Annotated in this window: 37 protein-coding genes (1 of these 37 only partly in view); 3 read left to right on the top strand and 34 right to left on the bottom strand. The window is 43.9% G+C overall.

The window, feature by feature from the left end:
* Positions 1 to 212 precede the first annotated feature (212 nt).
* The 9 genes from BJR36_RS04150 to BJR36_RS04110 form a co-directional block, all read right to left on the bottom strand.
* The gene (locus BJR36_RS04150; protein WP_091230520.1) at positions 213 to 800 is read right to left on the bottom strand and encodes an LptM family lipoprotein; all 588 of its coding nucleotides are present in this window, start codon (positions 798 to 800) and stop codon (positions 213 to 215) included.
* A 251-nt stretch (positions 801 to 1,051) separates the two neighbouring features.
* A complete protein-coding gene (locus tag BJR36_RS04145; protein WP_091230517.1) occupies positions 1,052 to 3,469 on the bottom strand; it encodes a GH39 family glycosyl hydrolase in 2,418 nt (805 codons plus the stop codon).
* Positions 3,470 to 3,688: 219 nt separating this feature from the next.
* Positions 3,689 to 4,648, bottom strand: coding sequence for an ABC transporter ATP-binding protein (locus tag BJR36_RS04140; protein ID WP_091230514.1), 960 nt, complete (start codon positions 4,646 to 4,648; stop codon positions 3,689 to 3,691).
* The gene (locus BJR36_RS04135) at positions 4,649 to 5,632 is read right to left on the bottom strand and encodes an ABC transporter ATP-binding protein (RefSeq protein ID WP_091230512.1); all 984 of its coding nucleotides are present in this window, start codon (positions 5,630 to 5,632) and stop codon (positions 4,649 to 4,651) included.
* Between the two features lie 11 nt (positions 5,633 to 5,643).
* A complete protein-coding gene (locus tag BJR36_RS04130) occupies positions 5,644 to 6,552 on the bottom strand; it encodes an ABC transporter permease (RefSeq protein ID WP_091230509.1) in 909 nt (302 codons plus the stop codon).
* Between the two features lie 15 nt (positions 6,553 to 6,567).
* A complete protein-coding gene (locus tag BJR36_RS04125; RefSeq protein ID WP_091230506.1) occupies positions 6,568 to 7,539 on the bottom strand; it encodes an ABC transporter permease in 972 nt (323 codons plus the stop codon).
* A gap of 111 nt (positions 7,540 to 7,650) precedes the next feature.
* Positions 7,651 to 9,309, bottom strand: coding sequence for an ABC transporter substrate-binding protein (locus BJR36_RS04120; RefSeq protein ID WP_091230502.1), 1,659 nt, complete (start codon positions 9,307 to 9,309; stop codon positions 7,651 to 7,653).
* Between the two features lie 382 nt (positions 9,310 to 9,691).
* Positions 9,692 to 13,447, bottom strand: a complete 3,756-nt coding sequence (locus BJR36_RS04115) for a phosphoribosylformylglycinamidine synthase (RefSeq protein WP_091230500.1) — start codon at positions 13,445 to 13,447, stop codon at positions 9,692 to 9,694.
* 138 nt (positions 13,448 to 13,585) lie between these two features.
* Positions 13,586 to 14,314: a TIGR01906 family membrane protein gene (locus tag BJR36_RS04110; RefSeq protein WP_169823584.1), complete on the bottom strand. Its 729-nt coding sequence runs from the start codon at positions 14,312 to 14,314 to the stop codon at positions 13,586 to 13,588.
* A gap of 356 nt (positions 14,315 to 14,670) precedes the next feature.
* Here BJR36_RS04110 and BJR36_RS04105 point away from each other — a divergent pair, with 356 nt between their 5' ends.
* Positions 14,671 to 15,582: a LysR family transcriptional regulator gene (locus BJR36_RS04105; protein ID WP_091230495.1), complete on the top strand. Its 912-nt coding sequence runs from the start codon at positions 14,671 to 14,673 to the stop codon at positions 15,580 to 15,582.
* Positions 15,583 to 15,730: 148 nt separating this feature from the next.
* Here BJR36_RS04105 and BJR36_RS04100 read toward each other — a convergent pair whose 3' ends face one another.
* The 8 genes from BJR36_RS04100 to BJR36_RS04065 all read right to left on the bottom strand — a co-directional run bounded on the left by BJR36_RS04100 (position 15,731) and on the right by BJR36_RS04065 (position 24,276).
* Complete coding sequence (locus BJR36_RS04100) at positions 15,731 to 18,091, bottom strand: ATP-dependent DNA helicase (protein WP_091230492.1); 2,361 nt, start codon at positions 18,089 to 18,091, stop codon at positions 15,731 to 15,733.
* A gap of 221 nt (positions 18,092 to 18,312) precedes the next feature.
* A complete protein-coding gene (locus BJR36_RS04095) occupies positions 18,313 to 18,540 on the bottom strand; it encodes an HPr family phosphocarrier protein (protein WP_091230489.1) in 228 nt (75 codons plus the stop codon).
* A 297-nt stretch (positions 18,541 to 18,837) separates the two neighbouring features.
* Entirely contained in the window at positions 18,838 to 19,605 is a 768-nt protein-coding gene (locus BJR36_RS04090; RefSeq protein ID WP_091230488.1) for a TIGR03915 family putative DNA repair protein, read from the bottom strand.
* Positions 19,602 to 20,936 (bottom strand): putative DNA modification/repair radical SAM protein, encoded by a 1,335-nt coding sequence (locus BJR36_RS04085; RefSeq protein WP_091230484.1) that lies wholly within the window; start codon positions 20,934 to 20,936, stop codon positions 19,602 to 19,604. The genes BJR36_RS04090 and BJR36_RS04085 overlap by 4 nt, the downstream gene beginning before the upstream one ends.
* A 458-nt stretch (positions 20,937 to 21,394) precedes the next feature.
* Positions 21,395 to 22,231 (bottom strand): Mrp/NBP35 family ATP-binding protein, encoded by an 837-nt coding sequence (locus tag BJR36_RS04080; protein ID WP_091230481.1) that lies wholly within the window; start codon positions 22,229 to 22,231, stop codon positions 21,395 to 21,397.
* 123 nt (positions 22,232 to 22,354) lie between these two features.
* A complete protein-coding gene (locus BJR36_RS04075; protein ID WP_091230479.1) occupies positions 22,355 to 22,585 on the bottom strand; it encodes a CPCC family cysteine-rich protein in 231 nt (76 codons plus the stop codon).
* A 59-nt stretch (positions 22,586 to 22,644) separates the two neighbouring features.
* Complete coding sequence (locus BJR36_RS20625; RefSeq protein ID WP_242875448.1) at positions 22,645 to 23,118, bottom strand: hypothetical protein; 474 nt, start codon at positions 23,116 to 23,118, stop codon at positions 22,645 to 22,647.
* Between the two features lie 51 nt (positions 23,119 to 23,169).
* Positions 23,170 to 24,276 (bottom strand): Gfo/Idh/MocA family protein, encoded by a 1,107-nt coding sequence (locus BJR36_RS04065; RefSeq protein ID WP_091230476.1) that lies wholly within the window; start codon positions 24,274 to 24,276, stop codon positions 23,170 to 23,172.
* A 289-nt stretch (positions 24,277 to 24,565) separates the two neighbouring features.
* Between BJR36_RS04065 and BJR36_RS04060 the strand changes: the two genes are divergently transcribed.
* Complete coding sequence (locus tag BJR36_RS04060) at positions 24,566 to 25,738, top strand: NAD(P)-dependent malic enzyme (RefSeq protein WP_091230473.1); 1,173 nt, start codon at positions 24,566 to 24,568, stop codon at positions 25,736 to 25,738.
* A gap of 317 nt (positions 25,739 to 26,055) precedes the next feature.
* Here the strand turns inward: BJR36_RS04060 and BJR36_RS20200 are convergent, their stop codons facing one another.
* From BJR36_RS20200 to BJR36_RS04000, 13 genes are all read right to left on the bottom strand, one after another.
* Positions 26,056 to 26,202, bottom strand: coding sequence for a hypothetical protein (locus BJR36_RS20200; protein ID WP_169823583.1), 147 nt, complete (start codon positions 26,200 to 26,202; stop codon positions 26,056 to 26,058).
* Positions 26,199 to 26,504 (bottom strand): DUF2089 family protein, encoded by a 306-nt coding sequence (locus BJR36_RS04055; RefSeq protein ID WP_091230470.1) that lies wholly within the window; start codon positions 26,502 to 26,504, stop codon positions 26,199 to 26,201. The genes BJR36_RS20200 and BJR36_RS04055 overlap by 4 nt, the downstream gene beginning before the upstream one ends.
* A 707-nt stretch (positions 26,505 to 27,211) precedes the next feature.
* A complete protein-coding gene (locus tag BJR36_RS04050) occupies positions 27,212 to 28,693 on the bottom strand; it encodes an L-fucose/L-arabinose isomerase family protein (protein ID WP_091230467.1) in 1,482 nt (493 codons plus the stop codon).
* Positions 28,694 to 28,756: 63 nt separating this feature from the next.
* A complete protein-coding gene (locus tag BJR36_RS04045) occupies positions 28,757 to 29,383 on the bottom strand; it encodes a DUF4867 family protein (RefSeq protein ID WP_091230464.1) in 627 nt (208 codons plus the stop codon).
* Between the two features lie 18 nt (positions 29,384 to 29,401).
* Entirely contained in the window at positions 29,402 to 30,925 is a 1,524-nt protein-coding gene (xylB, locus tag BJR36_RS04040) for a xylulokinase (RefSeq protein ID WP_091230461.1), read from the bottom strand.
* A 713-nt stretch (positions 30,926 to 31,638) separates the two neighbouring features.
* Positions 31,639 to 32,775, bottom strand: coding sequence for an ROK family transcriptional regulator (locus tag BJR36_RS04035; RefSeq protein ID WP_091230459.1), 1,137 nt, complete (start codon positions 32,773 to 32,775; stop codon positions 31,639 to 31,641).
* A 409-nt stretch (positions 32,776 to 33,184) separates the two neighbouring features.
* Positions 33,185 to 34,342, bottom strand: coding sequence for a multiple monosaccharide ABC transporter permease (mmsB, locus tag BJR36_RS04030; RefSeq protein WP_091230456.1), 1,158 nt, complete (start codon positions 34,340 to 34,342; stop codon positions 33,185 to 33,187).
* 1 nt (position 34,343) lies between these two features.
* Positions 34,344 to 35,882 carry a multiple monosaccharide ABC transporter ATP-binding protein gene (mmsA, locus tag BJR36_RS04025; protein ID WP_091230453.1) on the bottom strand — a complete coding sequence of 513 codons (1,539 nt, stop codon included), beginning with the start codon at positions 35,880 to 35,882 and terminating at the stop codon, positions 34,344 to 34,346.
* Between the two features lie 117 nt (positions 35,883 to 35,999).
* The gene (gene chvE, locus BJR36_RS04020) at positions 36,000 to 37,109 is read right to left on the bottom strand and encodes a multiple monosaccharide ABC transporter substrate-binding protein (RefSeq protein ID WP_091230451.1); all 1,110 of its coding nucleotides are present in this window, start codon (positions 37,107 to 37,109) and stop codon (positions 36,000 to 36,002) included.
* 173 nt (positions 37,110 to 37,282) lie between these two features.
* The gene (locus BJR36_RS04015; protein WP_091230449.1) at positions 37,283 to 38,338 is read right to left on the bottom strand and encodes a substrate-binding domain-containing protein; all 1,056 of its coding nucleotides are present in this window, start codon (positions 38,336 to 38,338) and stop codon (positions 37,283 to 37,285) included.
* Complete coding sequence (locus BJR36_RS04010) at positions 38,335 to 39,930, bottom strand: response regulator (protein ID WP_091230447.1); 1,596 nt, start codon at positions 39,928 to 39,930, stop codon at positions 38,335 to 38,337. The genes BJR36_RS04015 and BJR36_RS04010 overlap by 4 nt, the downstream gene beginning before the upstream one ends.
* Before the next feature lie 10 nt (positions 39,931 to 39,940).
* Positions 39,941 to 41,467: a sensor histidine kinase gene (locus BJR36_RS04005; RefSeq protein ID WP_242875447.1), complete on the bottom strand. Its 1,527-nt coding sequence runs from the start codon at positions 41,465 to 41,467 to the stop codon at positions 39,941 to 39,943.
* On the bottom strand, positions 41,464 to 42,480 hold the full coding sequence (locus tag BJR36_RS04000; protein WP_091230445.1) for a substrate-binding domain-containing protein: 1,017 nt from the start codon (positions 42,478 to 42,480) through the stop codon (positions 41,464 to 41,466). Before BJR36_RS04000 ends, BJR36_RS04005 begins: the two co-directional genes overlap by 4 nt.
* Positions 42,481 to 42,873: 393 nt before the next feature.
* Here BJR36_RS04000 and BJR36_RS03995 point away from each other — a divergent pair, with 393 nt between their 5' ends.
* Entirely contained in the window at positions 42,874 to 43,074 is a 201-nt protein-coding gene (locus BJR36_RS03995) for a cold-shock protein (protein ID WP_091230441.1), read from the top strand.
* 138 nt (positions 43,075 to 43,212) lie between these two features.
* Here BJR36_RS03995 and BJR36_RS03990 read toward each other — a convergent pair whose 3' ends face one another.
* The 4 genes in view from BJR36_RS03990 to iorA are tightly spaced (at most 52 nt apart) and all read right to left on the bottom strand, a layout consistent with a single transcriptional unit that may run on beyond the window.
* On the bottom strand, positions 43,213 to 43,644 hold the full coding sequence (locus BJR36_RS03990; RefSeq protein WP_091230438.1) for a hypothetical protein: 432 nt from the start codon (positions 43,642 to 43,644) through the stop codon (positions 43,213 to 43,215).
* 21 nt (positions 43,645 to 43,665) lie between these two features.
* The gene (locus BJR36_RS03985) at positions 43,666 to 44,964 is read right to left on the bottom strand and encodes a phenylacetate--CoA ligase family protein (RefSeq protein WP_091230436.1); all 1,299 of its coding nucleotides are present in this window, start codon (positions 44,962 to 44,964) and stop codon (positions 43,666 to 43,668) included.
* Between the two features lie 52 nt (positions 44,965 to 45,016).
* Positions 45,017 to 45,586, bottom strand: coding sequence for an indolepyruvate oxidoreductase subunit beta (locus BJR36_RS03980; RefSeq protein ID WP_091230433.1), 570 nt, complete (start codon positions 45,584 to 45,586; stop codon positions 45,017 to 45,019).
* Positions 45,586 to 46,308, bottom strand: the 3' portion of a protein-coding gene (gene iorA, locus BJR36_RS03975; RefSeq protein ID WP_091230572.1) for an indolepyruvate ferredoxin oxidoreductase subunit alpha. 1,020 nt of this gene lie beyond the right edge of the window; 723 of the gene's 1,743 nt are visible here — the last part of the coding sequence; the start codon falls outside the window, past its right edge — the gene reads right to left on this strand; its stop codon occupies positions 45,586 to 45,588. The genes BJR36_RS03980 and iorA overlap by 1 nt, the downstream gene beginning before the upstream one ends.

The raw sequence follows: 46,308 nt of genomic DNA, 5'->3' as shown, positions 1-46,308 counted from the left end.
GTAGTAAAAAAGCAAATATTTTTTTCTATCATCAAAACAACAGTCTATCAGTAGAATTTACTTTTTCAAAGTGGAATTTACTTTTTCATTTCACCATAATTTTTATGCCATAAAACCGGCTGAACCTGACTGGACGAAAGCGGCCAGATATGCAAATATCCGGCCGCTCTCAGGCTTATCTGCCAGTCAGTTGAAACTTGTACGCCTCGTACCTATTCCTCAGTCTGTACCGGTTCGATTTCTTCACCAGTCTCTATATTGATATATTTTCCAGAAGAAAATTCAGTCCTGTACATGGCATTTCCATCTGTGATTACGTAAAACACGCCTGCAGGTTCCCTGACTTCAGCTGTTTCTGGTACTTCTGCCGTTTCAGTTTCTTCTGTTTCAGTTTCAGTTTCTTCTGCTTCAGTCTCTGCAACTGCTTTCTCGTATACGGTCACCACATAAACAGGGATTCCGTCCAGATCACCTACAACATCATCTGCAACAATATCATATTCGAATAAATCCGATTCAAGTCCCAGCGTTTTTGCATCGCTCTGGCTTAAAAGGCTTACTGCCTCATCCACTGTTATGGTTTCAACCGCGCTGCTTGCTGAAATATAAATCTCGTTCTTTGCTATATCCGCCAGCGCCTGATCATCAGCTTCCGTATATCCGCCTGATCCGTCGCCTGCTTCCTGAGCTGTTTTATCTGTCTTATCTGTCTTATCGTCATTCTTTGATGCATTCTGCCCGCAGGCTGCCAATGCGCCAACAATCGAAATAACAAGAATTGTTTTCATTAGTTTCTTCATAATTTTAATCTCCCCTTGAATATCCAGCTGCCCTGTTGTCTATATCTATCTGAAAGGCAATTTGTTGTATACAGTACATTCTTATGCATTATAACATTTAATCATTTTTGTTTCACTAATCAAATTAGACAATTCGATTGTAAATTACATGTTAAATTTTCGTCATTTTAACATATCTTTGTACCAGCCTGGATTCCCTGCAAGGCTTTGCAACGATTACTTTTTGCTTGTCATTTGAGCAGTATCCTGATCTAAAATTCAATTAATATGATTTTAACAAACCTGATTTCATTCGCCAGCAAATTCATTTTGAGTTTCAGGCAATTCTGTTTTGCTTCACATTTTTGAATTATTAGTTTTGGCTCACACACTCTTTGAAAATATTTGATATCATTTCTAGAAAGTTCTTTCTCATACCCCATCTCTCCCCAGATATTTAGTGCACTTCCATTCTTCTCATTGATACTATAGTACTTGACCTGATAAATACCGTCTTTCACATCTTTCAAATCAATTTCCAGATCCAGACTATTCGTATCTTCAAAGTACCTCCACATCCGTTCTTTCTCAATTTCATTTTCTTTTGTATAGTAATAGTTGTATCCCAACGATTTCTGATTATGGCAGACAATTCCATAGGAATCATGTTTGTCTGTCGTAATTAAATAGTTTTCACTTTTTCCTATATAGTAAGGAAATAAACGATCCATAAATTTAAAAGCAAAACCAGCTGGTTTTAATACACTATCTCTGGAAATCAAGCCAGTTCCACCGTACAGCAATACATTCGAATCATAGTATTCTGTTGTTCTGTCACTACCTGTGTAATACCCGATATCATCCACCATTCCATAAGTATCCAGAATATTTTTAATAATATAAGCACCTTTAAAGCAGCTGTCATTAATATAATTTCGAGAAGAGGCTGTCAGATTCCATTCTGAAACATACAATTTTATATGTTCTCCTCCTGCCTCATTTATTAAAGTTCTTTCATGAAGAATCCGATGCTTCACGCACTCATTATCAGTACTTTTTTTTGAGTACTTATCCTGTTTTTCTTCTCCCCTGTCATAAGCAAATTGTCCAACCGATATAAAATCCGGCTGATATTTCTGTTTCATCCATTCCCGAAAAAAATGCTTTCTGCTTTCTTCATTGAAGTCCAGACGCAATCCGCATCCGCCAATTTCTAATCCGCCGCAGTATTTTTTCGTTGTTTCGTACATGATATGGAAACGTCTGAAATAATACTCATATGCCCCCTGTTCATCCCATTCATTTTCAGGGAACCAAAGTTCCATTCTCCATTGATTGACTTCTTCTCTTCCATATCGGAAAACCAGATGCTGCATCATTGCCTGAATGACATTGCCCCACTTATCTGTGTCCATGAATTCCAACTCTATCTCTCCACCACGATTTTCAACCTTTTGAACATTATACATGATTTTTCCTGGTTTCATAGCCATTTCAAAGTGAGGCTTTAAACCTTGTTTGACGAGAAAATCTAATATCACATCTAAACTGGAGAAATTATAGTTTCCATCACATATATTTAAATCAATTAACATCTCTTTTGAAAAAATACTCCAGAAGCGTACATACTCAAACCCATAGATCTCCTTAAGCAGAACCACATGTTCCCTTACATCAGAACGCAGCAGCTCAGATGCCGCACCAAAGTTTACCATTTTACCCCAGTAATTATTCATTTTTACTGTATTTCTAACCGTAAACTGCTGTCTGCTGGCTTCATTTATTGTGGGCTCTTCATCTTTCATTTCATTTACATGGAAATATTGTTCGAGACGCTCTTCTATTACTGAGTCCGTTTTTATTTTTTCTACATTTTCTTTTTTCTCATGTGCTTTCTTGCGGAATTCCGTTGGTGTTATCCCATAAGATTTTTTAAAAGCTTTGTTAAATACCGCCATGCTTGCAAATCCATTTTCAAATGCAATTCTTGTAATTGGTGCTTTTGAGTATATCAGCTCATCCACAGCATGATGAAGACGAATATTTGTTAAATACTCCACAAAATTCATTCCATAGTTCCTCTTGAAAAAACGCGATAAATAACCATTAGATAAATATAGCTTTTCAGCTAATTCTTTCATGGAAATCGACTGTTTATAATTTGCCCGAATATAGTTGTTGATCAGCTGAATACGATCATCGAATCCTTCCTGTTCGTCCCGATTCTCCTTATCAGTCGTTTGTACAAGAAAATACATTGTAAGAATATCAACAACCCTGTAACAAAGGGCAATATGTCCGAAATTTGCTGTCCCTTTACCGGCTTCCAAATCATGCTTTAAGAGAACCTTCAACACTTCTCTCAATTTTGCATAACGATCACTTTCTTCCCTGGTTGAGTCGCACCAGAAAATCACATCCATGCTATTAAAAACATCACTTACCATCTGATATAAGATAGATACCTGCATGAATAAAGTAGTTTCCGAACTTCTAATCTGGTGTCTTTTATTTGCATTGATCACTAATACATCATCTGCCTCCATATGTCTGACCTGATCCCCGATTGTCACATCCAAAGTTCCTTCCAATACATATACCAATTCAACATCCTGATGAAAATGTTCCACTTCTTCTATATAATTAAATACCTTTACCAATACCCGGTCTCTTCTGTTATTACTCTCCATATAAACTATTCACCTCATAATTCAAACCGATGCTCATGTATAGTTACCACATTTTATATATTAGCACTATTCGATATTCTGCTCATGTTAGATTATGTTACTTTTATGTATGAAACTAATCTACATTTACAATTTTTTTTGAGCATAGCAAAAACAGGTCAAAAACACATGTGTGATTTTTGACCTGTTTCATTATAAGGCAATGTTTTGTTACTGTTTCTACATGAATTTCTCTGCATAATGACATGCAACAGAATGATTTGTCTTTAATTCGCGAAGTTCCGGTTCTTCATTATGGCATTTTTCTGTCGCATAAGGACAGCGTGCTACAAAACGACAACATTTCTTTGGATTAATTGGAGAAGTAAGTTCCCCTCTTAAGATCATTCTTTCCTTCTTCACATGTACATTTGGAATCGGTATTGCAGAAAGCAAAGCCTGTGAATAAGGATGTATGGTATGCTTAAATATTTCATTTGCAGGACACTTTTCAATTACCTGTCCAAGATACATGACTGCAATATCATCAGAAATATGCTTCACAACAGACATGTCATGGGTAATAAACATATAGGTCAGACCTCTTTCTGCCTGCAGATTCTGAAGTAAGTTCAAAATCTGTGCCTGAATAGATACATCTAAGGCAGATACAGGTTCATCGCAGACGATAAAGTCCGGGTTTAAAGATAATGCTCTTGCAATTCCAATACGCTGGCGTCTTCCACCATCTAATTCATGAGGATAAGAATTCTCCAAACGTTTTGCCAATCCTACAAGTTCCATCATTTCCTGTGCTTTTTCCTTGATCTCTATTTTTGAAAGGTTTTTCATATTCACTTTAATTGGCTCTTCAATCAGCTGCAGCACATTCATTCTGGGATCAAGTGATGAATAAGGATCCTGGAAAATCATCTGGATATTGGAACGATAGTCTTTTTTGAACTCTTTCATTGGCATATTTGCAATATCCACGCCATTATACAGGACCTGTCCTGATGTTGCATTGTGAAGACGCATTAACGTTTTTCCCAGAGTGGATTTTCCACAGCCAGATTCACCAACTATACCAATTGTTTTTCCTTTTTCAATATTTAAAGATACATTGTCTACCGCATGAAGTTCTCCTCTTGGAGTGGAAAAATATTTTTTCAGGTTTTTTACTTCTATCAGGTTTTCCATTTATTTTTCCTCCACTTCCGGTTTATATTTCAGGCATTTTACAAGGTGCCCATTCCCTAAATCGACAATTCCCGGGGCTTCATGTTTATTGCACATGTCACCCTTTTTATCACAACGGTCTGAAAAGCTGCAGCCGGATGGCAGATTGGAGGGATCTGTTACCATACCAGGTACTACATGAAGTCGGTCCACATCCTTGTCTAAAGATGGAATGGATTTATAAAGTGCTACGGTATATGGGTGTTGTGGATTGTCAAATATATCTTCTACGGTTCCATACTCTACCAATTCTCCCGCATACATAACTGCGCAGTGATCACACATTTCGGCAACGACTCCCAAATCATGTGTAATCAGAATCATGGATGTATTGTGTTCTTTCTGAAGTTTGCGCATCATATCCAGAATCTGTGCCTGAATGGTAACATCTAATGCTGTGGTAGGTTCATCTGCAATCAGTAATTCAGGTTCACATGCCAATGCAATTGCAATGACAATACGCTGTTTCATTCCACCAGAGAACTGATGTGGATAGTCTTTATAGCGTTCCGGGACAATCCCTACCATTGCCAGCATCTTCTGGGCTCTGATCATTGCTTCTGCCCTGGAGCAGCGTTCATGCAGCAATACTACCTCTGCAATCTGATCTCCAACCGTTTTAACAGGGTTCAATGCTGTCATTGGATCCTGGAAAATCATAGAGATTTTTTTACCACGAACTTTTCGCATTTCCCTCGGGGACTTCTCCAGAAGGTTCTCTCCATCAAGTTCAATGCTTCCCTGTATAACGTGTCCAACCCTGGTTGGCAGTAATCCCATAATTCCTAAAGCTGTTGTCGTCTTGCCTGCGCCAGTCTCACCAACAAGCCCTAATATTTCTCCCTTTTTCAAATCAAAACTTATATTATTTACTGCCTCCACTACTTCCTCATCGGTCTCATAATGGATAACAAGATTTTTTACGCTTAGTATGTTTTCGCTCATAGCCTTACTCCTTATTTCAGTCTTGGATCAAATGCATCCCGAAGGCCATCGCCCATAAGATTGAATGCAAAACAAGTAATCATTATCATCATTGCCGGAAACAGCATCATATACGGTGCTGATGTGAGGTATGCTTTTCCATCATTTAAAATCAGTCCCCATTCAGGAGTAGGTGCTGATAAACCAACGCCAATGTAACTCATCGCTGACATCATCATAATCGATACAGCAAGAAATCCCACAAAGTAGATTATCATTACGCCTACCGCATTTGGTATCATATGTTTGATAATCATCCGAATCTGTCCAACTCCAATTGCTTCAGAAGATTCAATATAATCGCTTCCCCTTACACGAAGAATTGCTGCACGGTTACTACGGGCCATTGTTGGCATTGATGCAAACATAACTGCAGCAACCAGCTGTGGAATACCATTTCCAAGCACTGCAACGATACACATTGCCATCATGATCATAGGAATAGATTGGAAAACGTCCATAATTCTCATAATGATCGTGTCCGCAATACCACCAAAATATCCTGCAATAATTCCAAGCAGGCCGCCCGAAAAGAAAGCTGCGATAGTACAGAACAAAGCAATAACCAACGAGTATCTGGTTCCAAAAATAACACGACTAAATATATCACGGCCAAATTGGTCGGTTCCAAATAAATGTTTCATACTTGGTGCCTGCATCATAGAGGCATAATCCTGTTTTTGATAATCAAATGGTGCAATCAATGGTGCAAAAATCGCAACCAGAATCAGAATACACACGACGAAAAGCCCAAGCAGTGCAGTAGGATTTCGCTTGAATCGTTTCCAGGATTCTGTTGTTGGTGTGGACTTTACCGGTTTCTTTCTTTTTGCATTTCGTTTTTCTATTTTCTCCATTGCGGGAGTATGTATTTTTGCCATTTTCTTTTCCTCCCCCTAGGCTGCTTTCATTTTTTTAGGCATCTTTTTTGCCCCGCCTGAAATAATGGTTGTTTTTAATCTTGGGTCGATTAAAACAAAGCTAATATCAACAATCATATTGATTAATGTTAAAATAATCGCAATGATCAACGCTCCGCCAAGAACTCCCGGATAATTTCGCTGTGTAATAGCATCAACAATATACTTGCCTACACCTGGTACTCCAAAGACGGTTTCTAAGACCATTCCTCCACCAATGGCATTACCAATGTTTGAACCTAAAGACTGTGCTACTGGAATCATCGCATTTCTAAGTGCATGATGATAGGTTATATTTTTTTCTGACTGCCCCTTAGCACGTGCAGTTCTGATATAATCTTCTCCCAAAACTTCCAACATAGAAGAACGCGTAATACGGGTATAACCTGCTACAGCCGAAAGACCAATACAAAGCATTGGCATGATATAGCCTTGCCATGTAGTAATTCCTGTAGCTGGAAGCAGATGCAGCTTTACTGCTAAAATCATAATTAACACTAAAGCAACAACGAATTCTGGAACCGACTGAAAAAACATAGATATTACAAGCACCACAGAATCAATCCATGTATATTTCTTTAATGCGGAGATGATCCCCAGCAGAACACCAATTATTGCTCCAATCATAACTGCGCCTAAAGTAATTTTGGCAGATGTAAGAAGCCTGGGAAGAATTTCTGTCAAAATCGGTTCTCCTGTACGATAGGAATCACCAAAATCCCCTCTTGTTACAATCCCGCCAACATAATTTACATATTGTACCAGGACCGGGTCATTAAGGCCCAACTCATCTCTTTTTTCCTGAACCTGCTCTTCTGTTGCATCATTTCCAAGGATCTGTCTTGCCGGATCTCCTGGTGTCACGGTTTTTAAAGCGAATATAATTGCAGATACACCAATCAAAATTGGAATCAGGTAAAGGATTCTTTTTAGAATATATTTCAGCATACGCTATCTCCTGTTCTTATGCACTGATTCAAATCTTCTCCGTGCACTTTACTAACTTATTGAAATACCGCCTGAAGATTTGAATCTCCAGGCAGTTTTGTTAAGTACTTATTATTTGTATAATGTAGTTACATTAATGTAGCCTCTTTCTCTTGATCCAAAACCTTTAAGATCTTTTGCCAGAATAGAAGCTTTCAACTCTGAATAGCCATTTGAACACAATGTTTGTTCTTTAATCATAGTATCAATTTTATTTGCCTGTTCAGCTAATTTTGATTCATCAGATTCTGAAATTAATGTTGCAATAGCTGCATCAATTTCATCTGTTGTGTATTTAGGCCCGCCAATTACCTTACCAGGTCCATTTACATTTATTTTTCTAAGGAATGGAACAATAGCAGGTGTTCTCGTAACCAAATTATCTCCAACCATAATCAAATCATAATCCCCACCAAAAGCTCCTCCAACAAACTGTGCTGTATCTGGTGTATTGATGTTTAATTTAATCCCAACTTCAGCAAGATTTGCCTGAATAACGGTAAACACTGGAACTCCGTCCTGAAGGCAAATTGCATTAAGTTCAAGACCATCAGCATAACCAGCTTCCTTCAACAGTGCTTTTGCACCATCAATATCAACAGCTCTTTCTTCTTTTGTATAGTTTTCTGTATAATAAGAACATGATGGATCCATATATGCTAAAGCTGCCTGCCCAAATCCAGCTGTTGCCACTTGTGCAATTGCATCAAAATCAAGGGCTTTATCAATAGCCTGACGAACCTTCAAATCCTTTGTTGCTCCAGCCTTTTCTCCCATGTTATACCACAGATGTGATACCTGACCGAAGGAATAAAAAACTGTTGATACAGCTTCACTTTCTGCAAAAGTTGCCGCCTGACTAACCGGCATCTCATATGCCACATCAGAATCACCCGATTCTACTGCCATTTCACGTGCAGCTGCATCTCCTGTAAATGTGAAAACTATTTCTTTAAAGTATCCCTTGTAATCTTTATTCCAATAATTGTCATTTCTTTCAAGCGTAATGGACTGTCCGCTCTTCCACTCTTTGAATTTGTATTTTCCTGAACCGATAAGAGGATTTTTCTGAACACCTTCTAATCCACCTGCAGCATTTACTTCATCTTCACTAACGATTCCAAAGTTTGCCCAGGCCATCATAGCTAACATACCCGGAGCAACTACATTGTATTCGATCGTTACTGTGTGCTCGTCATCTGCTGTTGCACCAACAATAAATCTGCCAGTGTCACTATTAGCAGCTTTCGTTACCCATGTATTTACACTATATACTACGTCATCTGCTACAAAAGGTGTTCCATCTGTCATAGTAACATCATCACGAAGTGTAAATTTGCAGTGGGTATCATCTATCCACTCCCACTTAGTTGCAAGATTTGGTTTTACTTCATTTGTAGCTGGATCAACATCAACCAAACGATCTAAAAATGCAGCGTTGATAATTTGTTCCTCGTTCTCAGTTTTACCGCCAGCTGCTCCCCAAAGCGTAGAAGGTTCAGATGATAGTCCAATTCTTAATGTTTCATCTGTAACCTTTGTGTTTGCAGGATCACTGTTTGCACTTAAAGTCCCTGTTTGCGTTTCTGTTGTTTCTGCCTCCGTTTCTGCTGTTGTTTCTGTTTTTACTTCTGTTCCGGAATTTCCATTAGCATCTGTTCCCCCGCAAGCGGCCAATGAAAAGGCCATCATGCCTGAAAGTAGAAGGGCTGTCATTTTCTTCAATTTCATATTCCTTACTCCTTTGTTTTATATGATGTACTAAGTATAGCCAGAAACGCACTTAAAATCTGTTCACTTTTTATACTCTTTTATAAATAATAAACACCACTTAAAGGATTACGCTAATCATGAGGCAATAATTACACATCAATTCTAGACCTCTTGGTTTTTGACATTGTTTATAATTTACTCTATTTTTCTCCACAAGAACAAAGAGTTTCGCTTGCGAAACTCTTGCGCTGACGCGCAGTCGCTTCTGCGACATATTCTTCTTGCGCGTCATGCGCCTCCTCGCGGAGCGCTTTTGATATATGGGAAATTCAAGGAATTTCCCATATATCAAAAATGACCCCGGATGAAGGTCGTTCCTTCATCCGGGGTCATCTGTTTTTTATCTGAAATATTCCACGCCTGATTCGAATATCCTCATATCCTGATCTCCTGCGATATTCATGGCAACTGCTTCCCCTTTACGTTCTGAGTGGGCCATCTTGCCAAGGATTCTTCCGTCCGGGCTTGTAATTCCTTCGATTGCGTAGTAGGAACCGTTAGGATTCCATTCTTCGTCCATCGTAGGTGTTCCATTCAGATCAACGTACTGGGTTGCAACCTGTCCGTTTTCAAATAATTTCTTGATCCATTCTTCACTTGCTACGAAACGTCCTTCTCCGTGGGAAGCCGGATTTACATAGGTAGCGCCAAGCTCTGCCTGCTGAAGCCATGGAGATTTGTTTGTAACAACCTTCGTATAGACCATCTTTGAAATATGGCGTCCGATGCTGTTCATTGTAAGCGTAGGTGAATCCGATTTCTGTTCAACGATTTCGCCGTAAGGAACAAGGCCTAATTTAATGAGCGCCTGGAAGCCGTTGCAGATACCCAGCGTGAGGCCGTCCCTCTCGTTAAGCAGCCTGTTTACGGATTCCTTTATTTTTTCGTTCCTGAATACCGTTGCAAAGAATTTTGCCGATCCGTCAGGTTCGTCACCGGCGCTGAATCCGCCAGGGAACATGATAATCTGTGACTGGTTGATGCTTTCTTCAAAAATCCTTACTGAATCTCTGATGTCATCTGCATTCAGGTTCTTGAATACTTTGGTGATTACGTTTGCTCCGGCTTTTTCAAAAGCCCTTGCGCTGTCGTATTCGCAGTTGGTGCCTGGGAATACCGGTATGAATACAGTAGGCTTTGCAATTTTATTTTTTGCGATATGGATGCTTTCTGCCTTGAATACAGGTGTGTCGATTACTTTCTGTTCCACGTCTGACTGTGTAGGGAATACTTTTTCAAGGGTTCCTTTCCATGCATTTAATGCCTCGTCCATTGTAATGGTGACATCTTTGTAGGTAAATGCAGCTGCCTCTGTAACCTTTGCAATCACTTCATATGGAACTGTAAGCTTATCGAGCATTTCCGGTGCAACCTCAGCGATCATGTTACCGATTTCGACTGCGAACAGCTCTGCTGCTTCCACTGTGCTCTCTACTGCAACACCGAGTCCGTTACCGAATGCCATCTTGCTGAGGGCAGGAGCAACGCCTGAAGCGTTCAATGCATAAGCTGAAAGGATGACTTTTTCCTTGATGAGGCTGTTGAGTTTTCCGTATAATTCCATAACCTGTTCGTAAACCGGAAGATCGTACTGGTCTTTTTCTATGTTGAATTTTACGATTACGTTTCCTGCTGCTTTCAGTTCAGGCGTAATGATGTCCTGATGTTTCGCAATATCCACTGCAAATGAAACCAGTGTCGGAGGTACGTCTATTTCATTGAAGGTTCCCGACATACTGTCCTTTCCGCCGATTGACGGAAGGCCGAAGCCCATCTGTGCGTTGTAGGCTCCCAATAATGCGGCAAATGGTTCACCCCAGCGTTTAGGATCCTCAGTCATACGTTTGAAGTATTCCTGGAATGTGAAACGGATTTTGCTGTAGTCTCCGCCTGCTGCCACGATCTTTGCAACTGATTCAAGGACTGCATAAACGGAACCGTGGTATGGGCTCCATGATGAAAGGTATGGATCGAATCCGTAGCTCATCATTGTAACCGTGTCTGTCGTTCCTTTTAATAATGGAAGCTTTGCCACCATACTCTGCGTTTCGGTCAGCTGGTATTTTCCGCCGTATGGCATAAATACTGAGCCTGCTCCGATTGAGCCGTCGAACATCTCTACAAGGCCCTTCTGTGAGCATACGTTGAGATCTTTTAATGTATCTAACCAGGCTGCCTTGACGTCTGCCACTGTCTTATTCTGTCCAAGGTAGTTTTCTTCCTTTGCCGGCATTGCAACTTCTACTGAAGTTTCCTGGTGTGCACCGTTGGTGTCAAGGAATGCACGGGATACGTTTACGATTTCCTTGTCCCTCCAGATCATAACGAGACGTTTTTCTTCTGTTACGATTGCAACTTCAACTGCTTCAAGATTTTCTTCCTTCGAGTAAGCAAGGAACTGCTCTACATCTTTAGGGTCTACAACAACTGCCATTCTTTCCTGTGATTCTGAAATCGAGATTTCAGTTCCGTCAAGTCCTGCATATTTTTTAGGCACCTTGTCAAGGAAGATATGAAGTCCGTCTGCAAGCTCGCCGATTGCGACAGATACTCCGCCTGCTCCGAAGTCGTTGCATTTCTTGATCAGTCTGCTTACTTCTTCCCTTCTGAAGAGCCTCTGGATCTTTCTTTCTGTAGGTGCGTTACCTTTCTGTACTTCGGCTCCGCATGTTTCGATTGATTCTTCCGTATGGACCTTTGATGAACCGGTCGCTCCGCCGCAGCCGTCACGTCCTGTTCTTCCGCCAAGAAGGATGATGATATCTCCAGGATCTGAAGTCTCCCTGATTACGTTCTTTCTAGGTGCTGCGCCCATGACTGCGCCGATTTCCAGTCTCTTCGCAACATAGTTCGGATGGTAGATCTCTTTTACGTAACCAGTTGCAAGACCGATCTGGTTTCCGTATGAGCTGTAACCAGCTGCCGCTCCGGTTACGATCTTTCTCTGAGGAAGCTTGCCTTTTAAGGTGTCTTTCAGGGAAACTGTAGGGTCCGCAGCACCAGTTACGCGCATTGCCTGGTATACATAGGAACGTCCTGATAATGGATCGCGGATCGCGCCGCCGAGGCATGTAGCTGCTCCACCAAAAGGTTCGATTTCTGTCGGATGGTTATGGGTTTCGTTTTTGAAGCTGATGAGCCATTCTTCAGTAACGCCGTCGATCTCGACAGGCACAACGATGCTGCATGCGTTGATTTCGTCAGACTCTTCGAGATCTTCGAGTTTTCCGTCTTTTTTCAGCTTGCGCATTGCCATAAGGGCAAGGTCCATAAGGCAAACGAATTTATCTTCTCTTCCGGCAAAAATCTCAGCCCTGTCCGCAAGATATTTTTCATAAGTTGAAACGATCGGTTCGTTGTAATAGCCTTCAGCGAACTTAACGTCCTTGAGTTCTGTCGAAAATGTAGTATGACGGCAGTGGTCTGACCAATAAGTGTCAAGAACACGGATTTCCGTCATGGAAGGATTCCTGTCTTCTTCTTCCTTGAAATATTTCTGGATATGAAGGAAATCCTTGAAAGTCATAGCAAGGTTAAGAGAATCGTATAATTCCTTAAGCTGTGTTTCAGCCATGTCCTTGAATCCGTCAAATATGATTACGTCTGCTGGCTCTTCAAATTTCGTAACGAGAGTTGCAGGCTTTGTAAGGTCAGTTTCTCTGGAATCCACAGGATTGATGCAGAAACCTTTGATGCTTTCAAACTCTTCGTCCGAAATGCTGCCTTCGATCACATAGGTAACAGCCGTTTTGATGACAGGCTCCTCGTTTTCATTCAGAAGCTTTACGCACTGTTCCGCTGAATCCGCCCTCTGGTCGAACTGGCCAGGAAGGAATTCCACGCTGAATACCCTTGCATCACTGCTGTATGCAAAAGTCTCTTCATTGAGGATGTCTACCGGCGGTTCTGAAAATACTGTTCCAAGTGCTTTTTTATATGTTTCTTCTGAAAGGTTCTCAATGTCATAACGAATCAGTACACGTACTCCCGTCACACTCTTGATTCCTAAATAGCTTCCGATCTCTTCCTTCAGTTCCTTTGCTCTTACTGCATAAGGCTGCTGTTTTTCTACATAAACTCTTTTTACGCTGTTCATAGGTTTTCCTCCGTCTAATCTGCGTGATTTATATTTACATTTATATGTTTGCCATTGTCTTCATTCGTACTTTAAAATGATACCACAATAATTATCATTAGTATAATTAATATATCTTATTTAATTTATCACCCATACTTATAACTGTTGGGAATGCCGTTCTGAATCGTTACGTCTTCTTTTTGAAATCACCAGGTATACCACTGATGCAAGAAACAGGAACAGGAGGCTTCCTGCCGCCGCCACCCCAATTTCAGCCGCTGTGTCGATAAAGAATCCCTCCGGAAGCATGTTGATCATCCTGTCTGTCGCCGGATCCAGAAGCCACAGGTCATTGTCGAAAAACAGCTCGTGGAATATGGTAAATGCACCGGTGAAATCCCTGTACATGATAACCGCCAGAATCCCGATCAGACCGATGATTGCCCCAGATACGGCTATATAGGCGCCTGCAAGCCTTTCAAAAACCTTACGGAAACTTCGATGCATAAGAAACAGAATGAAAAAAGCCGCCAGAAGAATGGCTGCCGCAACACGCCTCAGCATGAGCCCTCCCAAAAAAAGATTTTTCACATCCAGCATATGGGCCTTTTCCCTCTGGTTGAAAAATCCGGTCTCCCTTCCATCTATGGTTACCATGACCTCCAGGTTCTCCCGGTCGCCCCTCAGATAATCCATCATTTCACTGCTGACTTCGAGAAGTGCATCCATCTCCATTCCGGTGGCTTCCATGACCCTGTATTTCTCGTACTTGTCCCTGAAATAGCCGTCGCCTCCATAAACTACAAATTCAAATGAAGTAATCACTGCTATCAGTATCAATGCCACAGAAAACACTGTACCTGCAGCTGTTTCAATAATCCTCATCCGTTCACCTTCCTTTGCCTTTTTCATCCCGTATAGACACAATTATTGCACAGTTTCATTTCGATGTAAATACCGCGTAACTGTTCAGAACCCCTGTCTCGCGAGGTGTTTTTATGCTGATTTTGCATAAAAACCTGAGACACTCGAGTGTCAAATTGCTGGTTTTGCAATTTGTGTGCCTCATATTTAACTATGAAGGACGTAGTCCTGAACAGTTATAATACCGCTTTGCCAGTACGGGCATCTTCGGATTTTGCTCTTCCCCAAATAAAATATTTACGTTTTTTCAAAAAAGGGCTTATAATGAACACCTCTTTATGTTATAATTAGCCCATTATTAATAAGGAGGCCTTATAATGGACATCAATTACGAATTATATAAAGTTTTTTACTATGTTGCAACTACTTTGAGCTTCTCCGAAGCCTCAAAACTGCTATATATATCACAGTCGGCGGTCAGCCAGTCAGTTAAGGTTCTAGAGAAAAAGCTCAACCAGAACCTGTTCATACGAAGCACGAAAAAAGTGCAGCTCACGCCTGAAGGTGAAATCCTGCTGAGGCATGTGGAGCCTGCCATGAACCTGATCAAGAGAGGCGAAAACCAGATTCTCGAGGCAAGCTCACTCGGCGGCGGACAGCTCAGAATCGGCGCCAGCGATACGATATGCCGTTATTTTCTGGTTCCTTACCTGAAGAAATTCCACCAGCAGTTTCCAAATGTCCATATCAAGGTTACCAACCAGACTTCGATAAAATGCGTGGATCTTCTTGAAAGCGGGCAGGTAGATCTGATCGTGACGAATTATCCAAACTCGAAGCTCAATAACACGAACAATGTGAAAGTCATTAAAAATTTCAGGGACGTCTTCATTGCCAACAGCAATTATTTCGACTTCAGGAACAGGAAGGTTTCCCTCCGGGAATTGCAGAAGCATCCCATACTCATGCTCGACAGGAAAAGTACGACAAGTGAATTCCTTCACCAGCTTTTCCAGCAGCACCAGCTTGACCTGGTACCAGAAATCGAACTGAGCAGCAACGATCTCCTGATTGACCTTGCCAATATAGGCCTCGGAATTGCCTTTATCCCGGACTACTGTCTGACAAACCAGCCGGATGCCCTGTTCGTAGTCGATATCAAGGAACTGCTCCCAACAAGGCAGCTTGTGGTCGTATGCAATGAGCATATTCCGATTTCTCCTTCCACAAAGCAGTTTATCGCAAACCTGAACGGCGAACCCTACCCTGAAGAGGTAAAAGAAAAATAACCCTGCAGGTCAGACATGTATATGTATAATCACAAGACCCCGTCTCCTTTTTTCACGAGGAGACGGGGTCTTGTTTTAATACCTGTTTTTATTTTAAAACCTGTTTTCGTTTTAAAACCTGTTTTCATTTTAAAACCTGTTTTTGTTTTCAATCCTTTTTCTGGCTTTCCCAGAAACTGCTGATTTTCTCCTCCACGGTATCCATGGTACAGGTCTCGAATCCGCGCCATTCCCTCGGGAACAGCCGCATATACTGGGCGGTCCTGAACCGCTCGTCAAGCAACAGGATGACCCCCTGGTCCTCTGCCGTCCTGATTACTCTTCCGGCTGCCTGAAGAACCTTGTTCATACCAGGATTCAGATAGGCAAACTCAAAACCGTTCCTGCCATGTGCATCATAGTACTGCTTCAGTATTTCTCTTTCATTGCATACCTGCGGAAGGCCCGTTCCTACGATTACCGTACCGATCAGGCTGTCATATTTCAGGTCTATGCCTTCGCCGAAAATGCCCCCCATGACGCAGAATCCCGCCAGGCTCTCTTCCCCCGGCGTCATGAAATTAGAAAGGAATTCCTCCCGCATTTCCTCATTCATGCCGGGGCTCTGCCTGAGGGATCTGATTTCCTCATCAAGCATCTCTGCAAAATGCGCATATACATCCTCCATGAACCGGTAAGATGGAAAAAATATCAGATAGTTTCCTTTCTTCTGCCTTATTGTCCTGATGATATAGGCGGCTATTTTTCGGTACTCAGCAGCACTTCTCCTGGTATACCTGCTGCTTACGTCACCCCCGATCAGCACAAGGCGTTTCTCCTCACTAAATGGCGACTCCGCATAGACAGCATAATCGTCCTCCGCCGTACTCAGCAGCTCCCTGTAATACTGGACCGGAAGGAGGGTGGCCGAAAAGAACACGGTACCGTCTCCCTTGTCCAGAAATTCCTTCAGGTTTGTGGCCGGATTGACGCAGAAAAGCTTCAGCTTGAACCTCCCGTCTTCATCATGCTCCGAATAGATTACATAACTGTCATCCAGCCTGTCGTAAATATTCAAGAAATGCCTCGCTTCAAGATAAAATTCCAGTACCTTGTCCCTGAGTTCGCCGTTAGGCTCCTCTTCCAGGAACTTCTCGATTTCGGCCGATAGCGCCATCAGGTTGAATACGAAATGTCCGGTATCCGGAATTATCCTCCATTCATCACATTCCCTCTTGATTTCCAGAAGATATTTGTTGCATTTTTGCAGTCCTGATTCCAGCTTCTTTCCCCTGCCCTTCAAGAGCCTTTTCAGCTCCATGAGCTCCTCCTTATAGAGGGACGCACTGTACATTTCCCTGGCTCTGTCCACCAGATTGTGGGCCTCGTCTACCAGGAAAATATAATTGCCCTTCACGCCCTCTGAAAAAAAGCGCTTCAGGTGGACATTCGGATCGAAGACATAATTGTAGTCGCAGATTACGGCATCCGCCCAGACAGACACGTCAAGGCACAGTTCAAAGGGGCACACCGAGTATCGCTCAGCGTAATCGAGTATCGTTTCAGTCGTGTATTCATCCTCCCTGTTGATCAGGTCAAACACTGCCTGATTTACCCTGTCGTAGTGGCCTTTCGCACGGGGACATGCAGCGGGGGTGCATTCCGTTTTCTCAAGGATGCATAGCTTATCCTTTGCTGTTATAGTGGCCACCTTGTACCTGAGGCCGTCTCCCTTCAGCGTATCGAAGGCTTCCTTTGCAACAGTTCTTGTAATGGTCTTGGCGGTCAGATAGAATATCTTTTCGCTCAGTCCTTCCCCGACAGCCTTTACTGCAGGAAAAATGGCGGACATGGTTTTTCCTACTCCCGTAGGAGCCTGTATAAAAAGTTTCTTGTTCCTTTCGATCGTGCGGTATACCGAAGCGGCCAGCTTCTTCTGGCCTTCCCTGTACGGGAACGGAAATTCAAGTGGCTGGATGGATGCCTGCCTCTCTATTCTCCATTCATACTGGAATTTCGCCCACTTCTTATATTCGCTTATGAGAGTTTCAAACCACGTTTCCAGTTCCGCAAAGGTATGCTCATCCCTGAAATACTTAATCTGCTCGCTGTCGAGGCCGCAGTAGGTCATCTGGATTCCGATACTTTCCAGGGCATTCTCTTTGGCGTATATATATCCATAGCACATAGCCTGGGCCTTGTGTACAGCTACTGGTTCCTGCAGGTAGTCAAGATCCATATATACACCCTTGATCTCGTCAACCGTGACCCCGTCCTCTTTTATGATTATCCCATCAGCTCTTCCCTCAACGATTATAGAGAACCTATCCCCTGGGATTACGATTTTAAGAGGATATTCAGAATGGTATTCGGTCCCCTTGCCGCCCTGGATCTTCCTGTGCATCCTGCTGCCCGCCTGCATCGCTTCCTTATCAGCAGTCTTTCGCCTGCTGCTGTCTATGTCTCCAGAGCACAGTATGAATTCAACCAGATTTCTTACTGAAATTTTTATACTGCTATTATCAATCATACCTGATCTTCTCCTACATTCTGCTTCTGTCTTAATCTTCTTACTTTGCTTCTGTACAATATTATATGCCCTATCCTGTAGCAACCGCAAGAAAAAACCGCAGCTATCAGCTGCGGTCTTCTGGACATTCATGTTTTATTTACGCAATGCTGCAGCAAAATAAGCGGAGTTTCTGTTGCTTTATCTTATGCTGCTTTATATTTTTTGCTGTACTATTTTATTTATGCAATACTATACCTGTGTAGCAGATTTTCAAAATTCTCATTATTACCATAATATTTTACGGTCAAGATATTTCGTAAATCCATGCTCAGCACGCCCAAAAATGATTTTGCATCAATAATTATGCGATTATAAAACACATCGATATCAAAGTCGCACTTCTCAGCCGCTTTTACAAATTCCCTTACGTCCTCCGCTGCAAACAATTTTATCTTACGTTCTCTCATAACAACTTTCCTTTCCAAACCAAAAAAAACAAAACAAATACCACGACCATTATCGCATTTTTCTGTTGTTTTGTCAATTTTCTGCCCTATCGCTACCTGAACCAGTCATGATTACGATTTTTATGTAAACCTTACAATCATTTTGTTTTTTTTTATATACATTGCCATCCAAAACTTTATCCCGGCCTGTCCAATACCGCTTTTATTGTTATATTTTATCGCACTCATACAACACGGCCCACAAAGTTTATGCAGATTTTTTTATTATATGCTCTATTCCTTGAATTCCCGTCAGATTTATTCAAATTCCGTCATGTTTTTTCTGAACCTTAAAGGAAGATTCTGCTGCTGTAGCTCCGTATTTTCTCTTTCTCTGATTGAAACGCTGCTACAGAATCGCTTCCACAGATCCTGGAATTCCTCTTCCCTTTCTGAAAGCTCTGCAGCCCTGTCCATGTCGAGGGTTTCGCCTGAAACAATCCCCCATCTGCTTCCCCGTCTGTGTACGGCAAAAAGGCTCCTATTCCTGTCATAGATCATCCAGTCCTCGCATCCGAGCCTGTCCTCAAAGTGTGGAGCTACCAATGTAAGGATATCATTCTTAGGGGTTATTTCAGAGAGAAGGACTCCGTTTTTCAATTCCCTGAACCTTATGAAGCCAAGATGATGATGAGCTTCATTAGAGACCGTACGGCTCAATTCAAATACCCTGCCGACCGCCTTGTCGCTGATATGGTCCATGACCATGCGGCCATCCTTCATTGACAGCCCTGTCATAACCATCCCGAGAATAGCATCCGCCTTGTCTTCTTCAAATGACATTGCCGCATGGCAGATTCCATAGTAGCCTTCGGCTCCAAGCCTGAGCCTGAGCATGTGGGCGGTCTTTTCCGCCTTTTCCGGATCCGTTTCCACATATATATATTCCGAAAAAAGTGTAAAATTCCCCTCATCACCAATGCATATTTTCAAATATTCACGGTCGATGCCGCTGTATAAGGCTTCATGCAGGGCCGTCATGATTCCGTCAAGACTGTCCTCGCAGATGAAAATTTTCTGATTCATATCTGTCCACCACCTATTCCATTAATGGTTCCTCCGAAATTCACGTCGTCAAAAAGCGAAAGCTGGCGGAATGTCATCCCCCCTCCGGCGATATCCGCTGGAAGCCTTTCCTTCACATTCAGGAGATTCCTTGCTATATAATCTTCCTCGATTTTCGTCTGATACATCATTTTTCCGCTGCAGGTTATGAAGTACAAGGCCCTCTTCAGGACGACTCCCATCCGCTGCAGATCCTCGAATTTCAACACCGCCATCCTTCTGGCCTTCACAATCCTGAGGGCTGATTTGTTTCCTATTCCCGGAACCCTCAGAAGCGTATAGTAATCAGCCCTGTTTATTTCAACCGGGAAGATTTCCAGATGCCTGAGAGCCCAGTCGCATTTCGGATCAAAAAGGACATTGAAATTAGGCCTTTCTTCTGAAAGGAGTTCAGAAGCTTTGAAGCCATAGAACCTGAGAAGCCAGTCCGCCTGATAGAGCCTGTGTTCCCTGAGCAGAGGCGGCCCTCCGGGCAGCGCAGGCAGGGCTGCATCCTCGTTCACCTGTACAAAGGCTGAATAAAACACCCTTTTCAGGCTGAACTTGTCATACAGCGATTCTGCAACGGAAACGATCTGATAGTCACTTTCCGGCGTTGCTCCTATAATCATCTGGGTACTCTGACCTGCCGGAACAAATTTGGGGGCATTCCTGAAGACTGCAATCTCATTCCGGCTGGCAGTTATTCCCTGCTGGATCTGCCTCATGGGGTTCAGTATCGCGTTCCGGTTCTTATGAGGTGCCAGAATCCGCAGACTCTCTGCAGTCGGCAGTTCCAGATTGATGCTCATCCTGTCAGCCAGAAATCCAGTTTTCTCGATCAGGCCGCTGTCCGCACCGGGAATCGCCTTCACATGGATATATCCCATGAAATGATGCTCTGTCCTCAATTTCAAGAGTGTCTGGTAGATGAGCTCCATTGTATAATTCGGTGTATAAAGGACCCCTGAACTCAGGAAAAGTCCCTCTATATAATTTCGTTTATAAAATTCCATCGTCAGGGAGCAGATCTCATCCGGCGTGAAGGATGCCCTCTTCACGTCATTTGACGAGCGGTTAATGCAGTACTTGCAGTCAAAAATACATTCATTTGTGAACAGTATCTTCAGAAGGGATATGCATCTGCCGTCAGCCGAAAAGCTGTGGCAGATTCCAGGAGCCGTACAGTTCCCCATCCCTTTCCCGCCGTTCTTCCTGTCCACCCCGCTGGAAGTACATGCAACATCATACTTCGCCGCATCGGACAGTATTTCAAGTTTTTCAGAAATCGTCATATCCTGTTGTATTTTCATACCACCCAGCACCCTCCCTTTCGAACATGTGTTTGCATTATAATAACATGCCCTCCAGGATTGTGCAATCTTTTTTTCGAATGTATGTTTGTTTTTTCAAATCATACGCCGTCCTCTCCTATGAGGATTAGCAGGTCAAAAGCCCTCCTGTAATCTTCGCTTCGTCAATTTGCACATTCGCCAGCTGCAGCACAGCGATGGAAAACATGATTCAATGAGCAGCTTTATGAAGACGTTGGTACTTAGGCCGCGTACTTTGCGGCCTAAGTACCACTACGTCTTCATCTAAGCGAGAGCGCGCTGCGAATGAACATGTTTTCCATCGCGTCCTGATTACTAAAACTTGTGCAAATTGACTAATACTATATCGTAAATGGGCTTTTGACACTCCCTTCCGATGAGATGAAAAAACGGCAGGCTGTAGGTGATAAACCCACAGCCCGCCGCCCGGCAGCCTTTTACAGCATTCCTTTTAATTTTTCCACTGCTTTATCAAGATAGATGTTTTCAGTTTTGTAGAACTCCCCAGCATCTGCAAGCTCTGCGAATTTAGGATCGATCGGCATTTTTCCAAGCACTTCGGTTCCTAATCCGGCTGCGATTTCGTCAATTCTGCTCTCGCCGAAAATCTTGATTTCCTTATCACAGTCAGGACATTTTACATAACTATAGTTTTCAACGATTCCAAGTACAGGAATATTCATTGCCGATGCCATGTTGTAAGCCTTGTTCACAATCATCCTGACAAGGTCCTGAGGCGATGTCACAATAATGATTCCGTCAACCGGAATCGACTGGAATACTGTCAGTGGAACGTCTCCTGTTCCCGGAGGCATATCCACGAAGAGGAAATCAAGATCTCCCCACATGACGTCAGTCCAGAACTGCTTTACCATGTTTGCGATTACAGGTCCACGCCAGATTACAGGGGCTTCCTCGTCTTCGAGCAGAAGGTTTACAGACATGATTTTCGTGCTGTCTTCTGCAATTTCAGGCAGAATTCCTTCTTCAGTACCCTTTGCAGGACCGCGGACTCCGAACATTTTCGGTATGGAAGGTCCGGTGATATCGGCATCCAGGATGCCCGTCCTGTATCCCATTTTGTTAAGAAGCACCGCAAGCGACGAGGTAACAAGCGATTTTCCAACTCCGCCTTTTCCGCTTACGACTCCGATTACTTTCTTGACATCAGTGTAAATACCCGGCTGCTCTAATAAGCTTTCCGGTTTGTTGCTTGCGCATCCTTCACAGCTGCCTGATGAACAGCTTGTGCTTCCGCATCCATTTTCTGCCATTATTTCCACTCCTTATTTTCAAACTATCCACTAGTATAAGCTATCACCAGCCTTTTTTCAATAGCTGAATCCCCTGCACTTCTACACATGTTTTCAGGCGAAGCATATGGGGCATCCATCCTGTCAGTCATTCGGGTCATCCATATCCTCGAATCTCTGTTCCTCTTCCCGGAACTTCTCATAATTCCTCCGGGCCTCATTCAGACTGAGCCTGTTCGCCCCGCCCCGATAGTCCGGATCAAGAAACTGACTCCTGTCATCCTCCCATTCGCATACCATGCAGATTTCATATGTTCCCGGCGGCTCCTCTGCCAATGTGTAATTCCCGCAGCATGGACATTTGTATTTTCCCATAGACATCCTCCTTTAAAACTATTCAGGACTACGTCCTTCCTGGTTGCAAAAGCTATCCTTTATTGCCGGTTGAAATAATCTATCCCATCCGTCGGTCTGAAGTAAGTCCTGATAATATTGTCCGGCGTTATGACGGCAAATTCATTGGTATCCGTATTGTAGATCAGGGTGTCCCCGTCCTCCTCTGTTTTTGTAAGGATATTCGGACCGGTTGAATTGATCAGATCATTGACGCCCTGCAGATACTGCTCTTTGGTGATCGTTCCGAACTCCCTGCCATGTTTGTTATAATGGGAATCCAGCAGCTCCTGGGTTCTGAACTTATATTCCTTTACATTGGCCGGATTCTCATCGGTTTCTCCCGCCTCCTGTGTCTGGATTTCCTCCGTCGCCTCATCCTCTGCCTGGAAATCCGTCATCTCTTCCTGAGATGAGTAGTCCGTCTCTTCGAATAGTGCAGTACTGCCGCAGGCCCACAGCATCAGGCTGCATATTACTGCAATCAATGCCAGTATAGTTTTCCCCTTTTTCATATTCCACTCCTTTTCCATATGCATAAAATCCCGGAATTTTATGCATAACGTTTAAAACTTCTTTTTCAGCTCCTGGGTAAACAGGCTGTAATCAAACGGAATGTCCAGCGTCTTCTGCTTCCAGCCCGACAGATATGCTCCGTTTATGATAACCAGGGAATTCATTGCCTCCTTCAGCGGACAGATGACCTCCTCGTCCTTTTCAATTGCATCCACGAAGTTATTCAGTATTGCCGCATGCTGGACTGTATTTTCGTCGTCGTTGAAATAGAAATCAAAACGCTCATATGGTATCTTCCCAAAGTAATCGCTGGTCGTCCTGCTGTATTCGCTTTCGCTGGTTTCTAACTTATTATATATGATATGGTTGTCGTTTTCGACTATAATCTGTCCCAGATCGCCGCTTATTTCAAAACGGTTCGTTCCAGGAAATTCCCTGGAGGATGCGATGAACTGCCCTGTTGCCCCATTTTCGAATTCCATCTGAATGGTCACGTCATTTTCAACCTGTATGTCCCTCTCCATCCCGTTGTAGCAGAATCCGCGGACCCGGGCAGGCATGGAACAGATCCACAAAAACAGATCCAGCTGGTGCGAAGCCTGGGTCATCAGGATGCCTCCACCTTCGCCCTTGTACGTTCCTCTCCACGGGCTTGATTTATGGTAAGCCTCCGTCCTGTGCAGATTTGTAATGAGCCAGTTGGCCCGCTTGATGCTTCCCACTGCGTTCCCTTCTACAAGTTCCTTTACCTTGTGGAATGTGCAGCATGCTCTCCTGTTGTACAGGACGCCGCTTTTCAGTTCAGGCTTTTCCTCCGCCAGTTCAATCATTTCCTTCACTTCTTCACTGAACACGCCTATCGGCTTTTCCACGAGCATATGGATTCCATGCCTGACAGCCAGTTTTCCCATAGCCGGATGCTGGTAATGTGGCGTACAGATGATTACCGCATCCACCTTGCCTGATGCCAGCATTTCCTCATAATCGCCGTAGATGCTCAGATTGTGGAATCCGTATTTTTCTGCGACTTCCTGTGCATGAACCACATTACGGCTGCTGAAGGCAGTCAGCTCCATCCCCTGCACTTTTCCTGACGCAACCAGTTTAATATAATTTTCCGCTATTGCTCCAATCCCTGCTATTCCTGTTCTTACCATAATTATATTCTTCCTCTCTGAAGTTAGCTTCCTGTTTTTCTTCCTCTATTATATTGCACTTTAAATCAAAAAGCATCAGCAGGCGCCATGTTTCTTCTTTCTAAATGTGCAGAAGCGTTACTGTTCACTCAGTGACCAGTAACACGCTTCGAGATGCACAGAAATGGGTGAAATACACCATTTCGTTTGCATATTCCCTCCTGCCGTATTATAATTACGTTGGATTGAGTCAATCCGTCCAACTCCGGCAATACTGAAACAGAATCCACAAAAGAAAGGATGGAATAGTATGAATTATGCTGTTGAATCACTGAAGAAACATGAAGAATGGAAAGGTAAAATCGAGGTAATATGCCGTACCCCGCTTAACACGAGAGACGACCTCTCCCTCGCTTATACCCCTGGCGTAGCTCAGCCATGCCTCGAAATCCAGAAAGATATAAATAAAAGCTACACCCTTACAAGACGTTCAAACCTTGTTGCCGTAATCACTGATGGAACCGCAGTATTAGGCCTCGGCGATATCGGACCGGAAGCAGGAATGCCTGTAATGGAAGGAAAATGCGCGCTCTTTAAGGCTTTCGGCGATGTTGATGCATTCCCTCTCTGCATCCGTTCAAAAGACGTGGATGAAATCGTAAACACCATCAGCCTTCTCGGCGGAAGCTTCGGTGGAATCAACCTTGAAGATATTTCCGCTCCAAGATGTTTTGAAATCGAACAGAAGCTGAAAAAAAGACTTGATATCCCTGTTTTCCACGATGACCAGCATGGAACCGCAATCGTTGTTGCAGCCGGAATCATAAACGCCCTCAAGCTGGTAAACAAAAAAATGGAAGATGCCAAAATCGTAATCAACGGCGCAGGATCGGCAGGAATTTCCATCTGCAAGCTTCTCCTTCAGCTGAGAGCCGGAGACGTGATTCTCGTCGACAAGCTCGGCGCTCTTGCACCTGGACAGGACTGGATGAATCCTGAACAGGCAAACATGGCTGAAGTCACAAACAACGAACAGAAGACAGGCAGCCTTGCTGAAATCATGGAAGGCAGAGACATCTTTATCGGCGTTTCCGCACCTGGCATCGTAACCAAGGAAATGGTTGCTTCCATGGCTGACAATGCAATCGTATTTGCAATGGCAAACCCTACTCCTGAAATCATGCCTGACCTTGCACTTGAAGCAGGAGCTGCAGTGGTAGGAACCGGAAGAAGCGATTTCCCGAACCAGATCAACAACGTGCTTGCGTTCCCTGGAATCTTCAGAGGAGCCCTTGATGTACGTGCAAGCGATATCAACGAAGAAATGAAGATCGCTGCTGCAAAGGCAATTGCATCCTATATTCCTGATGAAAAGCTCGCGAAAGACTACATCATTCCAAGCGCCCTTGACCGTGGTGTTGCCGCTGCTGTTGCAAAGGCAGTTGCGAAAGCTGCAAACGACAGTGGTGTTGCGCGCATCTAAGCGTCACTGCTCGCTCCGTGAACAGCAACATGCATCATGATGTACAGAAATGGTTGAATTACAAGGGGCTGCTGCTCAATGACTGATTTTCAGTCATTGAGCAGCAGCCCCTTTCTTATTACCATTTAGAATTTTTTTGTTTTCAAACCACTTTTATAGATAATTCTCTTCGCTTTCATATCCGGAATCTGCCATCTGGTTGATTTCTGCCAAAAGTGCCTGGACTTTCGGAGCCGCGATATTATCTGCAATATCCAGGGATTAAGTTTGAAAATAATTTAAGCAAATAACAAAATAGTTATACTCACTCTAATAGTTTACTTTAAATCGTCTATCTTCATTTTATCGAATTCTTTTTTCCTGTTTTTATTTTTCAAATGTTTTCTCAGGCAGATAATAATTGATACAATTCCAAACAAAATAGCCGCATTCACAATATATATTATTATAGTCAGTGTATTCATGCTTCTCCTCCTTTTTTGGTGTTTTTATAAACTGAAATGAGTATCTTAGCAGTATCGAAATCTATTTTTTCATTCACAACAAAGCGTTTTATTAATGAAATATACGGGTCGTTAGAAATATCATTGCCAATTTGTATTTTCTGAATTAATTTATCTAATCTCAATCGCACAGTTGGATAAGTTACAGAGTATTGTTCAGCAATTTCTTTCAAAGATCCTGAAGCTAATATGAAATTTTTTATAAACTCCATATCTTCATTTTCAAGTTCATGCATCCATTCAGGAACTACATCAATTTTCATTATATTACGTCCTTTCATTTTTGATACAGAAAAACTTAATATTGATTTTAATATAATTAATTATAACCTTTAATATTATTAAAGTCAATGTTGAGTATAATATAAAAGGTACTGCTGCAAAATGATGGTTTTTTAGTCATTGAGTGATATGCTCCCTTCTAGGTAGACAAGTAAAACAATAAAAACTTGTCGCTTAGAAGGGAGCTTATTTTATGACTATAGAAAGGTATCTGAACAAGAGAAGATATCTGCTGTATTACAATATCTAGTGTGCTGACACATTGACACTTAAGCTAATGACGCTGAATTAGTTTTCATTCTGCAAGGCGGAGGAATGAGGCGTAGCGGTGGCTACGCTGATTGACGACAACGCCGCAGATGGAAACTAAGGCAAGTCATTTGTCAAGATGTCAACGTGTCAGTGCACTAGATAGAAAAACATGAAATATATTTAAAAATGGCATGAAAACTGCCAGCAGTTTACACCTGCTGGCAGAAAAGATTTTTATTATTTTAAATATCTGCTTGACGGGGAGCGGTTCATTAGTTTTGCAACAGCCCCTTGTAAAACTTCTATTCAGGATGATACCTGGCAATATCATCCTGTCTTATAGATCCTTCATGCGGAGGGCACCTGGCAATACCATCCTGTTATGCAGATCCTTTAATCCGGAGGGTACCTGGCAGTACCATCCGGCATCCCTTACTTAAGCAAATGGATTTTCTGATTTGTAAAGCATTCCTTTTGGCTGGTTGAATCCTAATTCTTCAACACCAAGGTATTTGAATACTTCGAACAGCACTTTTCCAAAATGACCAAATGCTACTGCTCCATGATGTGGATAATTTTTTTCAACGAGGACATGTCTGTAGAACCTGCCCATTTCAGGAATTGCAAATATTCCTATTCCGCCGAATGATTTTGTAGCAACCGGAAGTACTTCACCTTCTGCAACGTATGCAGTGAGCTTTGCGTCAGCTGTGCTCTGAAGACGGAAGAAAGTGATTTTTCCCGGAAGGATATCTCCCTCTAATGTTCCCCTTGTGATATTCGGTTCCTGATCTGGTTCAAGGGCTCTCGCCATAATCTTCTGGTTTTTCATTTCGCATGAAGAAAGTTTTGAAGCTGCTGTATTTCCGCAGTGGAAGCCCATGAATGTATCTTTGATTGTATAATCGAAGGTTCCCTTGATTTCAGATTCATACATATCTGCAGGTACAGTGTTGTTGATATCAAGAAGGGTTACAACATCCTCGCTTACACATGTTCCGATGTATTCGCTCAATGCGCCGTAGATATCAACTTCGCAGGATACCGGTATTCCCATAGCAGTAAGGCGGCTGTTCACATAGCATGGAACGAAACCGAACTGGGTCTGGAAAGAAGGCCAGCATTTATTTGCAAAAGCGACGAATTCCCTTGATCCTTTGTGCTGCTCAACCCAGTCAAGAAGGGTAATCTCATACTGTGCAAGTTTCGGAAGTATGCCAGGCATTTTATTGCCTTCGCCCAGTTCCTCTTCCATGCTCTTCATGACAGCCGGGATACGCGGATCATCCTTATGTTCGTTGAATGCTGCAAAAAGATCCAGTTCTGAATTTTCCTCAATTTCAACGCCAAGGTTATAGAGCTGCTTGATAGGAGCGTTGCAGGCAAGGAAATCCTGTGGACGTGGTCCGAAGGAAATGATCTTCAGGTTGTTCAGGCCGATTATGGATTTTGCGATTGGCACAAATTCCTCGATCATGTCAGCAACTTCTTTTGCAGTTCCTACCGGATATTCCGGAATATATGCCTTGATGTTACGGAGCTTGAGGTTGTAGCTTGCATTCAGCATTCCGCAGTATGCATCTCCCCTGTCGTCCATGAGTCTGTCTCCGGATTCCTCGGCAGCTGCCGCGAACATGACCGGACCGTCGAATTCCTTTGCAAGAAGGGTTTCCGCTGTTTCAGGTCCGAAATTTCCAAGGAAAACTACGAGTGCGTTGCAGCCGGCTTCCTTCAGTTCTGCAAGAGCCTGTCTCATATGTTTCTCGTTTTCAATTACTGTAGGGCATTCGAAAATTTCGAGACCCTTTTTCGCATATTCACTGGCAACTTCTTTCCTTCTGTTTTCTGAAAGGCTCATTGGGAAACAGTCCCTGCTTACTGCTGCGATTCCTAATTTTAATGCTGGAATGTTGTTCATATTCTGTTACCTCCATATTTTATCTATTATTAAAATTGTTTTTTAATATCGTTTTCTGAACTTTTATATGCTCAGGTTCTCACCTTTCAGTCCGATAAAGGCTCCATCTGCCTCAAGACCTGATTCCTGGTGTGCAACCAGCCACTTGTTCTTTGCAAACAGCAGTGCATCTTCTCCGTTTTTTTCTGGAACTGCTTCCAGCTCTGTATTGGTTCCTTCCGGAAGAATGACGATGCCCTTGAAGCCTTTTCCATCCACGCCGCATGGTGCATAGTGAAGGGTGGTCCCATACAGCTCAACTGCAGTTCCCGCCGGCACCAGGAAGGCCTCGACCTTCGCAGAATCATAGGTGAAATCATCTTCCATATCCTGCTGCATTCCAAGGAGCAGGACCATATCCGTAACCGCGATGTTTATTTCCGAATTCCTGTGGTATTCCAGGGCGTTCAGCATATTGTTATGCCCGTTGCAGAATCCGATCTGGATTGGCATCCCGCCGAAAACAAAATCCCTGAATCCGGCTGCATCAGCAGTGTCTTCCATTTCCCTGACTGAAGCTGTATAGATGACATCTTCAGGAACCGGTGTGCTTTCCATTGCCTGGAGAAGCTGTGCGATCCCGTATCCTTTTACGATCCTTCCATATTTACGGAAGTCCCTGTCTTCCACGCTCTTTATTGTTAAAGCCATTTGTATACCTCCAAAATGTTAAATGTTAGCCAGTTTTTTGAATGAATCCTTTAAGTCGACATAGAGATCCTTGTATACTTCGTAGAGTTTTTCATATGCATCCGCCTGTTCTGATACAGGCTCGCTCTTCTTGTCTCCGGATATCAGCGCATCACATGCCTGTTCCACGCTTTCGTAAATTCCGGTTCCTACTCCTGCAAGTATTGCTGCACCAAGTGCCGGACCTTCTGTCTGCCTTACGGTATTCACCTCACACCTGTACATATCTGCAAGCATCTGTCTCCACAGCGGGCTCTTTCCTCCGCCTCCGCAGGCCATCATTTTTTCCACGTTGATGCCCATCTCCTGCAGTATATGATTGCAGTCGTTAAGGGAAAATGACACGCCCTCCATGACGGAACGGATCATATCCGGTTTTGTATGGATTGCGGACAGTCCGAAGAACACGCCTCTGCAGTCCGGATCAAGATGCGGAGTTCTTTCTCCCATCAGGTAAGGAAGGAAGATGAGCTTGTTGCTTCCGATTTCCCTTTCGGCAGCATCCCTTCCCATCAGGTCGTAGACATCCACTCCCTGCTTATCTGCCTCTTCCATATAGTCCTGGCAGAAGTTGTCTCTGAACCACTTGAGGGAAAGGCCTGCGCCCTGGGTAACGCCCATTACATGCCATGCGCCCGGTACTGCACAGCAGCATGTATGCACCCTTCCTTTTGGATCGATCGTCACCTTGCTGCTGTGGGCAAATACCACGCCGGAGGTTCCGATTGTGGTAAACGCCGTTCCGTCCCTTACGATTCCGGTTCCAACAGCCGCTGCCGCATTGTCGCCTGCGCCTCCGACCACTGCCGTATCCACAGAAAGTCCAGTCATCTCTGCAATCTCCGGAAGCACCTTTCCAGTGACCTCACAGGATTCATAAACATCTGCCAGAAGGCTCCTGTCTATATCAAGCTTCTGAAGGACTTCATCTGACCAGCATCTGTTCGGCACGTCTAAAAGCTGCATTCCGCTTGCATCAGATACTTCCGTAGCAAATACGCCTGTCAGCACATATCTGATGTAATCCTTTGGAAGTAAAATATGTCTGCATCTTTCATAGTTCTCAGGCTCGTTCTTCTTGACCCAGAGGATCTTCGCTGCAGTCCATCCTGTCAATGCAGGGTTCGCAGTGATTTCAATCAGGCGTTCCCTTCCGATCAGGCGGTTCATGTCTTCCACCTCTGCCGCAGTCCTCTGATCGCACCAGATGATTGATGGCCTGATCACTTCTCCTGCCTCATCCAGCATTACGAGACCGTGCATCTGGCCTGAAAGGCCGATTCCTTTTATGTCCTCTGCCTTTACGCCAGATTCCCTGACAACCCGGCTCAGAGTTTCCAGGGAAGCCTCCTTCCAGTCTTCAGGCTTCTGTTCAGCCCAGCCGTTCTTTGGCTGGTACAGTGGATATTCCTGGGAAGCCGATGCAATTACCGCACCCTTTTCATCGAACAGGACTGTCTTTGTAGCAGATGTTCCTATATCGATACCAATCAGATAATTCATATACCCATACTCCTTTTCTATTCTTGATTTGAAAATTCATTTTTATGGCTGCTTTTCATCCTGTTTTCCTGACCACTTTTATCGTGCTGTCATACCCATCAAAAAACTTTACAAAACATCTTTTGCAAAAGCTCTTTCTGTAAGTTATTATATATAGATTTTGTCTGAATGTCAATCTGTTTTCTGATATTTTTTGGAGGGTTTTTCTCAAAGATCTTTCCTATGAAGATCAGCATGTCAAAAGCCCTCTTGTAACCTTCGGCTTAGTTAATTTGCACATTCGCCAGCTACAGCACAGCGATGGAAAACATGGTTCAATGAGCAGCTTTATGAAGACGTTGGTAACTATTCCGGACTACGTCCTTCATAGTTACATATGATGCACACAAATTGCAAGAACTGCAATTTGGCGCACGCCGAACTCGGGTTTTTATGCAAAAGCAGCATAAAAACACCTCGCGTCACTAGGTTACTGAACAGGCAAACCATTAGTACATAGGACCGCTGAAAGCGCAGCCCTACGTACCACTACGTCTTCATCTAAGCGAGAGCGCGCTGCGAATGAACATGTTTTCCATCGCGTCCGAATTGTCGAAAACTGTGCAAATTGACGCATACCATTTTGTATAGGGGCTTTTGACACTCCACACCTATGGCCGAAAAAAAGAGGCCGCATATGACATGCGCCCCCAAAAACTGGTTTCTGTTCAGTATTAAATATTTTCAATAAATCTTTCGATGAAATACAGGGCAGCGCCTATCGCGCTGGCTTTCGCCCTTTTGATTTTCGCAATATGGAAATACCTGTCCTTTTCAAAGGGATTCATCTCTGACAGTTTCCTGTCGATTTCCCCGATGTAATCGTCTATATACTCCACGATGCTTCCTCCGAGCACCACATCCGCATCCAGGATCGTGTTGATGTTGCTCAGCCCGATACACAGGTCATCCAGATATTTTTCAAACCTCTCCTTTACTTCCCCGTCGCCTGCATCAAGCCTCTTGAAAAATTCAGCAAGGCTGATTCCGAGATCTTCAGACAGCCTGTCAGTTGATATGTAGGCTTCAAAGCAGCCCGTTTTCCCACAGTTGCACCTGTTCCCATGGGGATGTATCACCATATGGCCGAACTCGGCGCTCATATTCTTCTCGCCCTTGAATGGCTTATTGTCTATGAAAATAGTCCCGCCGACGCCCTTATCCACATAAATATAAGCCACGGTCTTTTCGCTTTTTCCGTTCCACAGCTCGGCAACTCCGCCCAGATAGGCATCGTTATCTACCATGACCTCATACTCTATTTTCTCAGTGATATAGGTAAGCGGCTGGTTTTTAGCATGCAGGGAAGGGGCTATTTTTATGATGAAGTCCTTCTCGTTCTCAATAATGCCCGGAACCGAAATGCCCACGCCCAGTATTTTTGTACTGTCGACGCCTGACTCCTCTATGCTGGCATTCAGATATCCTGTCAGTTTCTCCGCATAGGAATCCGATACTTCGAACCCGCATTTATATTTCCTGTAGTAGAGCTGCTCCCCCGAAAGATCCACAACCACAATCCTGATGTTGTTCATGGTTATTGCAATCCCCACTGAGAATACTGCGCTTTTGTTGTATGTGATGGCTACCGCCTTCCTGCCGCCTGTGGATTCGAAATTGCCGGCTGCCACAACCAGGCCGTCCTCCGTCAGTTCCTTGATGTTCTGATTGACGGTCGGCATGCTTAATGAAAGGGCAGTTGAAATATCCTGTTTTGATACGCAGTCGTTATCATACAGATATCTGAATATCACATTTTTATTTATTTGTCTCAATTCCTGGTTGGATAATTTTTTAGTATTATATGCCATATATACCTCTCCGCGCGAAATCGGCTGCCAGACCCGCCACGCTGCTTGTCTTTTGATATCGCACCATCCACCATACGGTTTCCGGTCTATGCGAGCTGTTTATACAGATTTTAGTAACTGTTCCGGACTATGTCCTTATAGTCACATATGATGCACACGGCACCTGTTCAGGACTCTGTCTCCAACAGTACTTCGTAATGCATAAAAATTGCAGAACCAGGATCCCACGAGTGCCAGCTCATATGCTAATCGGATTCCGGTTTACTAGACCATATTATATAATTCAGGATTATTTATGTCAATCGGAAAACGGTCAGGAAGTTTTTCCTGGCCGTTTTCGTTTATAACTGATATGTTTTTTTACATTTTCCCCTTGTATATCTGCCGTTCATGCACTGCCTGTTTCCCGTCAGGCTGTCTTTGCTCTCTTTTTGGAGATGACATCAAATGCAACTGCTGCCAGAAGCACAAGACCTTTTACTGCCTTCTGTACATTTGCGTCGATACCCATAATTGACATACCGTTATTCAGTACGCCCATGAAGATGGCACCGATAACAGCACCCTGTACTGTACCGATTCCGCCGTATGCGGAAACGCCGCCGATATAGCATGATGCGATTGCGTCCATTTCATAGTTCTGCCCTGCTGTCGGAGCTGCGGAATTGAATCTCGCAACGCAGGCCATTGCAGCAACCGCGCTCAACAGTGCCATATTCACATATGCTGTAAATAAAACCCGGTCGGTATGAATACCGCTCAGCTTTGCTGCTTTTTCATTTCCGCCAAGCGCATAGAAATGACGCCCGGGAACAGTCCTTGAAGTATAATATGCATATGCCAGAACGATGACAGTAAGCAGGATCAGAATTGCCGGGATTCCTTTATATTGTGCAAGCATATAAGCCAATACGATGATCACGGCACAGATCAGCACAGATTTTACTGCCATTGCCGCAATACTCTCCATTTCGTATCCCTTTTTCGATTTTTTCGCCCTGTCAACAAGCTGAAGCACCACGTAGAGTATGCTGATTCCAACGCCCACTGCCACGCACAGGATATTGATTTCCCCGCCGAAAGGATCCGGAACGAAACTGTTGAAGATGTTCAGATAGTTGTCCGGGAAAGGTGAAATCGTCAGTCCGTCCAGGATGATCAGTGCGACACCGCGCCATAAAAGCATGCCGGCCAGGGTTACGATGAATGCCGGAATCCTGACATAGGCAATCCAGAATCCCTGCCATGCGCCGATTGCAAGGCCTACCACGAGGCAAATAAGGATGGATACATAGATGTTTACCTTCTGGTTTACGATCAGCTGTCCTGCCAGTGCTCCTACCAGGGCAACGATCGATCCTACCGAAAGGTCAATGTTTCCGCCGGTGAGGATACACAGCAGCATGCCGACTGCAAGAATAACGACATAGCCGTTCTGTGCGATCAGATTCGCAATATTCTGGGGTGCAAGCAGAGTCCCGCCTGTTGTAGCTGCAAAAAACAGGGTTACGATTACCAGTGCAATCAGCATGGTATTCTTTTTAAGTAGTTCTATTGTTTTATTCATTTTACTCTCCTTTGCCTGATTTAATGATATGCTGCATGATAGATTCCTGGGTCGCTTCAGCCTGGCTGAGCTCCCCTGCTATCCTGCCTTCGTTCATGATGTAGATGCGGTCGCACATTCCCAGTACTTCCGGAAGCTCCGAAGAAATCATAATGACCGATTTCCCTTCTGCCACCAGCCTGTTGATGATGCAGTAGATTTCATACTTAGCACCCACGTCTATGCCTCGGGTCGGCTCGTCCAGGATGATGACATCCGGATCTGCAAACATCCATTTGCTCAGCAGCACCTTCTGCTGGTTTCCGCCACTCAGATTGCCTACCTTCTGCTCTATGGAAGGACATTTTGTCCTCAGTTTTTCCTTGTATTCATTTGCGACTTTTATTTCAAGATCCCTGTCGATTATATTATAATGACTGATTTTGTCCATTTTTGCCAGAGTCGTGTTGATGCGGATGGAATTGGAAAGTATGAGCCCGTTTCCTTTTCTGTCCTCCGTAACATATGCCAGTTTCTTTTCTATGGCCTGCTGCGCATTTTTCAAATTGACAGTCTCACCGTTGATTTTCAAAGTACCACTGATGTTGGTGCCATAACTCCTGCCGAATATGCTCATTGCAAGTTCAGTCCTGCCGGCACCCATAAGTCCGGATATCCCGACCACTTCGCCCTTGCGCACATTGATGGATACATGATCTACCACCTTGCGGTCGCTGTATAAAGGATGGTAAACAGTCCAGTTTTCTACTTCAAGATTGATTTTTCCGATATTTTTCTTTTCACGTTTCGGGAATCGGTCTACCAGATCACGGCCAACCATTCCTTTGATGATTCTTTCTTCACTGAAATCATCCGTTTTCTTGTCAAGCGTCTCTATTGTCGAACCGTCACGGATAACCGTTATCTTATCCGCCACATAGGAGATTTCATTCAGTTTATGCGATATTATGATTGATGTCATTCCTGACTTCTTGAATTCCAGAAGCAGGTCCAGCAGCTGTTTCGAATCTGTTTCATTCAGGGAAGCCGTCGGTTCATCGAGTATCAGCAGTTTTACATTCTTGGCAAGCGCCTTTGCAATCTCGACCATCTGCTGCTTTCCGACCCCGATGTCCTTGATCAGTGTACGTGAAGATTCATTAAGCCCTACTGTCTTCAGCAGTCCGTCTGCCTTCGCATATGTTTCATTCCAGTCTATTGCGGCCTTTCGTCCTCGTTCATTGCCAAGAAACATATTTTCACCGATTGTCATATACGGTACCAGCGCCAGTTCCTGATGTATGATTACAATTCCCTTTTCTTCGCTGTCATTGATTTCCTTAAACCTGCACAGCTCTCCGTTGTAGAAAATCTCGCCTTCGTAGCTGCCAAAGGGGTATATTCCGCTCAGGACATTCATCAGCGTGGATTTGCCTGCTCCGTTTTCCCCGACCAGGGCGTGGATTTCTCCTTTTTCCACCTTGAGATTCACATTATCCAGGGCACGTACGCCCGGAAAAAGCTTCGTAATATTTTTCATTTCCAATAACAATTCAGCCAATCCAATTCCTCCTTCATGCCTTTAACAAAGCGGCCTCGCCATTTTTAACTCCCATAGCCATCGATTCTGAGTGCGAAGACACTTGGGCGGGCAATGATATCACCCGCCCCGGACCTGCTATTTTAACTTGTCTTCCGTGTAGTATCCTGAATCGATTAAAAGTTCTTTGTAATTATCTTTATCCGCGAATACTGGTTCACAAAGGAATGTAGGGATAATTCCCGTTCCGTTGTCATAAGACTCAGTGTCATTTACAGGCACTTCAGTTCCCTGCATGATCGCATCCACCATTTTTACAACCTGGCTTGCTAAAGTACGGGTATCCTTAAAGATCGACATAGACTGTTTTCCTGCTAAGATATTCTTTACTGATGTGATGTCGCAATCCTGTCCAGTCAGTACCGGGAAGTCTTCGCCTGTGTATCCGGCACTCACAAGTGAATTTGTGATTCCGTTTGCAACGGAATCGTTTGATGAGAGAACTGCATCCAGCTTTTCTCCGTCTGCATAATATGCTGTAATGATATTATCCATACGCTTCTGCGCTTCTTCAGTTGACCAGTTTGGTGTTGCCACTTCTTCAAATTCTGTCTGTCCTGAAACTACTACTAATTTCCCGCTGTCGATGTATTCCTGAAGAATGTCGATCGCTCCTCCAAAGAAGAAACGTGCATTGTTATCATCAGATGATCCTGTGAAGAGTTCGATATTGAAAGGGCCTTCCGCATTCTCTAAATCAAGCGCATCACGGATAAATGTTCCCTGTATCGTTCCGACCATATAGTTATCAAATGTAGCATAATAGGATACTGCATCGCTTTCCATAATCAGGCGGTCATATGCAATAACCTGGATTTCTGCATCTTTTGCCTGTGCAAGAACGGTTCCTAAAGCGCTTCCGTCAATTGCTGCTATGACAAGAGTTTCACATCCTGCAGTAATCATGTTTTCAATCTGTGAGACCTGTGTTGCGATTTCATTATTTGCATACTGTAAATCTACTTTATATCCTGCTGCTTCCAGTTCGCTCTTCATATTGGCGCCATCCTGGTTCCAGCGCTGCAAATCTTTGGTAGGCATGGCAACACCGATTTTCTTGCCTGCTTCCGTTGATGCCGATCCGTCTGATGAGGTATTGTCTGTTTTGCTGCTTCCGCAGGCTGCTAATGAAAATACCATTACCATTGCAACACACAGAGATAACACTTTCCTGATACTTCTTTTCATAACTAAATCCTCCCTTTTCTTTGCGTTCCGTTATTTATTACATGTAAAATATATCACGGGGGAAATAGGAATAGATTGTCACTATCTGCACATTTTCATCCCGGGTTCCACACGACAAAAAAGGAGTAGCATTTTTTTGTGCAAAAAAATGCTACTCCTCTGACTCCGTCCTTCTATTGGCCTTTTGGCATATTCAGATATACGTCTTCTCTCAAATGGACGCCTCCATCTATAATTACTTCCTCAATATTTTCTTTTGTAACTGCTATAGGCGCCAGCTTTTCATAGGGGACTGCCTGCTTGCCGTCAAAAATAGTCTCATCTGCCTCTATTGTACCATCCGCCGCCAGCATTACAGCATATCTGGCCGCCTTTTCAGCCAGTTCTTCCACCGGTTTATATACGGTCACTGTCTGGGTTCCTTCAACAATCCTCTGGCATGCATCCAGGTCTCCATCCTGCCCGGCTACACTCACCTTTCCAGCCAGCCTGTGCTCTGAAAGCGCCTTCACCGCATATCCCGCCAGATTATCATTTCCACAGACGATACCATCGAAACTGCCTGCCGTATCCAGTGCCTCAACCACAGCATCGAATGCTTTTTCGGCAAGCCACTTTTCTGCGTAGGTCTTGTAGATGACTTTCAGACCGATTTCCGCTATCACTTCATTGAATCCCTTTTCCACCATGGCGGCATTCCCGTCCGTGTCAGGTCCAAAAACAGCCGCTATGCTTCCGTTTTCCGGAACACTTTCAATCAGGGCTCCTGCCATCATCCTTCCGATTTCTTCGTTATCAAAGGAAATGTAAAGATCCACACCCGCATCCCTGATCAGCCTGTCATAAGAGATAATCTTTACTCCTTTGTCCTTTGCCTTTCTGACGGCCTCGCTGATCTTCTCGCAATCGGTGGGAACTATGACGATTACATCCATTTTATCCTTCACAAAATCCGCAATCTGAGCATTCTGCTTTTCCACGCTTCCGTTTGCGATCGCAATCTCCACATCCGCCCCAAGTTCTTCAGCTGTTGCAACAAAGGCATCTCTGTCTTTCTGCCATCGTTCGATTACAAGAGAATCAAAACTCATTCCGATGCGTATTTTCCTCTCTGCTTCCCCGCCAGAAGCCTGCCTGCCAGTTTCTGAAGGACCGCATCCACCCAGAGTGGTACACAGAATCAATATGCATATCAAAATGCCAACCGTGTTTCCCCTGCTTCTTTTCAAAGTATTCCCTCCCTGTATTCTGTAGGTGTCCTGCCTGAGTATTTCTTGAATATGCGGCTGAAGTAATTGGGATCCCCATAGCCTACCGCCACGCAGATTTCCTTAATGCTCAATTCCTTGTTGTTCAGCAGCTGCTTTGCTTTGTCTATCCTGATCTTCGTCAGATATTCGATAAAGTTCTCGCCCGCCTCCTCCTTGAAAAGCTTACTGAAATAATAGGGGCTGATGTCAGCCTCCTTTGAAACCTCATCCAGCGAAATGTCTTTATGGTAATTTTCAAGGATATACGACTTTGCCGTTGAAATGATGCCGTCTGATTTTTCCTCCCGGCTTGTCAGGACATTCCTGCAGATTTCCGTTACTTTTTCCAGGAACCATGTTCTCAGCTTCGACGTATCCTGATACCCCATAACGGTTTCCAGAACATCATTCCCGCCAATGAAATCGCAGTCTCTCCGGATTCCGTGAAACAGCTCATTTTCTATCCTGAGCAGGAAGGACAATACCTTCGTCCTTATGTCTGTTCCATATTTTTCAGCCTGTTCTTCCATCAGGTCAAAGCAGGCGTCGGCTTCTCCTTTTACCCTTCCCAGGTCGCCCCTCCGGATGTACTGCACAAGGATATCCTCCAGTTCTGCAAGGAAATCTCTTGCCTGGCCTGCTTCCGAAACCGTATCGCTGATATGGACTACCTTGCCTCTGTTCAGACGCATGACCCTGGCCGCCTCCTTGTAGGAAACTACAAGTTCGTCCAATGGTTTGACCGAACCGATTCCGATCCTGAAGTTCAGCTCAATGCGGCGCATCAGCTTCCTTACCAGATTCCTGCTCTTCTCAATCGTCTGAATGCGCTCGTTGTATTCCATTTTCGACTGGTCCCACGGAATAAAGATTACGATCTGATTTACCATGGCTGGTCCGATAATGGCAGGAAAGAATTCCTTCACGATCTCCCTGAATTCCAGGTAAAAGGACTGGGCTTTCACGCTGGCACCCACGGGATTTCCCAAATCGCCCCTTTCATTGATGTCCCCGTACTGTACAACCAGAACAAAGCCATAGTCTGATTCTATGCTGAGCAGTTCCTTGAAGTTTTCAGCCTCATCAGTATAATCGTCCCTGCAAAGAATCGTATAGATAAGCCCGCTTTCAATAATCGGAATGACCGTCTCCAGCTTCTCCTTCGTTCTGAGGTCTCTTCTTCTCTTCTCCTTCTCGCCATCCACGATCTTCATTGCTTTTTCAATCGTCTCCACAATCCGCCCCTGATTTGCCGGTTTTGTAAGGTACTCCATCACGCCAAGATTGATGGCCTCCTTCGCGTAGACAAATTTATCATAGGCCGACATCACGATGAATATTGTGGAATTGTTAAATTTTTTAATTTCCTTCATTGCCTCGATACCGTTTATTCCAGGCATCTGTATATCCATGAATGCAATGTCCGGTCTGAATTCCTCCGCCAGTTCGATCACTGCCCTTCCGGTCTTCGCAGCCCTGATCTCGCAGGATTCGCCAAAATTCTTCTCTATGATCCGCTTCAGAGATTCAATCACAATGCCTTCGTCATCAGCTAACATTATTTTATACATACATCTTCCCTCACTTACTAACTTGCTCAATCCGCCGGTCCGCCTCTGAAAGCCCCGATATACCGCTGGCCGGAATACTGATCAGGACTTCCGTTCCATGATCGGTTCCTCCGCTTCTGATTTCAAAGACATCTTCCGTTCCAAAATAAAGTTTCAGGCGGCTGATTACGTTACCAAGCCCTATACCATTGGAATTTTTATCGGAATCCTCTTTTTTCAGCTCTCCATTCATTACCTTCGCAATAGTCTCTTCCGTCATTCCCCTTCCGTTGTCCTGAATGCGAATAAGCACTCCGCTTTCCGTGGAGGATACTGAAAGAGTTATAAGCCCCGCCCATTCTATACCCCTGATTCCATAACTTACAGCATTCTCAACGATCGGTTGGAGTACCATGCTCGGAATCCTGGCTTCAAGCAGGCTTTCATCTATTTCCTTCCTGAAATCGATTTCGCCTGAAAAACGCACATTCATAATATAGATATAGCTTTCCACAAGTTCGATTTCTTCCCTCAGGCTTGCATCTTCACTGATCTTCTTGATGTTATATCTGAAAAATTCAGCCATCTTTTCGATGAAGATCCCCGTATTCTCGGCTTCTTCCATCATGGCCAGCTGTACGCCCGCATTCAGGGTATTGAAAAGGAAGTGGGGGTTGATCTGGGCCTGAAGATATTTCAGCTGGGCATCCTTCAGATGGGTTTCCATAACAAGCTCTTTTTCCTTCGCCCGGCTCTCGGATTCCATGCTTTCCTTCAGCTTTGCGATATAATCCCTGATGCTCACTGTCATTTTATTGAATGCTTTTGACACGACACCCACTTCGTCGTTATACTGCGTATCTGCAAGCAATACATCCAGGTTACCCCCCGCGACCTCATCAGCCGCTTTGGCAAGCCTCCTGAGAGGCGTCGTTATGCTGTTTGTAAAGAACATGATCAGTATGATATTCAATGCCGTTATCACGAACAGAATTACCGTGGTTATGATTTCCAGATATTTCAGAGAGACTAACAGAATCTCATAATTATTTGAATTGTCTCTGAACTGCTCATTATTCAGGCTATAGATATAAGTGCTGATATACTGATACGTATCTGTTGCATTCTCATAACTTTCCTTGTATTTTTCAATATTCCTGCCCCGCTTTGCCGTAACCGCCGTTTCAGCTTCCTCAAGATATTCCAGCGACATATTTCTGATGTTCTTTTCCATGAGGCTGGCATAATCCTCCGATGCCGCTCCATTCATGTCATCCAGATAGCTGCTGAACTCCTGGCCGCTGCGGTAATACTCCTCCAACGCCGCAGAGCTTTTCGTATTCAGGTATTCATACATGCTGTCCTGCACTTCTCCCAATACGCCGCCGAGTTCATTCAGACTTCTGTTGCTTAAATATACATTTTCAATCACCTTAAGATCGCTGTTTATGTTGGAATACATATAAAGATTTACCCCGAATACGATTACTGAGGCAAACGTAAAGATCAGAACCAGCTTCGTCCTGATTGTAAAATCTGATTTCAATTTGAGACTCACCTGCGTCCCTCCTCCCTGGTTATGAGTTGGGAATTCACAAGAATATTTTTGTTTACATTTCCTGTTTTCTTATACTGAACAAGAGCCTCTACACAATAAGAGCCCATCTGCTCCGTGTTTATAGCGATTGTCGAATGTATGATCCCTTTATTTACTGCTTCCAGAACAATGTCTGAATCATAATAGCCGATAATTTCCACTTCTCCCACTTTATTCAGATCTACCAGGGCCTGATATGCACAAACCGTATCAACCGTATTCAGACAAATGATTGCATCCGGCATATTTTCCGTATCTACAATGACCTCTCTTATGGCCTCTTCTGAACTGAATGCACTCTGCCTGTCAATTGCAAGGGTTTCGGTCGCGATTTTGGCACCATCCAGGACCTCGCGGATTCCTGACAGAATGATATTCTGATTCTTTCCAGCGCCATCCTCATCGAGAAGGACCAGCACCTTGCTGAAGCTTTGATCCGCAGCATCAAGCACCTGTTTTCCGTATTTTTTCCCGAAGCTGTAATGGTTTACACCAATAAAACTCTGCCTTTTGCTCTTTGGAGCATCCTGAAGCACCGTTACCACCGGTATCCCGGCATCTGTCGCTTTATCGATGAGCGCTGTTGTCTCACTGTCGTCGCCGGCCTTCAGAATAATGCCGTCTACCCTTGCAGCAATTGCCATTTTCAGAAGTTCCCTGACTGAATAATCCAGCGGTAGATTTTCCCCGAATCTTTCCACATAAACGTCCTGATTTTTGCCTTTTTCAAGGGCACCCTTATAGACTGAATCCCAGAAATAATCGTCGTCATCTCCGGCAATCAGGGCATAATGCTGTGCATAGCTTTTATTAGTCTGCTCATCCACAAGACCCATATCCCTGATTTTCGTCTGATAATATGCCATTCCGAGCCCGGTAATCATGACTGCTACAATAATACTGCTGAAAATTGCAATCAGAATCAGGTTCCCGCCCCGCATATCCTTTAACCTGTCCATTTTTTCCTTTATCATTTCACAATACCCTGTCTTTTCCTATCAATTCAATTCTGCGTTCTTTCTATCCACGAATTGTTCGCCAGATTGTCACCATTCTGCTTATCATATCACGGATAAAATCAAATCACAATACTCGAAGAAGCAACTGAAGCCTTCCCACGACGACATTACCACAAACCCTTCCAATACAGGCACCCGTTTATGCGTTATATCATTTGGTTTTGCTGATCCCATAGCTCCGCATACAACAAATGCATAATTTTTTTTATGCTTTTATGTAATTTTTAGAATATTTCACTAAATACTGTTAATTTTCATTTGACAGACTATTCATAGTATGGTATCCTTTTTTTAGGTCGCAAATGGTTGCACCGAGTATAATTATTTAATTTATTTGGAGGTATTATTATGAACAAAGGTACAGTTAAATGGTTTAACAACCAAAAAGGTTACGGATTTATTTCTGACGAACAGGGCAACGATGTTTTCGTTCATTACTCAGGTCTTTCAATGGAAGGCTTCAAATCCTTAGAAGAAGGCGCTGAAGTTGAATTTGAAGTTGTAAACGGAGCAAAAGGCCCACAGGCTACTAACGTAGTAAAATTATAATCAGCTAGTTTTTCAGTGTGCCTTTTTCTATAATATAAATTTCGATTTTTTATTAAGAATAAAGCAGTATTGTTTTAAACATATGATTACAAAAAAAGCTGTCCATCCGGACAGCTTTTTTTGCGGCTATAACTGAGCCTAAGCATTGATATTATATATGGTTTCTGCTTCCCAGGCTTCAATATCGCTTTCCTTAATGACTTCTATCGCTTTTTCCGTATCGGATGTCTTCATAACGACAGAAGCATTTTCGCCTGCTGCAAATGCATACATATATTCGATTGCAATTCCTTTTCCCATAAATGCCTTCAGTATTCTGCTGAGGGCCCCTGTCTTGTGTGCAGCCTTCAGACAGATTACATCAGTAAGCTTTGCAGGAATTCCCGCTGCCTTCAGCACCTTAACCCCCGATTCCGGATCCGAAACCAGCATGCGGAGCATCCCGTATTCGGTGGAATCAGCGAGACTCAGAGCACTGATGTTGATACCGTTGCTGCTGAGGGTCTCTATGGCATCACAGAGCCTGCCTTCTTTGTTTTCCAGAAAAACTGATAACTGTTTTACGATCATAACCTATACCTCCCTGCTGGATTAATAAAGTGTTCTCTTATCGATAACGCGTTTTGCCTTTCCTTCGCTTCTTTCAAGAGTCTTCGGCTCAACAAGCTTGACTTTTACTGCCACGCCCAAAGCCTCTTTCAGCACTTTTGAAATCCTTCTGGACAGGTTCTCAAGCTCCCTGATTTCATCTGAGAAATAGGATTCGTCCACTTCCACCAGAACTTCGAGGGTATCCAGGTTGTCTTCCCTGTCCACTACCATCATATAATGAGGTGAGGTTTCTCCCATTTCCAGAAGTGCCGCTTCAATCTGTGAAGGGAATACGTTTACGCCACGGATGATCAGCATATCGTCTGAACGGCCTTTGAATTTTGAAATACGGGCCATCGTCCTTCCGCAGTTGCATTTGTCATATGTGATGCTTGTAAGATCTTTCGTGCGGTATCTGAAAAGCGGAAGTGCTTCCTTTGTAAGGGTAGTGAATACAAGCTCGCCTACCTCTCCCGGAGCAACAGGCTGGAAGGTTTCAGGGTTGATTATTTCGGGAAGGAAGTAATCCTCATATACGTGAAGACCCTTGTGCTCCAGACAGTCTGCAGCAACGCCAGGTCCCATGACCTCGCTTAAGCCATAGATGTCAAATGCATTTATGTTCAGCTTCTTTTCAAGCTCTCTTCTCATGTTATCCGTCCACGGTTCTGCCCCCAGGATTGCAGTCTTCAGTTTGATCCTGTCCAGCATTCCTGCCTCTTCGATTGCCTCTGCAAGGTGAAGGGCATAGGAAGGTGTGCAGGCAAGGACTGTTGCACCAAAATCTTCCATCATGGTAATCTGCTTCTTTGTATTCCCTGACGACATGGGAATTACCGTAGCTCCAAGATGTTCGGCACCGTAATGTACGCCAAGCCCGCCTGTAAACAGACCATATCCGTATGAGATCTGGATTCTGTCTTCTCTTGTCATGCCGGTCATGGCAAGCACCCTGGCAACACATTCGGACCAGGTCGCGATGTCCTTCCTGGTATAGGCAACAACAGTTGCTTTGCCTGTGGTTCCTGACGAAGCATGTACCCTTGTCACTTCCGACTGCGGCACGGCAACCAGACCAAATGGATAATTTTCACGTAGATCATCCTTTGTCGTGAAAGGAAGCTTGTTCACGTCCTCCACGCACCTGATATCTCCCGGCTCTATTCCCATCTGCTGCATTTTTTTGCGGTAGAATGGGACATTGTGGTAAACCCTGTCAACCATTTTTGCTAATCTGGCACTCTGCAGCGTATAGATTTCATCCCTGCTCATGCATTCTTTCGTTTCATTCCAAATCATAGATCCTTGTCCTCCCCGGAATTATAAAGTAAATCGGCGGAACTCCATCTTCTTACAGATGATATCCGATTTCGAAAGCCTTTTTGTTTATTTCAACTGTTTTTGGCGGAACTGTTTTTTCAATTACGTCAAACCACTGTTCCTTTGTAAAGTTCATATGCTGAGCCGCAACACCTAAAACGATGATGTTGAATACTTTTGAATTGCCTAATTTCTTGGCTTCTTCCATTGCATTTACTGGAATCACATTGTACTCTTTGCTTAAATTTTCAATGATGTTTTCCGGATATTCTGCTGCCCCGATTACGACCGGCATCGGATCTATCCTCTGGTCGTTGATTATGAGGGCGCCTCCTTTTTTAAGGAAGTTCGCGTATCTCAAAGCTTCCAGACGCTCAAATGCGATGATGACGTCAGCGCATCCTTCTTCTACGATAGGTTCTGAAACCTCTTCGCCGTAGCGAACGAAAGTGACAACGCTTCCTCCGCGCTGTGCCATTCCATGAACCTCTGATAATTTCACGTCATATCCTGAATCTATTGCCAGGCCCCCTAAAATCCTGCTTGTAAGAAGTGTACCCTGGCCGCCTACACCTACGATCATAATATTTTTTGCTGACATTATTTTGCACCTGCTTTCTCAATTGCTCCAAATTTACAAAGACTTGCACATAAACCGCAGCCTGCGCACATCGTATCGTTTATATGGATTGTTCCATCAGGATTCTTTGTTATTGCAGGGCATCCAGGTTTCAGGCACATGCCGCATTTCTTGCACTTATCAGAAATTTCCACGTACACAGGTTTTCTGCTCTTGTCAAGAAGGGCGCATGGCGCTTTTACGATGATTACGGAAACTTCATCTTTCGCATTCTCTTCTTTTACCGATTTTTCTAACGCTGCAAGATCAAATGCATCTACCGTCGTTATGTTTTTCACGCCGATTCCGCGGCAGAGCGCCTCGATATCGATCTGCGTAACAGTGTCGCCCATAAGGCTTTTCCCTGTTGCAGGGCTGTCCTGGTGGCCTGTCATGGCTGTTATGGAATTGTCAAGAATCAGGACTGTTCCTGTTGCCTGGTTGTAGACCATGTTCATAAGTGAGTTTACGCCGGTATGCATGAATGTGGAATCGCCGATCAGGGCTACCCAGTTCTTGATGAAGTCTTTTCCTCTGGCTTTTTCCATCCCGTGAAGGGTGCTGATACCCGAACCCATACATACAGTAGTGTCAACGACGCTCAGCGGTGCAACAGCACCAAGTGTGTAACATCCGATGTCTCCGGCTCCATGGATCTTCAGCTTATTCAGTACTGCATAGGTGCTTCTGTGAGGGCATCCTGG

Source organism: Anaerobium acetethylicum (assembly GCF_900096945.1).
Taxonomy (GTDB): Bacteria; Bacillota; Clostridia; order Lachnospirales; family Lachnospiraceae; genus Anaerobium; species Anaerobium acetethylicum.
The sequence above is the reverse complement of the archived record's forward strand: the minus strand, read 5'-3'. Positions and strand labels throughout refer to the sequence as shown.

Excerpts from the sequence above, each read along its gene's own strand:
- BJR36_RS04010 (WP_091230447.1), bottom strand. The coding sequence starts at position 39,930 with ATGTATAAAATAATGTTAGCTGATGACGAAGGCATTGTGATTGAATCT.
- BJR36_RS04000 (WP_091230445.1), bottom strand. The coding sequence starts at position 42,480 with ATGATAAAGGAAAAAATGGACAGGTTAAAGGATATGCGGGGCGGGAAC.
- BJR36_RS04125 (WP_091230506.1), bottom strand. The coding sequence starts at position 7,539 with ATGCTGAAATATATTCTAAAAAGAATCCTTTACCTGATTCCAATTTTG.
- BJR36_RS04105 (WP_091230495.1), top strand. The coding sequence starts at position 14,671 with ATGGACATCAATTACGAATTATATAAAGTTTTTTACTATGTTGCAACT.
- BJR36_RS04095 (WP_091230489.1), bottom strand. The coding sequence starts at position 18,540 with ATGAGAGAACGTAAGATAAAATTGTTTGCAGCGGAGGACGTAAGGGAA.
- BJR36_RS04115 (WP_091230500.1), bottom strand. The coding sequence starts at position 13,447 with ATGAACAGCGTAAAAAGAGTTTATGTAGAAAAACAGCAGCCTTATGCA.
- BJR36_RS04050 (WP_091230467.1), bottom strand. The coding sequence starts at position 28,693 with ATGAACAACATTCCAGCATTAAAATTAGGAATCGCAGCAGTAAGCAGG.
- BJR36_RS04060 (WP_091230473.1), top strand. The coding sequence starts at position 24,566 with ATGAATTATGCTGTTGAATCACTGAAGAAACATGAAGAATGGAAAGGT.
- BJR36_RS04035 (WP_091230459.1), bottom strand. The coding sequence starts at position 32,775 with ATGGCATATAATACTAAAAAATTATCCAACCAGGAATTGAGACAAATA.
- BJR36_RS03985 (WP_091230436.1), bottom strand. The coding sequence starts at position 44,964 with ATGATTTGGAATGAAACGAAAGAATGCATGAGCAGGGATGAAATCTAT.
- BJR36_RS04045 (WP_091230464.1), bottom strand. The coding sequence starts at position 29,383 with ATGGCTTTAACAATAAAGAGCGTGGAAGACAGGGACTTCCGTAAATAT.
- xylB (WP_091230461.1), bottom strand. The coding sequence starts at position 30,925 with ATGAATTATCTGATTGGTATCGATATAGGAACATCTGCTACAAAGACA.
- BJR36_RS04085 (WP_091230484.1), bottom strand. The coding sequence starts at position 20,936 with ATGAAAATACAACAGGATATGACGATTTCTGAAAAACTTGAAATACTG.
- mmsB (WP_091230456.1), bottom strand. The coding sequence starts at position 34,342 with ATGAATAAAACAATAGAACTACTTAAAAAGAATACCATGCTGATTGCA.
- BJR36_RS04065 (WP_091230476.1), bottom strand. The coding sequence starts at position 24,276 with ATGGTAAGAACAGGAATAGCAGGGATTGGAGCAATAGCGGAAAATTAT.
- BJR36_RS04110 (WP_169823584.1), bottom strand. The coding sequence starts at position 14,314 with ATGAGGATTATTGAAACAGCTGCAGGTACAGTGTTTTCTGTGGCATTG.
- BJR36_RS04150 (WP_091230520.1), bottom strand. The coding sequence starts at position 800 with ATGAAGAAACTAATGAAAACAATTCTTGTTATTTCGATTGTTGGCGCA.
- BJR36_RS04135 (WP_091230512.1), bottom strand. The coding sequence starts at position 5,632 with ATGAGCGAAAACATACTAAGCGTAAAAAATCTTGTTATCCATTATGAG.
- BJR36_RS04140 (WP_091230514.1), bottom strand. The coding sequence starts at position 4,648 with ATGGAAAACCTGATAGAAGTAAAAAACCTGAAAAAATATTTTTCCACT.
- BJR36_RS04075 (WP_091230479.1), bottom strand. The coding sequence starts at position 22,585 with ATGGGAAAATACAAATGTCCATGCTGCGGGAATTACACATTGGCAGAG.
- BJR36_RS04145 (WP_091230517.1), bottom strand. The coding sequence starts at position 3,469 with ATGGAGAGTAATAACAGAAGAGACCGGGTATTGGTAAAGGTATTTAAT.
- BJR36_RS20625 (WP_242875448.1), bottom strand. The coding sequence starts at position 23,118 with ATGAAAAAGGGGAAAACTATACTGGCATTGATTGCAGTAATATGCAGC.
- BJR36_RS04055 (WP_091230470.1), bottom strand. The coding sequence starts at position 26,504 with ATGAAAATTGATGTAGTTCCTGAATGGATGCATGAACTTGAAAATGAA.
- BJR36_RS20200 (WP_169823583.1), bottom strand. The coding sequence starts at position 26,202 with ATGAATACACTGACTATAATAATATATATTGTGAATGCGGCTATTTTG.
- BJR36_RS04130 (WP_091230509.1), bottom strand. The coding sequence starts at position 6,552 with ATGGCAAAAATACATACTCCCGCAATGGAGAAAATAGAAAAACGAAAT.
- BJR36_RS03990 (WP_091230438.1), bottom strand. The coding sequence starts at position 43,644 with ATGATCGTAAAACAGTTATCAGTTTTTCTGGAAAACAAAGAAGGCAGG.
- BJR36_RS04100 (WP_091230492.1), bottom strand. The coding sequence starts at position 18,091 with ATGATTGATAATAGCAGTATAAAAATTTCAGTAAGAAATCTGGTTGAA.
- BJR36_RS03980 (WP_091230433.1), bottom strand. The coding sequence starts at position 45,586 with ATGTCAGCAAAAAATATTATGATCGTAGGTGTAGGCGGCCAGGGTACA.
- BJR36_RS04120 (WP_091230502.1), bottom strand. The coding sequence starts at position 9,309 with ATGAAATTGAAGAAAATGACAGCCCTTCTACTTTCAGGCATGATGGCC.
- BJR36_RS03995 (WP_091230441.1), top strand. The coding sequence starts at position 42,874 with ATGAACAAAGGTACAGTTAAATGGTTTAACAACCAAAAAGGTTACGGA.
- BJR36_RS04090 (WP_091230488.1), bottom strand. The coding sequence starts at position 19,605 with ATGAATCAGAAAATTTTCATCTGCGAGGACAGTCTTGACGGAATCATG.
- BJR36_RS04080 (WP_091230481.1), bottom strand. The coding sequence starts at position 22,231 with ATGGCAGAAAATGGATGCGGAAGCACAAGCTGTTCATCAGGCAGCTGT.
- chvE (WP_091230451.1), bottom strand. The coding sequence starts at position 37,109 with ATGAAAAGAAGTATCAGGAAAGTGTTATCTCTGTGTGTTGCAATGGTA.